The 55,689-nt window shown below is 66.4% G+C and carries 52 protein-coding genes (1 of these 52 running past the window's edge); 28 read left to right on the forward strand and 24 right to left on the reverse strand.

Going from position 1 to position 55,689, the window contains the following annotated elements; all coding sequences use genetic code 11:
• The first annotated feature begins 49 nt into the window (after nt 1–49).
• Nucleotides 50–1,300: a D-amino acid dehydrogenase gene (locus AC3FKH_RS16130; RefSeq protein ID WP_488676882.1), complete on the forward strand. Its 1,251-nt coding sequence runs from the start codon at nt 50–52 to the stop codon at nt 1,298–1,300.
• A gap of 127 nt (nt 1,301–1,427) precedes the next feature.
• Here the strand turns inward: AC3FKH_RS16130 and AC3FKH_RS16135 are convergent, their stop codons facing one another.
• The gene (locus AC3FKH_RS16135; protein WP_488676883.1) at nt 1,428–1,724 is read right to left on the reverse strand and encodes a type II toxin-antitoxin system RelB/DinJ family antitoxin; all 297 of its coding nucleotides are present in this window, start codon (nt 1,722–1,724) and stop codon (nt 1,428–1,430) included.
• 88 nt (nt 1,725–1,812) lie between these two features.
• Nucleotides 1,813–3,318: a sigma-54 interaction domain-containing protein gene (locus AC3FKH_RS16140; RefSeq protein ID WP_488676884.1), complete on the reverse strand. Its 1,506-nt coding sequence runs from the start codon at nt 3,316–3,318 to the stop codon at nt 1,813–1,815.
• A gap of 285 nt (nt 3,319–3,603) precedes the next feature.
• Between AC3FKH_RS16140 and AC3FKH_RS16145 the strand changes: the two genes are divergently transcribed.
• Nucleotides 3,604–4,995: a GntP family permease gene (locus AC3FKH_RS16145; RefSeq protein WP_488676885.1), complete on the forward strand. Its 1,392-nt coding sequence runs from the start codon at nt 3,604–3,606 to the stop codon at nt 4,993–4,995.
• A gap of 95 nt (nt 4,996–5,090) precedes the next feature.
• On the opposite strand, the gene AC3FKH_RS16150 is transcribed toward AC3FKH_RS16145, so the two are convergent.
• Both AC3FKH_RS16150 and AC3FKH_RS16155 read right to left on the reverse strand, forming a co-directional pair.
• Nucleotides 5,091–5,258: a hypothetical protein gene (locus AC3FKH_RS16150; RefSeq protein ID WP_488676886.1), complete on the reverse strand. Its 168-nt coding sequence runs from the start codon at nt 5,256–5,258 to the stop codon at nt 5,091–5,093.
• Nucleotides 5,259–5,287: 29 nt separating this feature from the next.
• Nucleotides 5,288–5,713, reverse strand: a complete 426-nt coding sequence (locus AC3FKH_RS16155) for a phasin family protein (protein WP_488676887.1) — start codon at nt 5,711–5,713, stop codon at nt 5,288–5,290.
• A 306-nt stretch (nt 5,714–6,019) separates the two neighbouring features.
• Here AC3FKH_RS16155 and AC3FKH_RS16160 point away from each other — a divergent pair, with 306 nt between their 5' ends.
• On the forward strand, nt 6,020–7,561 hold the full coding sequence (locus AC3FKH_RS16160; RefSeq protein ID WP_488676888.1) for a methyl-accepting chemotaxis protein: 1,542 nt from the start codon (nt 6,020–6,022) through the stop codon (nt 7,559–7,561).
• Nucleotides 7,562–7,668: 107 nt separating this feature from the next.
• On the opposite strand, the gene AC3FKH_RS16165 is transcribed toward AC3FKH_RS16160, so the two are convergent.
• Both AC3FKH_RS16165 and AC3FKH_RS16170 read right to left on the reverse strand, forming a co-directional pair.
• Nucleotides 7,669–9,024 (reverse strand): esterase-like activity of phytase family protein, encoded by a 1,356-nt coding sequence (locus AC3FKH_RS16165; protein WP_488676889.1) that lies wholly within the window; start codon nt 9,022–9,024, stop codon nt 7,669–7,671.
• A gap of 127 nt (nt 9,025–9,151) precedes the next feature.
• On the reverse strand, nt 9,152–9,589 hold the full coding sequence (locus AC3FKH_RS16170; protein ID WP_488677050.1) for a YbhB/YbcL family Raf kinase inhibitor-like protein: 438 nt from the start codon (nt 9,587–9,589) through the stop codon (nt 9,152–9,154).
• Between AC3FKH_RS16170 and AC3FKH_RS16175 the strand changes: the two genes are divergently transcribed.
• A complete protein-coding gene (locus AC3FKH_RS16175) occupies nt 9,480–9,767 on the forward strand; it encodes a hypothetical protein (RefSeq protein ID WP_488677062.1) in 288 nt (95 codons plus the stop codon). The two genes, AC3FKH_RS16170 and AC3FKH_RS16175, sit on opposite strands and share 110 nt — an antisense overlap.
• A gap of 93 nt (nt 9,768–9,860) precedes the next feature.
• Here AC3FKH_RS16175 and paaX read toward each other — a convergent pair whose 3' ends face one another.
• Nucleotides 9,861–10,805, reverse strand: a complete 945-nt coding sequence (gene paaX, locus AC3FKH_RS16180; protein WP_488676890.1) for a phenylacetic acid degradation operon negative regulatory protein PaaX — start codon at nt 10,803–10,805, stop codon at nt 9,861–9,863.
• 116 nt (nt 10,806–10,921) lie between these two features.
• Between paaX and paaA the strand changes: the two genes are divergently transcribed.
• The 10 genes from paaA (at nt 10,922) to AC3FKH_RS16230 (ending at nt 20,461) form a co-directional block, all read left to right on the forward strand.
• Nucleotides 10,922–11,905, forward strand: a complete 984-nt coding sequence (paaA, locus tag AC3FKH_RS16185; protein ID WP_488676891.1) for a 1,2-phenylacetyl-CoA epoxidase subunit PaaA — start codon at nt 10,922–10,924, stop codon at nt 11,903–11,905.
• Nucleotides 11,906–11,967: 62 nt separating this feature from the next.
• Entirely contained in the window at nt 11,968–12,249 is a 282-nt protein-coding gene (paaB, locus tag AC3FKH_RS16190) for a 1,2-phenylacetyl-CoA epoxidase subunit PaaB (protein WP_011299861.1), read from the forward strand.
• A gap of 25 nt (nt 12,250–12,274) precedes the next feature.
• The gene (gene paaC / locus AC3FKH_RS16195; RefSeq protein WP_488676892.1) at nt 12,275–13,027 is read left to right on the forward strand and encodes a 1,2-phenylacetyl-CoA epoxidase subunit PaaC; all 753 of its coding nucleotides are present in this window, start codon (nt 12,275–12,277) and stop codon (nt 13,025–13,027) included.
• A 5-nt stretch (nt 13,028–13,032) separates the two neighbouring features.
• The gene (gene paaD / locus AC3FKH_RS16200; protein WP_488676893.1) at nt 13,033–13,548 is read left to right on the forward strand and encodes a 1,2-phenylacetyl-CoA epoxidase subunit PaaD; all 516 of its coding nucleotides are present in this window, start codon (nt 13,033–13,035) and stop codon (nt 13,546–13,548) included.
• Nucleotides 13,549–13,572: 24 nt separating this feature from the next.
• Nucleotides 13,573–14,649, forward strand: coding sequence for a 1,2-phenylacetyl-CoA epoxidase subunit PaaE (paaE, locus tag AC3FKH_RS16205; protein WP_488676894.1), 1,077 nt, complete (start codon nt 13,573–13,575; stop codon nt 14,647–14,649).
• A gap of 91 nt (nt 14,650–14,740) precedes the next feature.
• Entirely contained in the window at nt 14,741–16,405 is a 1,665-nt protein-coding gene (gene paaN, locus AC3FKH_RS16210) for a phenylacetic acid degradation protein PaaN (RefSeq protein WP_488676895.1), read from the forward strand.
• A gap of 74 nt (nt 16,406–16,479) precedes the next feature.
• On the forward strand, nt 16,480–17,826 hold the full coding sequence (gene paaK / locus AC3FKH_RS16215; RefSeq protein ID WP_488676896.1) for a phenylacetate--CoA ligase PaaK: 1,347 nt from the start codon (nt 16,480–16,482) through the stop codon (nt 17,824–17,826).
• Between the two features lie 144 nt (nt 17,827–17,970).
• On the forward strand, nt 17,971–18,279 hold the full coding sequence (locus AC3FKH_RS16220) for a DUF485 domain-containing protein (RefSeq protein WP_488676897.1): 309 nt from the start codon (nt 17,971–17,973) through the stop codon (nt 18,277–18,279).
• Nucleotides 18,276–19,940 (forward strand): cation acetate symporter, encoded by a 1,665-nt coding sequence (locus AC3FKH_RS16225; RefSeq protein WP_488676898.1) that lies wholly within the window; start codon nt 18,276–18,278, stop codon nt 19,938–19,940. The genes AC3FKH_RS16220 and AC3FKH_RS16225 overlap by 4 nt, the downstream gene beginning before the upstream one ends.
• A 188-nt stretch (nt 19,941–20,128) precedes the next feature.
• Nucleotides 20,129–20,461: a hypothetical protein gene (locus AC3FKH_RS16230; protein ID WP_488676899.1), complete on the forward strand. Its 333-nt coding sequence runs from the start codon at nt 20,129–20,131 to the stop codon at nt 20,459–20,461.
• A 169-nt stretch (nt 20,462–20,630) separates the two neighbouring features.
• Here the strand turns inward: AC3FKH_RS16230 and AC3FKH_RS16235 are convergent, their stop codons facing one another.
• Together AC3FKH_RS16235 and phnN are read right to left on the reverse strand one after the other, a co-directional pair.
• Nucleotides 20,631–21,623, reverse strand: a complete 993-nt coding sequence (locus AC3FKH_RS16235) for a tripartite tricarboxylate transporter substrate binding protein (protein WP_488676900.1) — start codon at nt 21,621–21,623, stop codon at nt 20,631–20,633.
• A gap of 47 nt (nt 21,624–21,670) precedes the next feature.
• Nucleotides 21,671–23,479: a phosphonate metabolism protein/1,5-bisphosphokinase (PRPP-forming) PhnN gene (phnN, locus tag AC3FKH_RS16240; protein ID WP_488676901.1), complete on the reverse strand. Its 1,809-nt coding sequence runs from the start codon at nt 23,477–23,479 to the stop codon at nt 21,671–21,673.
• A gap of 352 nt (nt 23,480–23,831) precedes the next feature.
• Here phnN and AC3FKH_RS16245 point away from each other — a divergent pair, with 352 nt between their 5' ends.
• Complete coding sequence (locus AC3FKH_RS16245; RefSeq protein ID WP_483732591.1) at nt 23,832–24,377, forward strand: MarR family winged helix-turn-helix transcriptional regulator; 546 nt, start codon at nt 23,832–23,834, stop codon at nt 24,375–24,377.
• A 107-nt stretch (nt 24,378–24,484) separates the two neighbouring features.
• Here AC3FKH_RS16245 and nadC read toward each other — a convergent pair whose 3' ends face one another.
• The 6 genes from nadC to AC3FKH_RS16275 all read right to left on the reverse strand — a co-directional run bounded on the left by nadC (nt 24,485) and on the right by AC3FKH_RS16275 (nt 33,063).
• Nucleotides 24,485–25,318, reverse strand: a complete 834-nt coding sequence (gene nadC / locus AC3FKH_RS16250) for a carboxylating nicotinate-nucleotide diphosphorylase (protein WP_483732590.1) — start codon at nt 25,316–25,318, stop codon at nt 24,485–24,487.
• 305 nt (nt 25,319–25,623) lie between these two features.
• Nucleotides 25,624–27,690, reverse strand: coding sequence for an elongation factor G (gene fusA / locus AC3FKH_RS16255; protein ID WP_488676902.1), 2,067 nt, complete (start codon nt 27,688–27,690; stop codon nt 25,624–25,626).
• 184 nt (nt 27,691–27,874) lie between these two features.
• Nucleotides 27,875–29,341, reverse strand: a complete 1,467-nt coding sequence (locus tag AC3FKH_RS16260) for an NAD(P)/FAD-dependent oxidoreductase (protein ID WP_488676903.1) — start codon at nt 29,339–29,341, stop codon at nt 27,875–27,877.
• A 16-nt stretch (nt 29,342–29,357) separates the two neighbouring features.
• Nucleotides 29,358–29,762: a nuclear transport factor 2 family protein gene (locus tag AC3FKH_RS16265; protein WP_483711941.1), complete on the reverse strand. Its 405-nt coding sequence runs from the start codon at nt 29,760–29,762 to the stop codon at nt 29,358–29,360.
• A 216-nt stretch (nt 29,763–29,978) separates the two neighbouring features.
• The gene (gene pdxR / locus AC3FKH_RS16270) at nt 29,979–31,520 is read right to left on the reverse strand and encodes a MocR-like pyridoxine biosynthesis transcription factor PdxR (RefSeq protein ID WP_488676904.1); all 1,542 of its coding nucleotides are present in this window, start codon (nt 31,518–31,520) and stop codon (nt 29,979–29,981) included.
• 106 nt (nt 31,521–31,626) lie between these two features.
• Nucleotides 31,627–33,063 (reverse strand): amino acid permease, encoded by a 1,437-nt coding sequence (locus tag AC3FKH_RS16275; protein ID WP_483732585.1) that lies wholly within the window; start codon nt 33,061–33,063, stop codon nt 31,627–31,629.
• A gap of 314 nt (nt 33,064–33,377) precedes the next feature.
• Here AC3FKH_RS16275 and AC3FKH_RS16280 point away from each other — a divergent pair, with 314 nt between their 5' ends.
• From AC3FKH_RS16280 to AC3FKH_RS16290, 3 genes are all read left to right on the forward strand, one after another.
• Nucleotides 33,378–34,205: an IclR family transcriptional regulator gene (locus AC3FKH_RS16280; RefSeq protein ID WP_488676905.1), complete on the forward strand. Its 828-nt coding sequence runs from the start codon at nt 33,378–33,380 to the stop codon at nt 34,203–34,205.
• Nucleotides 34,206–34,321: 116 nt separating this feature from the next.
• The gene (locus AC3FKH_RS16285) at nt 34,322–35,278 is read left to right on the forward strand and encodes an AAA family ATPase (RefSeq protein WP_488677051.1); all 957 of its coding nucleotides are present in this window, start codon (nt 34,322–34,324) and stop codon (nt 35,276–35,278) included.
• A complete protein-coding gene (locus AC3FKH_RS16290) occupies nt 35,275–36,996 on the forward strand; it encodes a cobaltochelatase CobT-related protein (RefSeq protein WP_488676906.1) in 1,722 nt (573 codons plus the stop codon). Before AC3FKH_RS16285 ends, AC3FKH_RS16290 begins: the two co-directional genes overlap by 4 nt.
• A 1-nt stretch (nt 36,997) precedes the next feature.
• On the opposite strand, the gene AC3FKH_RS16295 is transcribed toward AC3FKH_RS16290, so the two are convergent.
• The 4 genes from AC3FKH_RS16295 to AC3FKH_RS16310 form a co-directional block, all read right to left on the reverse strand.
• A complete protein-coding gene (locus AC3FKH_RS16295) occupies nt 36,998–37,345 on the reverse strand; it encodes a 2Fe-2S iron-sulfur cluster-binding protein (RefSeq protein WP_488676907.1) in 348 nt (115 codons plus the stop codon).
• Nucleotides 37,346–37,378: 33 nt separating this feature from the next.
• Entirely contained in the window at nt 37,379–37,696 is a 318-nt protein-coding gene (locus AC3FKH_RS16300; RefSeq protein ID WP_488676908.1) for a ferredoxin, read from the reverse strand.
• A gap of 1 nt (nt 37,697) precedes the next feature.
• Entirely contained in the window at nt 37,698–38,072 is a 375-nt protein-coding gene (locus tag AC3FKH_RS16305; RefSeq protein WP_488676909.1) for a 2Fe-2S iron-sulfur cluster-binding protein, read from the reverse strand.
• Nucleotides 38,073–38,169: 97 nt separating this feature from the next.
• Nucleotides 38,170–39,708 carry a hypothetical protein gene (locus AC3FKH_RS16310; protein ID WP_488676910.1) on the reverse strand — a complete coding sequence of 513 codons (1,539 nt, stop codon included), beginning with the start codon at nt 39,706–39,708 and terminating at the stop codon, nt 38,170–38,172.
• Between the two features lie 323 nt (nt 39,709–40,031).
• On the opposite strand from AC3FKH_RS16310, the gene AC3FKH_RS16315 reads away from it, so the two are divergent.
• From AC3FKH_RS16315 to AC3FKH_RS16355, 9 genes are all read left to right on the forward strand, one after another.
• Nucleotides 40,032–40,964 (forward strand): ornithine cyclodeaminase family protein, encoded by a 933-nt coding sequence (locus tag AC3FKH_RS16315; protein ID WP_488676911.1) that lies wholly within the window; start codon nt 40,032–40,034, stop codon nt 40,962–40,964.
• Nucleotides 40,965–41,139: 175 nt separating this feature from the next.
• The gene (locus AC3FKH_RS16320) at nt 41,140–41,871 is read left to right on the forward strand and encodes an iron-containing redox enzyme family protein (protein ID WP_483732577.1); all 732 of its coding nucleotides are present in this window, start codon (nt 41,140–41,142) and stop codon (nt 41,869–41,871) included.
• A gap of 26 nt (nt 41,872–41,897) precedes the next feature.
• Entirely contained in the window at nt 41,898–43,343 is a 1,446-nt protein-coding gene (locus tag AC3FKH_RS16325) for an aldehyde dehydrogenase family protein (RefSeq protein ID WP_488676912.1), read from the forward strand.
• A gap of 26 nt (nt 43,344–43,369) precedes the next feature.
• Entirely contained in the window at nt 43,370–43,849 is a 480-nt protein-coding gene (locus AC3FKH_RS16330; RefSeq protein WP_011299889.1) for a GlcG/HbpS family heme-binding protein, read from the forward strand.
• Between the two features lie 46 nt (nt 43,850–43,895).
• Nucleotides 43,896–44,894 (forward strand): 2Fe-2S iron-sulfur cluster-binding protein, encoded by a 999-nt coding sequence (locus AC3FKH_RS16335; RefSeq protein ID WP_488676913.1) that lies wholly within the window; start codon nt 43,896–43,898, stop codon nt 44,892–44,894.
• A gap of 82 nt (nt 44,895–44,976) precedes the next feature.
• Nucleotides 44,977–45,699: a GntR family transcriptional regulator gene (locus AC3FKH_RS16340; protein WP_488676914.1), complete on the forward strand. Its 723-nt coding sequence runs from the start codon at nt 44,977–44,979 to the stop codon at nt 45,697–45,699.
• Between the two features lie 281 nt (nt 45,700–45,980).
• Nucleotides 45,981–46,157, forward strand: a complete 177-nt coding sequence (locus tag AC3FKH_RS16345) for a hypothetical protein (RefSeq protein ID WP_488676915.1) — start codon at nt 45,981–45,983, stop codon at nt 46,155–46,157.
• 263 nt (nt 46,158–46,420) lie between these two features.
• Nucleotides 46,421–47,917 (forward strand): amidase, encoded by a 1,497-nt coding sequence (locus tag AC3FKH_RS16350; RefSeq protein WP_488676916.1) that lies wholly within the window; start codon nt 46,421–46,423, stop codon nt 47,915–47,917.
• Between the two features lie 27 nt (nt 47,918–47,944).
• Complete coding sequence (locus AC3FKH_RS16355; protein ID WP_488676917.1) at nt 47,945–49,246, forward strand: MFS transporter; 1,302 nt, start codon at nt 47,945–47,947, stop codon at nt 49,244–49,246.
• A 27-nt stretch (nt 49,247–49,273) separates the two neighbouring features.
• Here AC3FKH_RS16355 and AC3FKH_RS16360 read toward each other — a convergent pair whose 3' ends face one another.
• From AC3FKH_RS16360 to xsc, 3 genes are all read right to left on the reverse strand, one after another.
• Nucleotides 49,274–50,044, reverse strand: coding sequence for a TSUP family transporter (locus AC3FKH_RS16360; RefSeq protein ID WP_488676918.1), 771 nt, complete (start codon nt 50,042–50,044; stop codon nt 49,274–49,276).
• Nucleotides 50,041–51,078, reverse strand: coding sequence for a phosphate acetyltransferase (pta, locus tag AC3FKH_RS16365; protein ID WP_488676919.1), 1,038 nt, complete (start codon nt 51,076–51,078; stop codon nt 50,041–50,043). Before pta ends, AC3FKH_RS16360 begins: the two co-directional genes overlap by 4 nt.
• Nucleotides 51,079–51,202: 124 nt before the next feature.
• Nucleotides 51,203–52,969 carry a sulfoacetaldehyde acetyltransferase gene (gene xsc, locus AC3FKH_RS16370; protein ID WP_488677052.1) on the reverse strand — a complete coding sequence of 589 codons (1,767 nt, stop codon included), beginning with the start codon at nt 52,967–52,969 and terminating at the stop codon, nt 51,203–51,205.
• Nucleotides 52,970–53,391: 422 nt separating this feature from the next.
• Between xsc and AC3FKH_RS16375 the strand changes: the two genes are divergently transcribed.
• On the forward strand, nt 53,392–53,922 hold the full coding sequence (locus tag AC3FKH_RS16375; RefSeq protein WP_488676920.1) for a MarR family winged helix-turn-helix transcriptional regulator: 531 nt from the start codon (nt 53,392–53,394) through the stop codon (nt 53,920–53,922).
• Nucleotides 53,923–54,071: 149 nt separating this feature from the next.
• Here AC3FKH_RS16375 and AC3FKH_RS16380 read toward each other — a convergent pair whose 3' ends face one another.
• Nucleotides 54,072–54,587 carry an aromatic-ring-hydroxylating dioxygenase subunit beta gene (locus AC3FKH_RS16380; protein ID WP_488677053.1) on the reverse strand — a complete coding sequence of 172 codons (516 nt, stop codon included), beginning with the start codon at nt 54,585–54,587 and terminating at the stop codon, nt 54,072–54,074.
• Between the two features lie 12 nt (nt 54,588–54,599).
• A protein-coding gene (locus AC3FKH_RS16385) for an aromatic ring-hydroxylating dioxygenase subunit alpha (RefSeq protein WP_488676921.1) crosses the window boundary here: on the reverse strand, nt 54,600–55,689 show its 3' portion. The gene runs 200 nt beyond the window's last position; 1,090 of the gene's 1,290 nt are visible here — the last part of the coding sequence; its start codon lies off the right edge, out of view — the gene reads right to left on this strand; its stop codon occupies nt 54,600–54,602.

A 55,689-nucleotide genomic window follows, 5' to 3' on the forward strand; every position in this document is an offset into this window, starting at 1 on the left:
CAGGGGACCGGCAACGGTCGAATTCATCCTTGCTTCAGGACAATCTGTCATGTCTCACATGCTCGTCATCGGCGCCGGCATTACCGGCGTCACGACCGCCTATACCCTCGCGAAACAGGGCTATCGCGTCACCGTGCTGGACCGTCACCACTATCCTGCGATGGAAACCTCGTTCGCCAACGGCGGCCAGCTTTCCGCCTGCAACGCGGAGGTCTGGAACAACGCCGGCACGCTGCTCAAGGGCTTCAAATGGATGATGCGGCGCGACGCGCCGCTGCTGCTCAATCCGCGTCCGTCGTGGCACAAGTATTCGTGGCTCGGTGAATTCGTCGGCAACCTCCGCAACTACCGCGCCAATACCATCGCGACCACGCGCCTGGCCATCGCCGCGCGCCAGCACCTGTTCGACATGGCCGAGCGCGAGCAGATCGATTTCAACCTGGAGCGCCGCGGCATCCTGCACTTCTATCACGATCGCCCCAGCTTCGAGGCCGCGGGCCGCACCAACCAGATGCTGGTGCAAGGCGGCCTGGAGCGCTACGCCGTCACGCCGGAAGAGATCCGCTCGATCGAGCCGACGCTGCAGGGCCATTACTACGGCGGCTACTTCACGCCATCCGATTCCACCGGCGACATCCACAAGTTCACGCGCGGCCTGGCGCGCGCATGCGAACGGCTTGGCGTGACGTTTCTGCAGGGCGTCGACGTGAAGGCCGTGGACCTGCGTTCCGACGGCGTCACGATGCGCCTGGGCGCATCGGAAGCCGCCATCGCTTCGGGGCAGGATGGCGGCGAACGCGAAATCAAGGGAACCGCCGTGGTGGTCTGCGCCGGCGTGGGCAGCCGCCATATCGCCGCGATGCTGGGCGACCGCCTCAACGTCTATCCGGTCAAGGGCTATTCGATCACCGTGCATCTCGATGACGCGCGTAGCGTGAACAACGCTCCGTATGTCAGCCTGCTCGACGAGAGCGCCAAGATCGTGACCAGCCGGCTGGGCGCGGACCGTTTCCGCGTGGCCGGCACCGCCGAGTTCAACGGCGACAACCGCGATATCCGGGCGGACCGCATCGCACCACTGGTGTCATGGGTGCGGCGCAATTTCGATATCGAGACTTCGCGTTCCGTGCCGTGGGCGGGCCTGCGGCCGATGATGCCCGACATGATGCCGCGGGTCGCGCGCGGCCGCGCCACGCGCGTGTTCTACAACACGGGACACGGGCATCTGGGCTGGACGCTCTCCGCCGCCACGGCCGCGATGATCGGCCAGACCATCGCCGCGAGCCATCCGGTGCACTGAGCGCGCTCAGTCTTTGTTGCCGTTATCCGAGCGGCGGGGCCGCGCCAGCCGCTTCGCCGCGCTCGGCCCGGCGCTGCACCACCGCTAGCCCTCCACGCGACCGGCAGCCTTGGCCCACCCCGTCCATTCAACCGCGTGCACGGCGTTTCCGGTCGATGAGCGTCTGCACATCGTCCATCACCTGACCGTGCGCGATCGCAGGGCCCGCATCGGCCAGCGCTTGCTGCACCTTGGCGCGGAACCAGGCGTCGTAGGTTGCCGGATCGGTGGTCAGGCCGGCTGGCAAACCGCCTTCCTTGGCGATGCGGGTCAGCAGAATGCGAACCGCATCAGACAGCGTCAAGCCAACGCTGGCGAGGTTTTGCGTCGCTTGCGCCTTGAGTTCATCATCCACTCGGATGTGCAGCATCGAGGTATGCGCCATAGCCATCTCCTGTTTCGTGACTTCCATTATGCATCTCAATTGAGATGCAACCAAGGGCGCGGTACCGCTTGACTCCAGGGACGGTTACTCAGTCCCCAGCCACGCCGCCCGGCGCCATGCGCCCGGCCGCGCGGTGCGCCACCAGCTTCTTGTAGAACGCCGCGCGGCTGATGCCGATGGCCGCGGCCGCGCGCGGCGCGTTGCCGCGGCTGGCAGCCAGCGCCTGTGTCAGGAATGCGGCCTCGTACTGCGCCATGGCATCGGCGTAGCCCTGCGGCGCCGGCGGCAGCAACGGCGCTGCCGTGTCCGTCACCACCGGCTGCCTGGCGGGCGCCGGAGCCGGTGCCGTGACCGCGCGCCGGCCAAGCAGCGGCGCCAGCATCGATGCATCGACCTCGCCGCCGTCGTGCATCATCACCAGCCGTTCCAGCGTGTTGCGCAGTTCACGGACATTGCCCGGCCAGTCGTGCTCGCCCATCAGCGCGAGCGCGGAGTCGGACAGCACCGGCGCATCGCGTTCGGTGCGCCGGCAGATTTCTTCCAGGATCGCGTAGGCCAGCGGCAGCAGGTCCGCCTGGCGCAGGCGCAGCGGCGGCAGGCAGATCGGCACGACATTGAGCCGGTAATAGAGATCCGCCCGGAACTTGCCCGCCTCGACCAGCGCGGACAGGTCGGCCGATGTCGCGGCAATGATGCGCACGTCCGAGCGGATGATGCGGTTCGAGCCGATCGGTTCGATCTCCTTGTCCTGCAGCGCGCGCAGCAGCTTGCCCTGCAGAGAGAGCGGCATGTCGCCGATCTCGTCGAGGAACAGCGTGCCGCCATCGGCCAGCTCGAACTTGCCGACACGTCCCTTGCGCTCCGCGCCGGTATAGGCGCCGGGCGCGGCGCCGAAGAATTCCACTTCCAGCAGCGCGTCCGGAATCGCCGCGACGTTGACGGTGACCAGTGGGCGGTCGGCGCGCAGCGACCCGGCATGAATGGCGTGGGCCAGCAGTTCCTTGCCCGTGCCGGTTTCTCCAAGCAGCAAGACCGGCGCATCGACCTGCGCCGCGCGGCGTGCCAGGCGCTTGAGCTCCAGCGTGGCGGGCGAATTGCCGACGAAGCTCGCGAAGGTGTACTTGGCGCGGCGGGTCTGCTCCAGCGTGCGCCGCGTGGCGGCCAGTTCGTCGCGGGCGCGCGTGTAGTGCGACAGCAGCGGCGTCAGGGCCTTGAGTTCGTCGAACAGGGCGAAGCCCACCGCGCCCACGGTGTTGCCTTCGTCGTCCTTGATCGGCAGGCGCATCACGATCATCGGCTCGCGCGCGGCCTCCATGATGTCGAGCAGGATCGGCTTGCCCGTGGCCGCCACCTCGCGCAGCAGGCTGTTGGGAATGACCCGCTCGCAGTCGAGCCCGATCGCGTCCCGCGGATCGGCAAAGCCAAAGCGCGCCGCATAACGCTTGTTGATCCACACCACGCGGCCCTGCACATCAACCACGATCGTGCCCTCGCTGAAATTCTCGAACGTGCGGAACAGCGATTCCATCGCGCGGCGAGCCACGGAATCGTAGTTGCCCAGTACGTTGTCTCCGGCTTCGCTCAGTGTTTCCATTTCTTCTTCTCGATTTGGAGACGAATAGTCTCACAATGGAGCATTTTTCGTCCGGCATTTCTGCTTTGTCTCCAAATCAAGACTGGCGAGGTTCTAATTGCCATCAAAATGACGTAAAAGATAATTTTTATCCACTTTGTTTCCTTGGCATGTTCCCTGCAATGTCAAGCCGTCCCGGATGCGCGGACCCGTGCCGCGTTGCCTGCCACAGATGTAAGTGACTGGGCGCCGTCGGGTGCCGGAGCCTATATTTCCCCAGACCAAGAACAAACTCGCGGAGACTTCATGTCCTTTGTGATCGTCGTTGCTGCTTTAGCCTTCCTGATGCTTGCCGCCTACCGCGGCTACAGCGTCATCCTGTTTGCCCCGCTGGCGGCGCTTGGCGCCGTGCTGCTGACCGAGCCGTCGGCGGTGGCGCCGGCCTTTACCGGCATCTTCATGGAGAAGATGGTCGGCTTCGTGAAGCTGTACTTCCCCGTGTTCCTGCTCGGCGCCGTGTTCGGCAAGGTAATCGAGCTGTCCGGCTACTCGCGCTCGATCGTCGCGGCCGCCATCCGCTACATCGGCAGCTCGCGCGCGAACGCGGTCATCGTCGCCGTCTGCGCGCTGCTGACCTATGGCGGCGTGTCGCTGTTCGTGGTCGTGTTCGCGGTCTATCCGTTCGCGGCCGAGCTGTACCGGCAGAGCAATATCCCCAAGCGGCTGATGCCGGGCGCGATCGCGCTGGGCGCGTTCTCGTTCACGATGGATTCGCTGCCCGGTACGCCGCAGATCCAGAACATCATCCCGACCACCTTCTTCAAGACCACCGCCTGGGCGGCGCCGGTGCTGGGCGTGGCTGGTGCGCTGTTCATCATCGTGGTGGGCCTGAGCTACCTCGAATGGCGCCGCCGCGCCGCGATGGCCAAGGGCGAGGGCTATGGCACGGCGCTGCTGAACGAGCCGGAACCGGTGGAAACGGCACAGTTGCCCAACCCGCTGCTGGCGCTGGCGCCGCTGGTGCTGGTGGGCGTGGCCAACTTCGTGCTGACGCGGATGATCCCGCAGTGGTACGGCGCGACCAGCTCGCTGGAGCTGCCGGGGCTGGCCAAGCCCGTGAGCATCACGACTGCCTCCGTGGTCGCGATCTGGGCCGTGGAAGGCGCGTTGCTGCTGGGCATCCTGCTGGTGGTGGTGACCGCGTTCGGCACCGTGCGCCAGCGCTTTGCCGAAGGCAGCAAGACCGCCGTGGGCGGCGCGCTGCTGGCGGCCATGAACACCGCATCGGAATACGGCTTCGGCGGCGTGATCGCGGCGCTGCCGGGCTTCCTGGTGGTGGGCGACGCGCTGCGCGCGATTCCGAATCCGCTGGTCAACGCGGCGGTGTCGGTGAGTGCGTTGGCCGGCATCACCGGTTCGGCGTCGGGCGGCATGAGCATTGCGTTGGCCGCCATGGGCGACACCTTCATCCAGAGCGCGCAGGCAGCGGGCATTCCACTGGAGGTGCTGCACCGCGTGGTGTCGATGGCCAGCGGCGGCATGGATACGTTGCCGCACAACGGCGCGGTGATCACGCTGCTGGCCGTGACAGGCCTGACGCACCGCGAGTCCTACCGCGACATCTTCGCCGTCACCATGATCAAGACGCTGGCGGTGTTTTTCGTCATCCTGGTCTACTACATGACCGGCCTGGTCTGACCGCTTCTTGCGCGAATGGGGAAGGGGGGCATGCCAGACACCCCGGCACCCCTCCGCCTTTCAAGCCATCTGCCCAATCGTCTTCCGAAACCGATTCAACGCGCCACGGTCGCCAGGAAGATGCCCATTGCCGTGGTGGCGAACAGGTGCAGCGCCACGCCCGCCATGAACAGCAGCATCGAGCCGTCGATGGGCACATGCAGCGCGCCGCGCACCACGAACACCAGCGACAGCATGGCCGCCGCCATCACCACCATGCCCATCGACCATGGCCGTCGCGAAGGGTCCGCGCTCAGGTCGACTTCGGCTTGAGCAGGCTACCGGCTTCCTGCAGGTTCTGCTGCGCGCGGTTGCCGATCACGGCCATGGCGTCGGCCTGGGACTTGCGCGCCATCTCGGCCAGTTCGCGCATGTTTTCCAGCGCCTGATGCAGGGCCTGCTGCACGAACTCGTTCTGGCGGCTCATGGCTTCGGCAGGATTGCCGCCGGTGTTCATCTGCTGCGCGGCCGACTGGATCTGCTGCATGGCCTGGCCGAAGATCTCGGCCTGCTTCTGCATCATCGCCTGCATGCCTTCATAAGCGAGCTTGTTGGCCTCGCCAAGGGCCTCGATGTCCTTGCGCCGTGCTTCCATCACGGCGCCCATGTCCATGCCGGGAAGCTGGAACTGCTCGAGCATCCTGGTGAAATCCGCGAAGGGGTTGGGAGGGGTATTCATTCGGTCACTCCTTGTCATCGGGGGGAAATCGGAGGTGGTTCATGCGGCCTGTCTGTGATTACTCTAGGTGGTGGAGGGGGCGGCCCGCAAGGAGCGGGAAGGGGCCGCACCGGCCATTCGCGTGGTTTTCAGGTGCACCCCTCCGTCGCCGGGTATTCGAGAAAACCCTAAAGTTTGGGCCTGCCGCTGCCGTTCCCGTCCATAGCCCGCCATGACATGGCGGGTCACGAGAGCGAAAGGCGGCGTTCGCGCGCCCGCACTTCGCCTTATCGAAGTCCAGAAGTCCAGATCAGGTAGAAGCGAACAATGAAGAATTTCGGAATCGGGGTACGCCTTGGCGTAGGTTTTGGCGTGGTGCTGGTGCTTTGCGCGTTGATGTCCGCCTTTGGCATCCTGCGCCTGCAGCAGGTGGCGGAGCGCACGCATGACATGATGCAGCAGCCGCTGACCAAGGAGCGGCTGGTCAGCGACTGGTACCGCCTGATGCATACCAGCGTGCGCCGCACCACGGCGGTGGCCAAGAGCGCCGATCCGTCGCTCGGCGCGTTCTTCGCCAGGGAAACCAAGGCATCGCTCGAAGGCATCGCGGCGCTGCGCGACAAGATGCAGCCGATGCTGACGTCCGAGGCCGAGAAAGCCGCGTTCCGGAAGATCCTGGAAGTGCGCGAACCGTACAACGTCTCGCGCGACAAGATCACCAAACTCAAGCAGGACGGCGATACCGAGGGCGCCAACGAAGTGCTGGAAAAAGAGTTCGTGCCGGCAGGCGATGCCTACCTGGCCGAGATCCAGAAGCTGCTCGACATCCAGCGCACCAGCATCGACGCCACGGCTGCCGAGATCAACACGATCTACACCAACGCCCGCAACAGCCTTGTCGTACTGGCCGTGCTGGTGCTGGCCATCGGCATCGCGTTCGCGGTGTGGCTCACGCGCGGCATCATCCGGCCGCTCGGCCATGCGGTCGATATCGCGCGCACGGTGGCGTCGGGCGACCTGACCAGCCGCATCCGCGTGGACAGCCAGGACGAGACCGGCCAGTTGCTCAACGCGCTGGGCGAGATGAACACCAATATCCTGCGCATCGTGCGTGATGTGCGCACCGGCACCGAAGCCATTGCCTCGGGCACCAGCCAGATCGCAGTGGGCAACACGGACCTGTCGCAGCGTACCGAAGAGCAAGCGTCCTCGCTGCAGCAGACCGCGGCCAGCATGGAAGAGCTGACCAGCATCGTGCGCCAGAACGCGGACAACGCCAGGCAGGCCAGCTCGCTGGCGGTGAACGCCTCGGAGATCGCGGCCAAGGGCGGCGATGTGGCCGACAAGGTGGCCGAGACCATGGAAGAGATCAACGGCGCGTCGAGGAAGGTGGTCGACATCATCGCGGTGATCGAGGGCATTGCGTTCCAGACCAATATCCTGGCGCTGAACGCCGCGGTGGAAGCCGCGCGCGCCGGCGAGCAGGGCCGCGGCTTTGCCGTGGTGGCGGGCGAGGTGCGCAGCCTGGCCCAGCGCAGCGCCACCGCCGCCAAGGAGATCAAGTCGCTGATCGGCGATTCGGTGGATCGCGTGGAAAAGGGCTCGGCGCTGGTGGCGCAGTCGGGCCAGACCATGCTGGAGATCGTCGAGGCGGTCAAGCGCGTGACCGACATTATGGGCGAGATCAGCGCCGCGTCGGCCGAGCAGAGCGCCGGCATCGAGCAGGTCAACCAGGCCGTGACGCAGATGGATTCGGTCACGCAGCAGAACGCCGCGCTGGTGGAACAGGCTGCTGCGGCGGCCGGCTCGCTGGAAGAGCAGGCACAGCGGCTGAAGCAGGCGGTGGCTACGTTCCGTATTGCGGCCTGAGGCGGCCGGATTGATTGCTCCCCGCTCCCATTTATGGGAGCGGGGAGCAATCACACAGGCGTGTCCGCTTCTTCGGCAACCAGGGCCGGCAATACCGAGCCCACCACTTACCGCGCCTTCAAAAACTCGCCCACCTCCAGCACCACCAGCTCGTTATCATCCGCACGATTCGGTTCACGGCTGCTGGAGAACGGCAGGTTGTTGTCATTGCCCACGACGATGTGGGTGGCATCCACGACATCCACGTTCTCGATCGTGAAGAACGGGAACGCCAGCACGCCATCGGTCAGCGGCTTGCGCGCCAGGTGGTTCGGGTCGGCCATGCGCAGCAGGTCGATATAGCCGATCTTGCGCACTGGCGCGCCGGCGTTGGCGTCGGTCAGCTCGATCTTGTAGACGCGCTTGAACTTCGCCACGTCATCAAAGCAGTCGGTGCGCTTCTGGCCCGCGGGGCAGGCCTTGTCGGGCGTGCCTTCGCCGTTGTCGCGCTCGATGACGAGGCCGGTGGTGGCGTCGATCATGTTGAAGTCGCCGATCGCATGATGGCCGGCTTCCAGCACGTATTTCCAGTGGCGTCCGGTCCAGGCGCGTTGCTTCACGTCGAATTCCAGCACGCGCAGATAGGGCTTGCCGTCTTCGGTTTCATAGCCGCGGCTGGCTTCGTTCCACAGCGCGCCTTCAAGCAGCGCGTACAGCTTGCTGCCATCCGGCGATGACGCCATGCCTTCGAAGCCCTTCGAGCGGCGTACCTCGAACTTCACCGTGCCGTCGGGCGCGCCCGGCGTGGTCAGGGCCGGATGGTCGGGGGAGCGTACGACCTTGCCATCCACCCGCGTGTCGAACACCGCCAGCACCTTGCCATTCAGGTCGGCCTCGATCAGGAACGGGCCGAACTCGTCACCGATCCACAGCGAGCCGCCGGCGAACTGGAAGCTCTCGGTGTCGAAATCCCCACCGGTCAGGTAGCGTGCCCTGGTGCCCTCATGCACGATGCGGAACGGCACCTTCTTGTCCGGGTCGTGCAGGAACACGGTCTTCAGGCGCTGAAACCTGCCGCTCGCGAAATCGACCTTGTAGTGGTTCAGGTACAGCATGAAGTCCGGCGAGTTGGCCTTGGCGCCCGCGCCGTTGTCGGTCAGCACCCAGAAGGTGCCGTCGGCCATGCGCTTGATGCCGGAGTGGCCCTGCGCAGGCTGGCCGCGGAACGGCAGCGACACGCCGGTCGGCCGGCCGTTCGACTTGCCCTCTACGGTGCCGGGGGCATCGGCGCGCTGTGCGGTGGTGAACTTGCCGCTGAGCTGCAGGTCGGCCGGCGCGTCTTTCGGCACAGGCAGGTAGCTCTGGGCTGGCAGCACAGCATGGCCGGCGAGCGTGGCGGGGTAGGCGGTCTGCGCCTGCAGCGACGGCGACAGCGCAAGGCAGGCCAGCGTGATGGCGCTGGCCAGGGCGGTTTGACGGAACATTGGGCGGGCTCCTTGCCGGACTTGTCGTTCAGCGCGGCACCCGCCGCACTGGCAAAAGCGCCCATTCTGGCCGTCGAGTTTGACAAATTTGTGATGCCGCCGCCTCTGGTGTCCGACCGTTCTGCTTCTATTTCCCGCCGTAGCGGCCCACCACGCTGGCGCCGCCGCGCGCATGCCCCTTCAGTGCTGCCATGAGTTCGTCGCGCGTCAGGCCCGCGGGCAGCGCACCTGGCTTCAGATCGGTCGCGACCACCGTCACGATGTAATGGTGCGGGACATCGCCAGGGGGCGGGCAAGGTCCCCGGTATGCGGCCTCGCCGGCAATGTTCTTGCCGACGGTGATGCCCGGGCCATCTTTCTGCCCCTCGCCCTGCTGGAGGTGGCCGCGGTCTGCCGCGATGTTGTAGGCGACCCAGTGCGAGACCCCCAGGCCCATCGCGCCATCGGGGTCGAACATGAAGATCGCCACGGAGCGCGTGCCTGGCGGCAATCCGGACCACGCGATCGGGGGCGATACGCCCTGGCCGCCGCAGTCTGGCTGGCCGCCACCATGTGCCGGGGGAATGACGGCGTTTTCGGAGAATGCGCTCGATGACACGGTCATCGGTGCTGCGCTGGCGATCGATGCGTACGCCAGACAGAGTGCCGCCGAGACCGAAAACAGTAATGGTTTTGCTTTCATGGAACGATCCTTTTCGAGGTTGCCGGGTCAGGCTGAACCACTGCGCCTGATTCCACGGTAGGTCGGAATCCCGGGGATGCCTAGCCTCCGGCACCCCGGTTACGGCCCGCGACCGTGAAGGGATCGCGCCAGCCAGTGACGCGCAAGCCTGCCACTAGCGGGCGGCCTCGGCATGGCTGCCCGCGCCAAAGCGCTTGCGCAGGGGGCGATTCGCGTTGGCGAGGTGGCCTTCGGACACTTCGACCACATCGCGCAGGTAGTCTTCGCTGGCATCGAGCAGGGCCGCGTACATAGCGCGGCACAGGTCGCGCGCGGTGCGGCCCGGCCAGTCCGCGGGCAGCAGCTGCTCCGGCAGGTTCGGGTCGCGCAGCAGCACGCGGCGGTATTCGTGCAGCAGCAGCGTGCGCACGAAAAACGCGTCCGCCGGCGCCATGCTGTGTGCGTCGGCCAGCACCGGCGAGAAGCGGCGCAGCAGCGCCTGCCACGCGGACGCCACGTCGCCAAGCTTGAAAGTCTGGTGCATCAGCGTCTGCAGCGGACGAATCGAGAACGCCTCGATGCTGGCGGCTTCCATGACGGCAACGAAGTCCTGCGCCTGCGCGGCACGGATGATCTCGCGCAGCGAGCCCGCATCGGCATTCGGATGCGCATACACGCCAGGCGCAATCGCGCCGAAGCCCTCCCACAGCAGTTCGCGCTTGAGCCGCTGGCGGATCGTCGCGCGCGCGTCGCCGCGCACCAATGCCAGCGTCCAGCGGCCGTCCCAGTCGGGCGCGTCGCCGGCATAGATGCGCTTGCCGGCATGAACGCAGCGCTGCAAGCCGGCCTCAGACAAGCCGTAGTAGCTGCGCCGCCCGATGCGCGTGGCATCGAGCCAGTCATCGGCCGTCAGCCGGAACGTCGCCGTGCGCACCAGGCGGTCATTGATGCCGAATGGCGCGGCCAGGCGGATCAGGCTGCCCAGCCATAACGCTTGCGGCCGCGGCGCCACTACGTCGCCGAACAGCGTCACGAGCATGGAATTGGCGCCAAGCTTGAGGCCACGCGCGAGCCGCGCAACTTGCGGCGAAACGGGATCCATCTCCGGTCGGGTGGTCATGCGCGCACCTTGAAGTGATACACAAACGTCGATTGTTTGAATCAAATTGTATCACTATGATCCACTGCAACCGAATGATTTGACGCAGGTCAAGACCCTACAGATCGGAGTACGGCATGTACGCACAGTTGGTGGAAACCGGGGCAACCAGGCTCCGCGCGATGGAAGAGATGGACCCGCAGGAACGCGAGTTCCAGGCGCGCGTGGACGCCGGCATCAAGATCGAAGCCAAGGACTGGATGCCCGAGGCTTACCGCAAGACCCTGATCCGCCAGATCTCGCAGCACGCGCATTCCGAGATCGTCGGGCAGCTGCCGGAAGGCAACTGGGTCACGCGTGCGCCGACGCTGGAACGCAAGGCCGTGCTGCTGGCCAAGATCCAGGACGAAGCGGGCCATGGCCTCTACCTGTACAGCGCCGCAGAAACGCTGGGCGTCTCCCGCGACGAACTGCTGGGCGACCTGCATTCCGGCAAGGCGAAGTATTCGAGCATCTTCAACTACCCGACGCTGAGCTGGGCGGATATCGGCGCCATCGGCTGGCTGGTCGATGGCTCGGCCATCATCAACCAGGTGCCGCTGTGCCGCTGCTCGTTCGGCCCCTATGCCCGCGCCATGGTGCGCGTGTGCAAGGAAGAGTCGTTCCACCAGCGCCAGGGCTACGACATCCTGCTCAAGCTGTGCCAGGGCACGCCCGAGCAGAAGCAGATGGCGCAGGACGCGCTGAACCGCTGGTGGTGGCCCGCGCTGATGATGTTCGGCCCATCCGATGCGGATTCGCCCAACAGCGCGCAATCGATGCAATGGCGCATCAAGCTGTTCTCCAATGACGAGCTGCGCCAGAAGATGGTGGACCAGACCGTGCCGCAGGCCGAGCACCTGGGCCTGACCGTTCCCGATCCGGACCTGAAGTGGAACGAGGAACGCGGCCACTACGATTTCGGCACGATCGACTGGGACGAGTTCTACAACGTCGTGCGCGGCAACGGCCCGTGCAACCGCGACCGCCTGCGCACGCGCGTCAAGGCGTGGGACGACGGCGCCTGGTTCCGCGAAGCGCTGGTAGCGCACGCCGACAAGCAAGAGCGCGCCGCCGCCTGAGCATTCCGGCGCCACGCGCCGCGAATTGATAACCCCCCCGCAAACCTGACAGGAGAGTTGCCATGAAAGAGTGGCCGCTTTGGGAGATCTTTATCCGCAGCCAGCACGGCCTGGCCCACAAGCACGTGGGCAGCCTGCACGCGCCGGACGGCGAAATGGCGATCAACCATGCGCGTGACGTCTACACGCGCCGCAACGAAGGCGTGAGCGTCTGGGTGGTGAAGGCCGCCGACGTGGTCGCCAGCAGCCCCGGCGACAAGGGCCCGTTGTTCGAGCCCGCCAACAGCAAGGTCTACCGTCACCCCACCTTCTTCCCGATGCCGGAAGAGGTCAAGCACATCTGATTTCCAGGCGCGAGGACGCATCACCATGGACCCACACAAGTTCGAATACCTGCAGCGCCTGGGCGATACCACGCTGGTGCTCGGCCAGCGCCTGTCGGAATGGTGCGGCCGCGGCCCCGCGCTGGAAGAAGACATCGCGCTCACCAACGTGGCGCTGGACCTGATCGGGCAGACCCGCCTGTGGCTCGGCTACGCCGCCGAAGCGGAAGGCGCGGGCCGCAGCGCCGACCAGCTTGCCTACCTGCGCGACGCCCACCAGTTCCGTAACCTGCTGCTGGTCGAGCAGCCCAACGGCAGCTACGCCGATACGCTGGCGCGCCAGTTCCTGTTCGACACGTGGCACTACTTCCTGCTGGAGCGGCTGCAGTATTCGACCGATGCACGCATTGCCGAGATCGCCGCCAAGTCGCTGAAGGAAGTGACCTACCACGTGCGCCGCAGCGCCGACCTGGTGGTGCGCCTGGGCGACGGCACCGAAGACAGCCACCGCCGCATGCAGGACGCCATCAACGACCTGTGGATGTTCACCGGCGAGCTGTTCGAGTCGGACGCAGTGGATTCAGAACTGGTCGCACAGGGCGTTGCGGTGGACCCTGGCACGCTGGTCGAGCCGTGGCTGCGCCACGTGAGCGAGGTGCTGGAAGACGCCACGCTGCGCCTCCCGGCGGGCGGATGGTCGCAGACCGGTGGCCGCCAGGGGCGCCATACCGAACACCTCGGCTACCTGCTGGCTGAAATGCAATTCCTGCAGCGCGCCTATCCCGGCGCGCAATGGTGAGCGCCATGACCGCGCAAGTGCTGGAACGCGCCAGCGTAGCGCAGGTCTGGGCCTGGATCGAGCAGGTGCCGGACCCGGAGATCCCCGTGATCTCCGTGGTGGACCTGGGCATCGTCCGCGACGTGGCGTGGATGGAAGAGACCTGCGTGATCACCATCACGCCGACTTACTCGGGTTGTCCGGCCATGACGGTGATCCGCGACGATATCGAGCGCGTGCTGGCCGCACAAGGCGTTGGCCACGTTCGCGTGCAGACGCGCCTGGCGCCGGCCTGGACCACCGACTGGATGAGCGCGCGCGGCAAGGCCAGCCTGTCCGGCTACGGCATTGCGCCGCCTGCGCAGCAGGTGGTCGACATCAGCGGCATCAGCCGCAAGGCGTCGCCGTCGCTGGTGGTGGCGTGCCCGCACTGCGGCTCGCGCCACACGCGCCTGGTCAGCCAGTTCGGCTCGACCGCCTGCAAGGCCCTGTACCGCTGCGGCGATTGCAAGGAACCGTTCGACTACTTCAAGGCCCATTGAGCCGCATTGAGCCAGGAGCCCGAAATGAGCAAATTCCATGAACTGACCGTCGCCAGCGTGTCGCGCGAAACGCGCGATGCCGTGGCGGTGACTTTCGCCGTGCCGGACGATCTGGCCGATACCTACCGCTACGTGCAGGGCCAGCACCTGACGCTGCGCGCCGGCATCGGTGGCGAGGACGTGCGCCGCTCGTACTCGATCTGCTCCGCGGTGCAGGACCGGCGCCTGCGCGTGGCCATCAAGCGCGTGGAGGGCGGCATGTTCTCCAATTGGGCCAACGATGCGCTGCAACCCGGCATGACGCTCGAAGTCATGCCGCCGTCCGGGCATTTCCACGTGCCGCTGTCGGCCACGCACAGCAAGCACTACGTGGCCTTCGCCGCGGGCAGCGGCATCACGCCGATGCTGTCGATCATCAAGACCACGCTGATGACGGAGCCGGACAGCCGCTTCACGCTGTTCTACGGCAACCGGGCATCGTCCTCGGTGCTGTTCAAGGAAGAACTCGAAGACCTGAAGGACAGCTACCTGGAGCGCTTCAACCTGGTCTTCGTACTGAGCCGCGAGCAGCTCGAAATCGACCTGTTCAACGGCCGCATCGACGGCGACAAGGTGCGTGCGCTGCTGCGCCACTGGGTGCGCCCGCACGACATCGACGTGGCCTTTATCTGCGGCCCGCACGCGATGATGGAAGAGGTCTCGCTGGCGCTGCAGGAAAGCGGCGTGGACAAGGCGCGCATCAAGCGCGAGCTGTTCGCCACCAGCATTCCCGCCGCGCGTCCGGCGGCCCATGCGCACAAGCAGGTGGGCCAGCAGCAGTGCGAGGTCACGGTGATCCAGGACGGTCGCACGCGCCAGTTCACGCTGGAGAAAAACAAGGAGACCATCCTCGACGCCGCGCTGGCGCAGGGCATCGAGCTGCCGTACTCGTGCAAGGGCGGCGTCTGCTCGACCTGCCGCTGCAAGCGCATCGAGGGCGAGGTCGACATGGATGTCAATTTCGCGCTGGAGGACTACGAAGTCGCGCGCGGCTTCATCCTGAGCTGCCAGAGCTACGCCGTCACCGACAAGCTGGTCATCGATTTCGACCAGGAAACCTGAAGCGCCTGAAGCACCTGAAGCACCTGAAGCACCTGAAGCGTTTCCCGGTCCCCACTCAAGCCATTCAAGAACCTGTTTTCCGGAGCAAGCCGTGTCCCATCCGTTTTTCACGCGTCACCAGGCCCTGCTGGACCAAGCCACCCAGGCGATTGCCGAGCGCGGCTACTGGAGCCCGTTTTCCGAATCGCCCAGCCCGAAGGCGTATGGCGAAACCGCCAACGCTGACGGCAAGGCCGCCTTCGAGGCGCGACTGAACAAGCTGTTCGCGCTGACGCAGCCGGGCACGGTCGGACAGGCCGGCAAGGAAGTCTCGCCGTACGGCCCGGAACTCGGGGTCACCTATCCCAAGCCCGACCTCGACCAGCTTTTCGCGGGCGTGGCGGAAGGCATGCCGGCGTGGCGAAAGGCCGGACCCGAGGCGTGGGCCGGCGTGTCGCTGGAGATCCTGCATCGCCTGAACCGCCGCAGCTTCGAGATTGCGTACTCGGTCATGCACACCACCGGGCAGGCCTTCATGATGGCGTTCCAGGCTGGCGGCCCGCACGCGCAGGACCGCGGCCTGGAAGCCGTGGCCTATGTGTGGGACGAGATGCGCCGTATCCCCAAACGTGCCGTGTGGGAAAAGCCGCAGGGCAAGAACGAGCCGCTGCGCATGGTGAAGCAGTACACCGTGGTGCCGCGCGGCGTGGGCCTGGTGATCGGCTGCTGCACGTTCCCGACCTGGAACGGCTATCCCGGCCTGTTCGCCAGCCTGGCTACCGGCAATGCCGTGGTGGTCAAGCCGCATCCGGGCGCCATCCTGCCGCTGGCGATCACCGTGGAAGTGGCGCGTGAAGTGCTGCAGGAAGCCGGCTTCGATCCGAACCTCGTCACGCTGGTGGCCAACGACCCGACCGAGCGCATGGCGTCGACGCTGGCGCTGCGCCCGGAAGTCCGCCTGATCGACTTTACCGGCAGCACCGCCAACGGCGACTGGCTGGAGCGCAATGCGCACCAGGCGCAGGTGTACACCGAGAAGGCGGGCGTGAACCAGATCGTCATCGACTCGACCAGCGACTTCAAGGGCATGGTGCGCAATATCGCGTTCTCGCTGGCGCTGTACTCGGGCCAGATGTGCACGGCGCCGCAGAATATCTATGTGCCGAAGGATGGCATCGATACGCCGGAAGGGCGCCTGAGCTTCGACCAGGTGGCCAGCGCCATCGGCGACGCCGTGGGCAAGCTCACGGGCGACGCCGCCAGGGCGGTGGAACTGCTGGGCGCGATCCAGAATGACGGCGTGGTGCAACGTATCGAGGCGTCGCGCACGCTGGGCGAAATCGTCATCGACAGCCGCGCGCTGCAGCATCCGGAGTTCCCTGGCGCCCGCATCCATACGCCGCTGGTGCTGAAGGTCGATGCCAGCGATGAAGGCAAGATCATGCAAGAACTGTTCGGCCCGATCTCTTTCATAGTCGCCACCAACGACACCGCGCACAGCATTGACGTGGCGCGCCGCGGCGCGAAGGAGCATGGCGCGCTGACGCTGTCCGCGTACACCACCGACGATAACGTAGCCGATGCCATCCGCGAGGCGGCCGAAGATGCCGGCGTGGCGCTGTCGCTCAACCTGACCGGCGGCGTGTTCGTCAACCAGTCGGCGGCGTTCAGCGATTTCCACGCCACCGGCGCCAACCCGGCCGCCAACGCGTCGCTGTCGGACGCGGCGTTCGTGGCCAACCGCTTCCGGGTGGTGCAGAGCCGCTCGCATATCTGATCCCTGCACGACGTACCGTAGTTCCTCGCGCCTGCCCCCATGCATGCGGCGCCACGATAACGATGGAGTAGACAATGGTTCAACGCACCCCCCACCCCGACGAGCTGGAGCCGATCGAGCGCGCCAGCCGCGATGAACTGCAGGCGCTGCAACTGGAACGGCTGAAATGGAGCGTGCGGCATGCCTATGACAACGTGCCGCACTACCGCAAGGCATTCGATGCGGCGGGCGTGCATCCGGACGACCTGAAGCAGCTGTCGGACCTGTCGAAGTTCCCGTTTCTGGGCAAGCAGGATTTGCGCGACAACTACCCGTTCGGCATGTTCGCCGTGCCGCGCGAGAAGGTGGCGCGCGTGCATGCATCCAGCGGGACGACCGGCAAGCCGACCGTGGTGGGCTACACCGCGCGCGACATCGACACCTGGGCCAGCGTTGTGGCGCGTTCCATCCGTGCGGCGGGCGGGCGCGCGGGCGACCTGGTGCACGTGAGCTATGGCTATGGCCTGTTTACGGGCGGGCTGGGCGCGCACTACGGCGCCGAGAAGGCCGGCTGCACGGTGATTCCTATGTCCGGCGGACAGACCGAAAAACAGGTACAGCTGATCCGCGAGTTCCAGCCGAACATCATCATGGTCACGCCGTCGTACATGCTGAACCTGATCGAGGAGATGATGCGACAGGGCATGGACCCGGCCGAAAGCTCGCTGAAGATCGGCATCTTCGGCGCCGAGCCGTGGACCGATGCGATGCGCGCGGAGATCGAGGCGCGCGCCGGCATCGATGCGGTGGATATCTACGGCTTGTCCGAAGTCATGGGTCCGGGCGTGGCGTGCGAATGCATCGAAAGCAAGGATGGCCCGGTCATCTGGGAAGACCATTTCTACGCGGAGATCATCGACCCGGTTACCGGTGAGGTGCTGCCCGACGGCGAGGAGGGCGAGCTGGTGTTCACCTCGCTGACCAAGGAAGCGCTGCCGGTCATCCGCTACCGCACGCGCGACCTGACGCGCCTGCTGCCGCCGACGTCGCGCTCGATGCGCCGCATCGGCAAGATCACGGGGCGTTCGGACGACATGCTGATCATCCGTGGCGTGAACGTGTTCCCGTCGCAGATCGAGGAACTGATCCTGAAGGCGCCGGCACTGGCGCCGCAGTACCAGCTGGTGGTGACGCGTGACGGCCATCTCGACAAGCTCGAAGTGCGTGTTGAAGCGCGCCCGCAGGCCGGCGGCCTCGGCAGCGATGACCGCGCAACGCTGGAGCGCGAACTCAAGGACCAGATCAAGACCTACGTGGGCGTGACCACGCGCGTGCAGGTGGTGGATGCCGAGGGCATCGAGCGCACCAGTACGGGCAAGGCGCGGCGCGTGCTGGACATGCGGCCGAAGGTCACGCATGAGCAGCCGGTCGGGGCGATCTGACAGGCCCGACCACATCAACCACGCAATGGTTTGCTCCCTCTCCTGCTTGCGGGAGAGGGGAGCAACCCGCGCACCACAGATTTCACTACGACGATGGCGCCCGCCAAGAGGCGCCACGCCGACCCTCGCGCCAAAGGAGACCGCATGGACGCGCAACGACTGGAGACCCTCCAGCAGCACCCCGACTTTATCCGGCTGGCCAGCAGGCGGGCTCGACTGGGCTGGTCGCTCACCGTGGTGATGCTGGCCATCTACTTCGGCTTCATCCTGGTGCTGGCCTTCGTGCCGGCAACGCTCGGCACCCCGTTTGGCGGCGGCGTCATGACGCTCGGCATCCCGGTCGGCGTGGGCATCATCGTCGCGGCCATCGTGCTCACCGCGGTCTATGTCCGCAAGGCCAACACCGAACTCGACCCGATCAACGAACGCCTGCGCAAGGAGTGCGAAGCATGAAGCCGATTCTCCGCAATCTGTCCATGGTCGCCATGGGCCTGGCCAGCGGCGCAGCGCTGGCCGCTCCGGCCATCCAGGGCGAAGTCACGCGCCGGCCACTGAACTGGAGCGCCATCGCGATGTTCACGCTGTTCGTGCTGTTCACGCTCGGCATCACGCGCTGGGCGGCGCGCCGCACGCGTTCGGCATCGGACTTCTATGCGGCCGGTGGTGGCCTGACCGGCTTCCAGAACGGCCTGGCGATTGCCGGCGACATGGTCTCGGCCGCATCGTTTCTCGGCATCTCGGCGATGATGTTCGACAAGGGCTACGACGGGCTGATCTATGCGCTCGGCGTGGTCGCCGGCTGGCCGATCATCCTGTTCATCGTTGCCGAGCGGCTGCGCAACCTGGGCCGCTATACCTTCGCCGACGTGGTGTCCTACCGGCTGTCGCAGAAGCCGGTGCGCATCACGGCCGCATTCGGCACGCTGACCGTCGTGATCATGTACCTGGTCGCGCAGATGGTCGGCGCCGGCAAGCTGATCGAACTGCTGTTCGGCACCAGCTATGAATCGGCCGTGGTCATCGTCGGCCTGCTGATGGTGCTGTACGTGCTGTTCGGCGGCATGCTGGCGACCACATGGGTCCAGATCATCAAGGCCGTGCTGCTACTGGGCGGGGTCACGTTCATGGCGGTCATGGTGCTGTCCCATTTTGGCTACAGCCCGGAAGCGATGTTCGCGGGGGCCGCGAAGGTGCATGAGAAGGGCCTGGCCATCCTGTCGCCGGGCGGTCTGGTGTCCAACCCGATCGATGCCATTTCGCTTGGCGTCGGCATGATGTTCGGCACGGCAGGCCTGCCACACATCCTGATGCGCTTCTTCACCGTGGCGGATGCGCGGGAAGCGCGCAAGTCCGTCCTGTATGCGACCGGCTTCATCGGCTACTTCTACGTGCTGATCCTGGTAGTTGGCTTTGGTGCCATCGTCATGGTCGGTGGCGATCCGGCGTACCGCGATGCGGCGGGCAAGCTGATTGGCGGCAGCAACATGGTGGCGGTGCATCTCGCCCATGCCATCGGCGGAGACTGGTTCCTCGGCTTTATCTCGGCCGTGGCGTTCGCAACCATTCTCGCCGTGGTGGCAGGCCTGGCGCTGTCGGGCGCGTCGGCGGTGTCGCACGACCTCTACGCCAATGTGTTCCGGCAAGGGCGTGCCAACGAGAAGGACGAGATCCGTGTCTCGAAGGCAGCCACCGTCGTGATCGGGCTCCTGGCGATGGTGCTGGGCGTGCTGTTCGAGAAGCAGAACATCGCGTTCCTGTCCGGGCTGGTGCTGGCGATCGCCGCATCGGTCAACTTCCCGGTGCTGTTCCTGTCGATGTTCTGGAAAGGACTGACTACCAAGGGCGCAGTGGCGGGCAGTCTCGCAGGGCTGGCGTCTGCGGTGGCACTGCTGGTGCTGGGGCCCACGGTGTGGGTGGGCCTGCTGCACCATGACAAGCCGGTCTTCCCATATGCCAACCCTGCGTTGTTCTCCATGACGCTGGCATTTGCCTGCGCATGGCTGGTGTCGGTGCTGGACAAGTCGGCGCAGGCTGCGGCGGAACGCCGTCGCTTCGGTGCGCAGTTTGTGCGGTCGATGACGGGGATTGGCGCGGCGGGGGCGTCACAACATTAAGCGGGAAGGGGCGTACGCACGTGCCAGCAACGCTGGCACGAATTGCAAAGTGGATGGCGCGCTTTGCATGGCCGGGAATGCTGCACGCGATAGTCTTGTCACTGGAGACTGGCCGCGGCAAGTCAGGGCGGCGGCCAATTTGCCTGTGCCCACGGCGCGGCAAACCGATTCAGACGGAGGACGCCCCCATGACCTATTCGATTTCCCGTGCCGACCTGGACACCATCACCGATTCGGAACTGGATCGCAGCACCACGAAACTCCTGCCGCAGTGGACGGATATCCCCGCGGAATTCCGTGATGGCAACGTCTACACGCGGATGGCGGAAGCGCGGCTGCTCGACTATCCGATGCCGGACGTTTCGATTTCATTCCTTCCCGGCTTTCAGGATGACGGGGCTTGCAAGGCGATTGACCGCTGCCTCGACGCGCACCTGAAAGCCTTTGCGCCGCGGCACGAGCACCGGATTGCCGGTGTCGGCTACATGCTTTCGAAGATCTGCAGGATCACGGCCGCCTGATTGCCGAAGGCAGTGCGAGCGGCCGCTGCGCAGTGGGCTTCGGTTTGCCGCTGCCGCGCAGGCGGCAGGGCGAACGCATTCCCACGAGGGCTGGCGGGCGCCCGTGCGGCAACGAAGGTATTCGGGAGGGGAGTGGCCTGATGGCGTCGGGTCGACGCCCCAGGCGGTGTCAGTCGAGGTTCAGGTTGATCTTCGACACCAGTTTTTGCCAGCGATCGATGTCGCTGTTCACCAGCTTCTGGAATTCGGCCGGGGTGCTGGTCGTGGCCGCGAAGCCGAGCTGCGCCAGCGATGCCTTGATTTCGGGCTTGGCCACGGCGCGCGCGATCTCCGCGTTCAGCTTCTGCACGACTTCCGGCGGCGTGTTCGCGGGCGCGAGGATGCCGAACCACTGGTCCACGTCATAGCCGGCCACGCCAAGTTCGCTGACCGTGGGCACGTCAGGCAGCAGCGGCGAGCGGACCTTCGACGTGACGGCGAGCGCGCGCAGCTTGTTGCTCTTGAGATAGGGAACGGTGTTGGGCAGCGTGTTGATGCTGACCTGCGCCTGTCCGCCCAGCACGTCGGCGATGGCCGGCGCGCAACCCTTGTAGGGCACGTGCAGCATGTCGATCTTCGACGACATCTTGAGCAGCTCGCCAGCCAGGTGCTGCGGCGTGCCGTTGCCGCATGACGCGTAGCTTGGCGGCGTGGCGCTCTTGCCGGCGGCCAGCAGGTCCTTGAAGGTGTGGATGCTGGAATTCTGCGGGACGGAGATAACCGACGGGACCGACGCAAAGGTGATGACCGCGCTGAAGTCGTTCTTCGGGTCGAACTGCAGCTTCTTGAAGACACCGGGGTTGATGGCAAAGCTGCTGTTGACGATCAGCAGCGTATAGCCATCGGCCGGGCTCTTGGCGACGAACTCGGCGCCGATGTTGCCGCTGGCGCCGGGCCGGTTGTCGACGACAACGGGCTGTCCCAGGGTCTTGCTGAGGTCGTTGCCGATCAGCCGCGCCAGCGCATCCGTGCCGCCGCCGGCCGGGAATGTGACGACCATGCGGATCGGCTTCTGCGGAAACGTGCTGGCGATATTGGCTTCGGCCCGCCCGGGCAGGGTGCCCAGGCTGCCCGCGACAAACAGCAGCGATGCCAGACTACGGACGACGGATAGGGGTCTCATTGGTATGTATGCCTCGTCGGCTAGGGTGGGGGAAAGGGAAGGCCAGGTCAATCGGGATCAACACGCACTGCGCCCGGGCATTCGCCGGCGGGCCGCGTCAGGGCGACGGCCGCGGCGAGCGCTTCGGCGCTCTCTGCATGGATGCGGTACAGCGGTTCGCCCGCCGCGACGGACTCGCCGATCGTGCACAGCAGGTCGATGCCCGCGCCCGCGCGACGCGGCGCGCCCGCCGCCCGCGCAATGCCCGCGATCTGCCAGCCGTTGATGGCGCCGACACGGCCGGATGCCGGGGCGATGGCGAGATGGGTATGCGAACCCGGCGCCACCGGATCGGGGCGGATGCCCTGCGCGGCGGCAATCCGGTCGAACGCGGCCCTGGCATTGCCGTCGTCGAGCAGCGCCGTGGCAATACGCATGCCTTGCGCCGGCGACTCCACTCGCGGATCGAAGGCGATGATCTCGCCCGCGAAGCGCAGGGCCTTTTCGCGCAGGTCGGCGGGTGCGTCGGGGTGGTTATCGAGGACCAGCCGGACGTCGCGGACTTCCAGCGCAGGCCCGATGCCGCGGCCGATCGGCCGGCTGCCGTCCGTGACGCACGCGCGGACGTGCAGGCCCAGCCCCTTGCCGACTTCATCGAACAGTGACGCGAGCGCCTCGGCATCGGCGCGCGTGGACAGCTTGGTCTGGGGACCATAGGGAATATCGACGATCACGTGGGTGGCGCCGGCGGTGGCCTTCTTCGACAGGATGGACGCCACGGCCCAGCGGCGCGAATCGAGCCCGAGCGGCCGCGTGATGGCATTCATCACGTCGTCGATGACCGAATGGTTCATGCGACCGTTCCATGCGATGCACGCGCGCGCTTCGGCCACGCAGCGGCGCACGTCGTCATGGGTCAGGTCCACGCGCGCGATGGTCTCCATGGCATCGGCCGTGCCGGCCGCCGACGTGATCGCGCGCGAGGAAGTCTTCGGCATCGCCAGCCCGTAGGCGGCGACGATCGGCACCACGATCAGCGTGATGCGGCTGCCCGGCACGCCGCCCATGGAATGCTTGTCCACGACGATCGGCTCGTCCCATTCGATGCGCGGGGTAAAGCGGGTGCGCGCGCGGGCCAGCGCGACCACCTCGCTGTCGTCGAGAGCGCGCGTGGCGGCGGTCAGGAATTCCGTGAGTTCCTGCTCGGTGTAGCGGCCTGCAATGGCATCGCGCAGGATGGCCTCGTAGGCGCCTTCATCCAGCGGCCGGCCGTCCAGCTTGGCGGCCAGGTGGCGCCGGCTTGCAGGATGCGCGGCGGCATCGGCATGGATGCCGTGCTTCAGGGCATCGGTGAAGCGCGCCACGCCGAGATCCAGCGTGCTGTCGTTCGAGACCGTGACGCAGCGGACGCCATCGGGCATCGGCGGCGCCTGGCGCGACACGCGACGCAGCACGTCATCGCCCGATTCGCGCCCGCGCGCGGCGATCCGCTGCGCCAGCACCTCGTGCGGCGCGGTCACGTTGACCACGACGAAGCGGGGCAGCTGCCGCGCCAGCATGGCGATCACGCCGCGCGAGCCGTTGGCGACGACATGCTTGCCGGCCTCCAGCAGTCCGACCAGCCACTGCGGCAGCCCGTAGCGCAGTCCGTGCGCGTTCCAGGTCACCAGGAATTCGCCGTTGCGTTCGCGTTCGCTGAACTCGGCCTCGGCCACGCCTTCATGGTCTTCACCGGGCGATCCGCTCGGACGCGTGATGACGCGCCGCGCAAACACGTACTCGCTGTGGTCGAGCGCGGCGCGCGCACCATCGATGAGGGAATCCTTGCCTGCGCCGCTGGGGCCCACTACAAGGAAGAACGTGCCGGTCTCTTTCATGATTACCTTAGACGTCGAAGATGTTTTCGTATGCTAGCACCGGACCGGAGGCTGTCAAGATAAGTTCGATGTCTAAGTTAATGCAAGCAACGGGCCAGCTCCCGCAAACCGAGTGTGTACGCGGTATTTGCGGCCTTCTAGGGGAAAACACCGGGATCGGTATGCGCGGTGGCAGTGCGGCATGCATCGCCGTCGCGCACGGCGCACTGATGTAGTGATTGCTGAACGGCGAGAACGCGACGAAGCCGCGCGCGAACCGGGTGGACGATGGCGGGAAGCGCTATCATGTGCACCGTCCCGCTCCTGGCGCTTGCGGCAGGGGCGGCTCGCAGCGCTTCCCTATGTCACCGCTATGGCCACGAAAAAGCAGGAATCCCCGGTCACGATCACGCCGCCCGATGAAGTCGACGAAGAGCGCCTTGCGCACCTGGTCAAGGACGCTGCGCGCGCCTATATCCGCTCGTTGCAGCTGCGGCTAGCCCAGCATTCCGTGTCGTATGGACACTGGACGATCCTGCGGATCCTGTGGCGCCATGACGGCATGTCGCAGCGCGAACTGAGCGAGCGCGCGGGCGTGACCGAGCCCACCACCTTCTCTGCCGTCAAGGCGCTGGAAGCGCTCGGTTATGTGGAGCGCATGCACCTGCCGGGGAACAAGAAGAAGGTGCACGTGTTCCTGAGCAAGGCGGGCCGCGCGCTGCGGCGCAAGCTGGAGCCGCTGGCCGAGGAAGTCAATGCGATCAGCGTCGATGGCGTGACGGAAGAGGATGTGCTGACCACGCGCCGCGTGCTGATCTCGATTGCCGAGAAGCTGGTGGCCGACGAGGCGGCGCTGGCGGAAAGCGGTCGCAGGATGCCTTCGACGCAGGAAGTGGGGCGGCTGCTGGCCGATCTCTGAGGCCGCCATGCAAAAAGTCCCTTGCCGGACCGGGCCGGCAAGGGAAGAAGTGCCCTCGGGTAGACGAGGAGCGTATCAGGCGATATCCGGGCCTTTCAATGCGGCAATCAGGCGTCGTCGAGGCCGATATCGACGGCGGGCGCCGATTGCGTGATCTTGCTGGTCGAAATGTAATCCACGCCGGTTTCCGCCACCGCGCGAATCGTTTCCAGGCGGATGCCGCCCGAAGCCTCGACCTTGGTCCGGCCGTTGACGATCTGCACGGCTTCCTTCATGTCGGGCAATGACATGTTGTCGAGCATGATCACATCCACGCCCGCGTCCAGTGCCTCGCGCACCTGCTCAAGACGATCGCACTCGACCTCGAGCTTGGTTAGTACCGGGAGCTTGCGGCGCACGCGCTCCACGGCGGCGGCAATGCTGCCGCACACGGCGATATGGTTGTCCTTGACCATCACGCCGTTGTCCAGGCTCAGGCGGTGGTTCAGCCCGCCGCCACAGGTGACGGCGTGCTTTTCCAGCGCGCGCAGGCCCGGCGTGGTCTTGCGGCTATCGATCAGGCGTGCCTTGGTGTGCGCGATTTCCTCGACATACCGTGACGTCAGGTTGGCGATGCCGCACAGCCGCTGCATGATATTGAGCGCCGTGCGCTCGGCGGTCAGCACGCTGCGCGCATTGCCGCTGACGTTCAGCAGCACCGCGCCCTTGCCGACCTTGTCGCCATCGGCCACGCGCACGTCGATGGAAAGGGTCGGGTCGTAGCGCGCGAAGATGCGCGCGGCCACGTCGATGCCCGCGATGATCATCGGCTCGCGCGCATTCATGCAGAACGTGCCCGTCTCGCCCGGCTCGATCATGGTCTGGACCGTCAGGTCGCAGATGCCGATGTCCTCGGTCAGCCAGAGGTCGATCAGCTTGTCAGTGGAGAAAATGTCGTACATGTGTCGCTCCTGAGTGGTCGGTTGTCGTACCCGAATTATCTTAGATATCGAAGTACATGGCGCAATCCTAGCATTTGTACGTCGGCTGTCAACAAAATTCGATGTCTAAGATTATTGGGCGACGAGACACCATTGGCCGGCGCCCAGACATGCCGGCAAAGCGGGGTGGCCTGTGGGAAAGCGTCGTCCTGCGGGAGGGGAACGGAAGGAGAGGGTATTGCCGGCGTCAGTCCGAGCCGGCGGTCGAGCGCAGAGGCGGCGGCTGCGGGGGTGCCGCAGCCGCAATGCAACGGATGTCGCCCCCGTCAGCCCGCGTTGTCAGCCTGGGCCTTGTGCTTCGCCGCCATCTTGTCCTGCTGCCCGGGCGGCACGCCCTCGTAGTGGCTGAACTGGATGGTGTAGCTGCCATGGCCGCCGGTCAGGCTGTTCAGGCGCGACTGGTAGTCGTTGAGTTCCGACAGCGGCACCTTGCCGGCCACGATCACCGTATTGGCCGCGCCGGTGCGCGTGCCATGCACCTGGCCACGCTTGGACGAGAGGTCGCCGATCACGTCGCCCATGGAGCTGTCCGGCATCATGACCTCGATGTCGACCACCGGTTCCAGCACGCTGGGCCGGGCCTTGAGCACGGCGTCGATAAACGCCTTGCGTCCGGCGGCGGCGAAAGCCACCTCCTTGGAATCGACGGGATGGCTTTTGCCGTCGAGCACGGTCACGCGTACATCCTGCATCGGAAAGCCGGCCAGCGGCCCGCAATCCAGCGCCTGGCGGATGCCCTTTTCCACGGCCGGAATGAACTGTCCGGGAATGGCGCCGCCCTTGACCGCGTCGACGAACTCGAAGCCTTCGCCGCGCGGCAGCGGGTCTACGCGCAGCATCACCTCGCCGAACTGGCCGGCGCCGCCGGTCTGCTTCTTGTGGCGATGATGGCCTTCGGCCGAGCCGCCGATGGTTTCGCGATACGCGATGCGCGGCGGCCGCGTGACCACCTCCAGCTTGTACTGTTCGGTCAGCCGCTCCAGCACGCAGCGCAGGTGGAATTCGCCCAGTCCCAGCAGCACGGTCTCGTTGGTGCCGGCCGGGTGCTCGATGCGCAGGCATGGGTCTTCGGCGGCCAGCTTGTGCAGGACTTCGGCCATGCGTTGTTCATTGCCGCGGCGTGCGGGCTCGATCGCCAGGCCGTAGATCGGCGTCGGGAACTCCAGCGGGATCAGGTGGATGTTGCCGTCTTCGGTGGCGTCATGCAGCACCGCATCGAAGCCGATCTCGTCGACCTTGGCCACCGCGCAGATATCGCCCGGTCCGGCGCGCGGCACTTCCTCGTGTTCCTTGCCTTGCAGCAGCAGCAGGTGCGCGACCTTGAACGGCTGGCGCGCATCGCCGATATAGAGCTGGCTGTCGCGGGTGACCGTGCCCTGATGGATGCGGAACACGGCCATCTTGCCGACGTAGGGATCCATCACGATCTTGAAGACGTGCGCCAGCACGTGCTTGTCGGGCACCGGTTCGGCACGCACTTCCTTCTTGCGCTCGACGCCGTCGCTGCCTTCGCCGACGCTGCGGTAGAACATCGGCGGGTTGCCTTCGGTGGGGTTCGGCAGCAGCCGCACGAAGGCGTCCAGCAACTCGGGCACGCCAGCGCCGGTGGCCGCGGAGGTGAAGCAGATCGGCACCAGGTGGCCTTCGCGCAGCGCGCGCTCGAACGGCGCGTGCAACTGCTCGGGCTGGATGGCTTCGCCTTGCTCCAGGTAAAGCTCCATCAGTTCGGGATCGATCTCGATCACCTGGTCCACCAGCGCGTCATGCGCCGCCGGCACGCTCAGGAAGTCGGATTCCCCCGCGGGGTTGAAGAAGCAGTCCACCACCTGGCTGCCGCCTGCGGCCGGCAGGTTGATGGGCAGGCATTCCTTGCCGAACGCTTCCTGGATGTCGGCCAGCAGCGCGGGCAGGTCGACCTTCTCGCCGTCGATGCCGTTGATGATGATCATCCGACACAGCTTGCGCGCCTGGGCCCAGGCCATGGCGCGCCGCGTAGTCATCTCGAGGCCGGTCTGGGCATTGATGACGATGGCCGCGGTTTCCACCGCGGGCAAGGCGCTGATGGCCTGGCCGGAAAAATCGGGGTAGCCCGGAGTGTCGAGCAGGTAGATGCGGGTGTTGCGGAAATCGACGTGCAGGACTGCGGAGGTGAGGGAGTGGTGGAACTTGCGTTCGAGCGGATCGAAGTCGCTGACCGTGGAGCCCCGCTCGACACTGCCGGGGGCATGCAGGGCGCCTCCCCGGTGCAGCAGCGCTTCGGCCAGCGAGGTCTTGCCGCACCCTGCATGGCCGAGCAGGGCGATGGTACGAATTGCGTCGGGACTATAGTGCATGGCAGCTCTCGTCCGGCAATGGCAGTCAGGCCATTATTGGCGAAAATTGCTGGAAGCACCATATGCGCGCGGACGGCGAACGGGTGGCAACAGACAAAAGTGTTTCTCGTCCGTCACACGGAATCCGGACCAGCCGGACGCTGCGTTGCAGCATATCCCGCCGGTCCGGCCGTTGCGGCACCGCTCAGATGACTTCGTCCTTCAGGTGATACCAGTGGTACAGGAAGCGCTGGCCCATGCGGCGGAACGGGGCAAACGCCTGGGACTCCACCATCTCGCGCACATTGGGGAACGGCAGCGCCGAGCCGAAGATCGGCAGCGGCGGCAGCGATGCGCCTTTCCCGGCGATCAGCGCCGCCAGCCGCTTGCCGGCCTGCGCGGAATACATCACGCCATTGCCGCCATAGCCCATCGCGTAGTAGATCGACTGCGCGGGATCCGGCTGCGTGATGCGGGGCATCATGTCGTGGCTCACGTCGACCCAACCCCACCATGAGTAGTCGATCTGGATGCCGCGCAGCGCCGGAAACTTGCGGTACATGTCGTTGATCAGCTTCTGGCGGTACTGGTCTTGCGGTGCATCGCTGCCGGTGATCGCGCTGCGGCTGCCGATCTGCAGGCGGCCATCGGGCATCAGGCGGTAGTAGTGGCGCAGGATACGGGTGTCGGTGATGACCTGGGTCGTGCGGAAATTGCACGCCGCGATCTCGTCCGGCGTCAGCACGCGCGTGACGATGGAGTTCGACAGGATCGGGAACAGCCGGTTCTTCAGCTGCGGATGCAGTGACTGCGAGGTGTAGCCGCCCGTGGCGACGCCCACCGCACGGGCGCGCACGATGCCGCCGGGCGTGCGCAGGTAATGCACGCCATTGCGGGTTTCCCAGCCGGTCACCGGACTCGACGGATGCACCTTGACGCCCAGCGCGCGCGCGCGGCGCAGGTAGCCGAAGGCCAGCTTGCCGGCATGGATGCCGATGCCCTCGGGTTCATGCATCGCGCCCGCGGCTTCCTTGTCGTCGACATACTCGCGCCGCACGGTGTCGGCGTCGAAAATGCGCGCGTCGTACTTGAAGACGTCGCGCAGGATCTTCGCTTCCTTTTCGAGCGCGGGCATGGCCTTGTCGCGATGGGCGATATACAGGTGGCCACCGGGCTGCGGATCGCAGTCGATATCGCGGATCAGGTCCTTGAAGGTCTGCATGCCGGCGCAGACTTCTTCATGCAGTTGCAGCGCCGTGTCCAGGCCGTAGCGCTGAATCCACTGCGAGCGCTTGAGGCGGCCCGAGGCACATTGCGCCTGGCCGCCGTTGCGCGTGCTGCAGCCCCAGCTCACGCGGTTGGCTTCAAGCACGACAGCCTTGATGCCGTGTTCCTGCGCCAGGAAGATGGCGCTGGTCAGCCCGGTGAAGCCCGAGCCGATGATGGCGACGTCCACGTCGATATCGTGCGTGATCGGGCCATCGTCGGCAGGCGGCTCGCCGGCGGTGCCGATCCAGTAGGTCGGCGCGTATTCGCGGCCCTGGCCCGGCGTGGGCGTGTGCAGCGGATCGTAGGCCGGGTCGTACGGCCGCGACGGCGCGGTGGCATTGCCGCCGGTGTTGTCGCCGCTATTGTCGCCGGTGAGGATGTTGCGAGTGGCTACAGCTTCCATGGCGCGTCTCCGGTGCTCAGGCAGCGTTGCTGACCGGCGGGCGATCCTTGCGGTAGGCGTTCTTTACGGCGATCTTGCCGTCGCGGAACGTGAATACGTCGACCATGCGGGCCTCGATGCGCATGCCGTCTGCACGCGTGCCGCGGAAAGTCGATTCGCTTACGCCGCGGTCGCCGGAGACGAAGTGCTCGCCCTCGGTCCACGAGGCATCGGGAAAGGTCTGCCAGGCCAGCACGAAGCCGTCGCGCACGGCGTCGCGGCCGATAAAGCTGCGCCCGAGCACTTCGCCGCCGGCCACGCCGTGGAAGGCGCAGTCGTCGGCCATGAAGCCCATCAACGCGTCGATGTCGTGCCGGTTCCAGGCGTCGTTGAAGGCTTGCAGGAGGTCGGTGCCGACCGGGTTGTTGCTGGGCTTGTTCATTTGCGTCTCCTTGGTATCGCGCGACGATGCGGCGGCGGGGGCCACGCATCGGCCATGACTTGAGCATAGGGAGAGCGCGCGTCGCGCTGTAGGACCAGTTGGCGGGAATCGCTTGGGCCAGCGATCGCCGGCGCGGGCCAGGGCACGGAAATGCAGAAAGGGCGACTGCCCGGCGCGTGGCCGGGCAGTCGCCCTTTTTTCCCGGCGTCAGGCGGCTCAGGCGGCCGATGCGCCCCGCGTGGGAAGGCTGGCGTGCAGTTCGCGCGCCACGCTGGCCAGCACCCGGATACCGGGTTCGATGCGTTCCGGTGCGATCGACGAATAGCCGAGCCGGAAGCCATTGCGCGGCGCCGGTTCGCCCATGAAGAACACGCTGCCCGGCTCGATCAGCACGCCTTGCAACTCGGCCAGGCGAGCCAGCGCATCGGCATCGAGCCATGGCGGCCCTTCGATCCAGCACGAGGCGCCCCCGGCAATGGGCACCGGGCGGAACTCGGGCATGTGGGCGGCCAGCGCCGACAGTACCGTTTCGGCACGTGCGCGGTGGGCGGCGGACAGGCGCCGCAGGTGCGCGTCATAGTGCCCCAGCGACAGGAACAGCGAGAACGCGCGCTGGATGTAGGCGGACGGGTGCCGCAGCATCAGCCGCCGCACGCCGCGCAGTTCGGCAATCAGCTCGGCGGGGCCGACGATGTATCCGATGCGCAGCCCCGGCGCCAGGCTCTTGGACAGGCTGCCCACGTAGATCACGCGGTTGTTGCGGTCCAGGCTCTTCAGCGTGGGCGTGGGGTCGCCTTCGAAGCGGCTCTCGCTTTCGTAGTCGTCCTCGATCAGCACGAAGTCCGCGTCTTCCGCCTGGCGCAGCAGCGCCTGCCGGCGCGCCAGCGGCATGGTGACCGTGGTGGGGCACTGGTGGCTGGGCGTGACATAGACGTAGTCGCAGGCGCGCAGCGCATCGGACGGGATGACGCCTTCGGCATCGATGGGCAGCGGGATCAGCTTCGAGGTATGGCGGCCGAAGATATTGCGCGCGTCGGGGTAGCCTGGCTCTTCGATGCCCACTGGGGTATCGGCGCTGGCCAACAGGTCGGACAGCAGGTAGAGGGCCTGCTGCGCGCCCACGGTGATCACGATCTCGTCGGCGCCGGCCCACACGCCGCGGCGCGGCAGCACGCGCGTGCGGATCTGCTGCACCAGCGACTCGTCGTCGCGCACGATCATGTCCTGCGCCCACTCATGGATATCGAGCACGCTCAGCGCCTTCAGGCAGCACTCGCGCCAGTCGGCGGTCGGGAACAGCACCGGGTCGTACTGGCCGTAGATGAATGGGTAAGGGTAATCGCGCCAGTTATGGCGCTTGACGATATTGCGCTGGTGGGTCGGGCGGAAGACGAAGCGGCGATCCCAGTCGGGCCGCGCGCTGCCATGGGTGTCGGGGGCGGGCGCGCCGCGCAGCGACGCGACGCCGCTTACGCGCGCGCCCAGGATTTCAGGGTTGACGAAATAGCCGCTGCGTTCGCGCGAGATCAGATAGCCTTCGTCCACGAGCTGCTGGTAGGCCAGCACCACGGTATTGCGCGCCACGCGCAGCTGCGCGGACATCTCGCGGCTGCTCGGCAGCGGAATGCCCAGCGGGAGCTGTTCGTCCAGGATCGCCGATACCAGCATCTGGCGGATCTTGCCTTGCAGGCTCAGGCCGGAGTGGGCGTGCTGCTGGAAGAGCTGGTCCCACATGGGAGGGGTCAGCTTGTTGGTCATAAGGGGACGTCTTGTTTGTGGATTGCCAACCGCCCAAAAAGAGCAAAGGCGCGGAGGACAGAGTATCCCATCCCCGCGCCCATGCCCATCTCCACTTCAGGCCCGGTCAATACTCATGCAGATCCGGCCGGGGCATTTCGGCTAGCGGGGCGACCTGCGGCACGCCTCGACGAAACAGATGTCGCACGATATAGGCAGACACCAGCAGCCCAAGGCTGGCCACACCCAACGCCAGCGGCGTGCGCTGATCGGGAATGAACGCCATGGCCACCACGATCGCCAGCATGCCGAAGATCGCAAACCAGGTCAGGTACGGGTAGCACCACATCCGGACCTTGAGCAGGTGGGGCGCTTCACGCTCCAGGCGGGCGCGCAGCCGCAGTTGCGACACCGCGATCAGGATGTAGACGAAGATGGCGACCGTGCCATACGAGTTGACCAGGAAGGCGAAGACCTTGTCCGGCGAGACATACGACATGATCACCGCCCCGTAGCCGAACAGCGTGGCGACCAGGATGGCACGCGTGGGCACGCCGTTGCGGCTCACGCGGGCCAGGGCGCGCGGTGCATCGCCGCGGCGCGTCAGCGCGAACAGCATGCGCGACGATGCGTACAGGCCCGAGTTCAGCGCCGACAGCACCGCGGTCAGCACGATCGCGTTCATGATCTGCGCGGCGGCCGGAATCCCCATGACGTTGAGCGCGCTGACGTACGGCGTGGCGATGCCAGTGGCATTCCACGGTACCAGGCACACCACCAGCAGCACGGAACCGACGTAGAACACCAGCACGCGCGTGATGACGGAGTTGGTCGCCTTGGCCACGGCCTTCTGCGGCTCCGCGGTTTCGGCCGCGGCGATGGTGACGATCTCCGCGCCGAAGTAGAAGCCCGTCGCCGCGACGGCGCCGGTCAGAACCGGCACGATGCCATTCGGCATGAAGCCGCCGTTCGCCGTCAGGTTGGCCACGTTCATGCCATGGGCGCCGGGCGCCAGGCCCAGCACATAGACGCCCGCCACGAACAGGAACACCATGATCGCGGCTACCTTGATCGACGCGAACCAGAACTCGAACTCGCCAAAGGACTTGACCGAGATGAGGTTGGTCAGCGTGAGCATGATCAGCAGCACCAGGCTGATGGTCCAGTTAGGCACGTCGGGCAGCCAGTAGCGCACCAGGTCGGCGCCGGCCACGGCTTCGAGCGCCACGACGATGACCCAGAAGTACCAGTACATCCACCCGGTCAGGAAGCTGGCCAGGCTGCCGACGGCGGGGCGGTCGCTCCAGGCCTCGCGGGCATATTCATAGAACGAGCCGCCGCCGGGCATGGCGCAGGCCAGTTCGCCGAGCATGCGCATCACCAGCACCACGAGCAGGCCGGTGATCAGGAAGGAAAGGACCGCGGCGGGACCGGCGGATTTGATGACGACGCCACTGCCAACGAAGAGGCCGGCGCCGATGACGCCGCCAAGGGCGATCATGGTCATGTGCCGCTGCTTGAGGCCGTGCGATAGCCCCGAAGAGGGCTGCGGTGTTTGGGTCATGTTGTGTCTCCTGTACTGCTGACTGCTGTCTGTCAGCCGCCACGGCGCCTTTCTGTCTGTAATAGTCGGCGCTGCGCGGAATTGCAGGCCGGTTGCCGTGGTCGGTCACCCCATTTAGTGCGCAAGGGCGGTGTAAATCATCTGTGCATGGATTTGTGTCTCCGGGTTTACCGTTGTAAAACGGAACAGATTGTTCCGATAAATGTTTTTGTACTCGGAATGTAGGTCTTCCTCCGTGGAAGGTCAACCGTAAATTTCAAGAATTGATATGATTTGTATCTGAAACTGAAACTTGACTATGATGGGAGCCAGGCATGAACGATATGCGTCTTGCCAAGAGCGACAGCAAGCCTGACGGCGACACGCCGGCGCTGCGTCTCTTTGGCCTGCTGGAAGTCATTGCCACCAAGGATCACGCCTTCAACCTGCAAGCGCTGGTGGAAGAAACCGGACTGCCCAAGCCCACGCTGCACCGCATGCTGCAGCAGCTCGAGGCGGCCGGCATGGTCCAGCGCAACGGCGACGGCCGCCACTATGGCACTGGGCTGCGCCTGAGGCGGCTGGCGGAAAACCTGCTGCTGAACAACACCTCGCACGGCGCGCGCCACATGGTGCTGCGCAAGCTGGTGGAAGAGGTCGGCGAGAGTTGCAACCTGACCGCGTTTTCGAGCGGCGAGGTGTTGTACCTGGACCGCGTGGAGACGGCGGCGCCGTTGCGGTTCTACCTGCACCCGGGCTCGCGCGTGCCGGCGCACTGCTCGGCCACGGGCAAGCTGTTCCTGGCGCAGCTGGCGCCGGCGCAGCGGCAGCGCCTGCTGGCGCACGCGGAGCTGGAACGCTACACGGCCAACACGCTGACCGACCACGCGGCGCTGGAAGCGGAAATCGAACGCGTGAAGCGCGACGGCTACGCGATGGATGACGAGGAATTCCTGCCCGGCCTGCTGTGCATAGGCGTGCTGGTGCCGGCGGCGGACGGCGGGAAATCGAACCTGGGGCTGGCGTTGCAGGCCCCGGTGATGCGCCTGGCGCACGAGAAGGCATTGCAGATGCTGCCCGCCCTGCAGCGGGCGGCCAGCGCGCTGGCGGCCATCGAAGCCGAAAGCGGCACGGAATGGGGCGGCGCGGACGAGGACGAGTAGGGCAAGCGGGCGACGCCGGCTCCCGGCCTGTCCTGTTGTCCGCGCAAGCCAGGACAAGCAAGGCAAGAGAAGAGGAGCACGACGTGACGCAGAAGGAGTTTGGCCGGCCGGACCGCATGGTCCCGGTGCGCAGCCTGTTCGGCATCGATTCCGGCCTGATGGTGCCGGCGTTCAGCGAACGCGATGACCATGTGCCGGAGATCGACCCGGCCTACCGGTTCCAGCCCGAGGTGACGCTGGCCATCCTGTCGGGCTTTATGCGCGACCGGCGCGTGATGGTGCAGGGGCTCCATGGCACCGGCAAATCGACCCATATCGAGCAGGTGGCCGCGCGCCTGAACTGGCCGTGCGTGCGCGTGAACCTGGACGGTCACATCAGCCGGCTCGACCTGGTGGGCAAGGACGCCATCGTCGTCCGCGACGGCCAGCAGGTCACCGCCTTCCAGGAGGGCATCGTTCCATGGGCGCTGCAGCGGCCCGTGGCGCTGATCTTCGACGAGTACGACGCGGGCCGGCCCGACGTGATGTTCGTGATCCAGCGCATCCTGGAACGCGACGGCAAGTTCACGCTGCTGGACCAGAACCGCGTCATCCATCCCCATCCGTCGTTCCGCCTGTTCGCGACATCGAACACGGTGGGCCTTGGCAACCTCAATGGGCTGTACCACGGCACGCAGCTGCTCAACCATGCGCAGATCGACCGCTGGAACGTGGTGGCCACGCTCGACTACCTGCCGCATGCGGAAGAGGCCGGCATCGTGCTGGCGCGCGTGCCGGAGCTGGACCAGCCCGACGGCCGCGCGCAGGTCGATGCCATGGTGGCACTGGCCTCGCTGACGCGCCGCGGGTTTGCCGCGGGCGATGTCTCCGCGCTGATGTCGCCGCGCACGGTGATCAGCTGGGCCGAGAACTGCCTGATCTTCCGCGATCCGGCGCTGGCCTTTCGCCTGACCTTCCTGAACAAGTGCGACGAGGCGGAGCGTCCCGTGGTGGCCGAGTATTACCAGCGCTGCTTCGGCGCGCTGCCCGGGGAAGCGCCGGGACAGACTGCCCAGTCGGAGCCGGCGCAATGAGTGCGGCGGCGGCCGCGCAGCGGCTGCGCCGTCGCCAGCGCCAGGATGCGTTGTCCGGTGCCGCCGTGCGCGCGCTCACCGGCGACGCCGCGCTGCACTTTCGCGATGGCCGGCTCTGGCGTGCGATGCGGCCCGTGCCGCAGCATGCGCCGCACCTGCGTACCGATCCGGACACCGACAGCGCGGCTTGCCTGCGCGGCGCCGTGGATGGCGCCGCGCTGCGCCTCGCGCATTCCGATCCCGCACTGCACCGCAGCCATTGTCCGGCTGACGCGGTCGAGCGGCTGCTGTTCGAACTGCTGGAGCAACTGCGCTGCGAGACCTGCGTGCCGCGCGGCATGGTCGGCATGGCCGCCAACCTGCGCCATCGCTTCCAGGCCTGGTCGCGCGCATTTCATCGCTCGGGCCTGACCGAGGGCCAGCTCGGCATCCTGCTCTACACCGTGGCTCAAATCGCCTGGTCGCGCCTGAGCGGCGAGCCGGTGCTCGATGAAACCGAAGACCTGATCGAGGCCACGCGCGCGGCCATCGTGCCCGTGCTGGGCACGTCGCTGGCGGGACTGAAGGCGCATCGCCATGACCAGGCTGCGTTTGCCGTGCACGCGCTGGCACTGGCCCGCGCCGTCGCGCAGATGATCCGCAGCGAAGCGCCCAATGCGGGCGAGGACGACGACAACGCCGCATCCGCCGCACGTGCCGGGTTTGCGCTGTGGCTCGATTTCGAAGAGGAGCGCGTGGAGGCATTCGCCGTCGCCGACAGCGGCCACAGCCGCGTGCTGGCCGAGGCCCGCGACGGCTACCGCGTCTTCACCACGCGCTACGACCGCGAGGTGCCTGCCGCGACGCTGGTGCGGCGCGCCTTGCTCGACGAGTACCGCACGCAGCTTGATGCCCGCATCGCGCGCGCGGGTGTGAACGTGGCGCGCCTGGCGCGCCGGTTGCGTGCCGCCCTGGCGCAACCGCGCGTGGATGGGTGGTCCTTTGGCGAGGAGAGCGGCCGACTCGATGGCCGCCGGCTGTCGCAGCTGGTCAGCTCGCCCGCCGAGCGCCGCCTGTTCCGCCAGGACGCGTACCGGAGCCATGCCGATTGCGTGGTGGGTTTCCTGGTGGACTGCTCAGGGTCGATGAAAGCGCGCGCCGAGCCGCTGACCCTGCTGCTCGACCTGCTGGCCCGCGCGCTTGACGAGGCCGGCGTCGCCACGGAAGTACTCGGCTTCACGACGGGCGCCTGGAACGGCGGGCGTGCCCGGGCCGACTGGCTGGCGCGCGGCCGCCCCGCGCATCCGGGCCGCCTCAATGAAACCTGCCACATGGTGTTCAAGGACGCCACGCGAAGCTGGCGCCGCGCCCGCACCGACATCACCGCCTTGCTCAAGCCCGACCTGTTCCGCGAGGGCATCGACGGCGAAGCCGTGGAGTGGGCCTGCGCCCGCCTGCATGCCACCGGCAAGGCACGCCGCATCCTGCTGGTGGTGTCGGATGGGAGCCCGATGGATACGGCTACCGGCCAGGCCAACGACGCCTGCTACCTCGACAACCACCTGAAGGCAGTGGTCGCGCGGCACGCGGCGCTGCGCGACGTCGAGGTGCTCGGGCTTGGGGTCGGGCTCGACCTCAGCCCCTATTACCGGCATGCGCTGGCACTGGACCTGTCGCAGCCGGTGGATACGGCGATGCTCGACGAGGTGGCGGACCTGCTCGCGGCGCGGCGCCGGTAGCTCAGGCGCTCGGCGAACACTCGCCCTGCGGGGCGGCGCTGTCCGCTGCCGCACGGGCCGCGCTGCGCGGTTGCCACGACACGGCGATATCGCCGCGGATAAACGTCTGGCAGGCCAGCCGGTGGCCGCTTGCCAGTTCCGCTGCGGTCAGCAGCTTCTTTTCCTTGGGCTTGATGGCGTCCGTATGCTCGTGGCCGGTTTCGATGCGGCACTTGCAGGTGCCGCACAGCCCGCCGCCGCACTTGAAGGGAATGCCGCCCTGTTCGCGCAGCGATACGCGCAGCAGGTTGCTGTCCGGCGGTGCGCTGACCGTCTTGCCCTGGTTGGTGAGGAAGGTGATCTGGATCATGGCGATGAGGGGTGGCGCGGCAAATGAGGGGGATCAGGACAGTCCGCCCGTGGCGACGGGCGTGGGCACCAGCGTGATGTCCATGGTGCCGAAGCGGGCCAGCTCGCGCAGCGCGGCGCGGGCGGCCTCCAGCGTGGCGTACTTGTCGAGGAACTTGGTCGACACCAGGTTGACGATGCCGGGCGGCGTTTCCTCCAGCACGCGCACCTTGGTGTCGGCGGCGAGTTCGGCAATGACGAAGCGCGCCGTGGGCTTGCCGTAGAACAGGTAGTCGTAGGCCTCTACCGCTGTCATGCCGTCGGCGGGCTCGGTGCGGAACTGGCCGGGGCGGCTCGTGAGCAGGACGAACATGTCAGGCGTCCACGCTGTCGGTCGCCATGGCGGCCATCGTGGTCGCGGCCACGGTGCCGGTGGCAGCCGGGGCCGTAGCGGGCAGGTCGTCCTGGGCCAGTTCGATGTCGTGCTCGATCCACAGCTGGCAGGCCAGGCGATAGCCCTGTTCCAGCCGCTCGCCGAGCTGCTTTTTCTCCTTCCAGTTGGGCGGCGGCAGGTGTTCGGCCCCGGCGATCACGCGGCAGGCGCACTTGGAGCACTTGCCCATGCCGCACTCGTAGCGCAGGTTGGGGTAGGGGAACTGGCGGATGCCCGCGCGGACCACCAGGTTGGTCTGCGGCTTGACCTCGTCGGTAAAGGTCTGGCCCTGCTTGTGGAAGGTAACGGTCGGCATGGTATGGAGCGTGCTGGCCGGAAGCCTGCCGCGAGGGCGGCGTCCGGCTGGATTCAGAGACGTAAGGGAATCTTCGGTGCGTTGTTGCCTGGGTCTGCTACGACCACAACAACATCGCAGCCACGGTCGAGCAGGCCAGCCCGATCAGGACCGGCATCAGCAGCGCGCGCACCGCTTCGAGCACCGGCACCCGGGCAAAGCCGGCCACCGCGATCAGCGACGACCACGCCACCAGCGTGCCGCCGCCGGTCCAGACCGCGCCCATCTGGCCGACCGCGGCCAGCGTGGCCGGATCGAAGCCCACTACCGGGCCGAGCGCACCGGCCAGCGTGCCGGTCAGCGGCAGGCCCGCGAAGCCCGAGCCGTCGATGCCGGTGATCATGCCGACCAGCAGCACGCCGAACGCGACCAGCACGTGGTTGTCCGGGATGGTGTGCTGGTAGGCCTGGATCAGCTCGAACAGCAGGCTCGGCGCCTTGCCGGGCGGCAGGCCGAGGATCTGTGCCGCGGTTTCGCCGGCACCGACGAAGAAGAAGCCCGCGATCGGCAGCACCGAGCCCATCGCCTTGAAGGCAAAGACGAAGCCGTCGGTAATGTGTTCCGGACACACGTCGAGCATGCGGCGCGGGCCTTCGGCGGCCAGCGTCGCGAACATCATCAGCACGGCCGCCACGCCGCCGACCAGCGCGGCCGCGTCGCCGCCCTTGAGGTCCTGCACGCTGGTGCCGAGCTTGGGCATCACCATGATGACCACCACCGCGAGGAAGGCGAGCGGCGTCACGATCGCGAAGCACTTCGACCATTTCACGCGGCGCCGGGCCACCATCGACAGGCTGGCCTCGATGTTGCTGTCGGTGGCCAGCGGCTCGGCATGGGCCGTGCCGCGCGCAATCTCGGCCTTGTCGAACGTGCCGCCGCCATCGGCCTGCGTCGCGGTGCCGCCCGCACGTGCCTGCCAGCGGTCGAGCAGGGCGCCGCTGGCCGGCACGATGTGCTTGCGCATCGACAGGTAGCCCAGGCACAGCGCGATGCAGCCGGTGATGATCGACAGCGCCAGCGCACGGTCGGCCACCACGGCGGCGCTTACCGCCGCGCCGGCGGCCTTGGCGCTGATGCCCGGCGCCACGCCGATCACGTAGTCCGACGACAGTGCCATGCCCTGGCCCGCGATGGCGATGGCCATCGCCCCCGCCAGCGGCGGCAGCCCCGCTGCGATGGCCGCCGGCAACAGGATGGCCGACACCAGCGGCACCGCCGGCGTGGGCCAGAAGAACAGGGAGATGACATAGGTGATGCCCGCCAGGATGAAGAAGGCCGAATGCCCGTTCTTCATCACCATGCGGAAGGGCTCGACCATGCGGATATCAGAGCGCAGTGTCTTGAGCGCATTCAGCAGCGCCGTCATGAATGCAATCACCAGGAAGATGTTGAACAACTCCCGGGCGGCAACCAGGCTGGCGGAAAACACGCCACCCAGGGCCGAGATCGGGCTTCCTGTCAGGGCAAAGACAACGAGGGCGGTGCCGATGATGGACGGCACCACGACATTGGCGCGCAGGATCATCGTCAGCACGATGACTGCTACCCCTGCCAGATAGATCCAGTGCGCGGCACCGATCACGACTTGTTGTGACATGAAAACTCCCTGGGGGCGGAGGGGTTGTGGGGGCGGTTTCCCGTCGAAGCGGAAAATCACGTTGGTATACTATATTCCAGACAACGTAGCAGCCAAGCAGATTCTCATCGGGATTTACGCGTACGCGATGGCTGCTGATGCCCGGCTCTTCGCCGCAAGAAGCGCCGGGATTGTGGCGTACAGCCGGCTTGTGGCGACGAACTGCGGGGGAATTTGCTGGAATACGACTCAATATGTAGACTGTATACCGTTTTGCACGTGGCCGCGGATCTTTCGCGCGCTTGCAGGCCAGTTCTCCAGTCACCCCTAACAGCGGAGTTTCCATGCAGCACATCACAGACGCGATGATCGACGCCCATGTCAGCCCCGAAGACGCCCGGCAAGTCATGGAAGCGGCCTTCGCCAGCTTCGGCCGGGGCGATGCGGCGATGCAGGAGCGCATCCGGACGGAGGCGGGCGGCGTCAAGCTGTCCACGCTTGGCGCGGTGATCCCGCAGCAGGGCGTGGCAGGCGCCAAGGTCTACACGACCATCAACGGCCAGTTCTCGTTCGTCATCCTGATCTTCTCGGCCGAGGACGGCAGGCCGCTGGCCTCGTTCGATGCCGGCGCCATCACCCGCCTGCGCACGGCGGCGTGCACCACGCTCGCCGCGCAGCGGCTCGCGCGGCCCGGCGCGCGCACGCTGGCGCTGTTCGGTGCCGGCACGCAGGGCATGCAGCACGCGCGCCAGCTCAGCGCGACGCTGGGGCTGGAGCGCATCCTCGTATCGGACCCGCACGCCGATGCCGGCATGCCCGCGCGGCTGGCGGAATTGTGTGGCATCCCGGTGGCGCTGGCCGAGCCGGATGCCGCCGTGGCGCAGGCCGACATCGTCGTCACCGCTTCGCGCGCGACCACGCCGCTATTCGCCGGCGCTTCGCTGCGGCCGGGGGCGTTCGTCGCCGCGATCGGGTCCAGCCTGCCGCATACGCGAGAGCTGGACGACACCGCGCTGCGCCGCGCCGCCGCCGTGGTGGTCGAGTGGCGCCCGCAGTCGACCCGTGAGGCCGGCGACATCGTGCTGGCCGATCCCCAGGCGCTGCCGGCGGAAAAGATCGTCGAGCTGGGCGATGTCGTGCTCGGCAAGGTGTCGCCGCGGCGGCATGACGAGGACATCGTCATCTACAAGTCCGTCGGTGTCGGCCTGGAAGACGTGGCGCTGGCGGGCTTTGCGTGGTCACGCATAGCTGGCGCGGCGGGACTTCGCGCCGCCTGAATCCCCTTTGAGTGGTCTTGCGCCGGGTAAACCCCGGCGTGATTCGTCAACGAAGCACTTGCCGTCCGTATCACTCTGTATATAGTATACAAACATGCCGGCGTGATCGATCCCAAGCGATCCAGGCATCCCGACCCATCCATCGCCTTGCATCCGCCAACCAGGAGCCCCCGTCATGGCCGAACTGATGAACCGCGAAGTATTCCGAGCCGCCCTTGAAGAAGCCATCAAGGGCAAGAGCGCCAACAAGGCGCCGTTCAGCGTGGCCTGGGCCAGCGGCAAGCTGAGCCGCGCCCACCTCGCACGCTGGGCCGAGAACCACTACCACTACGTCGGCCCGTTCGCGGATTACCTGGGCTACATCTATGCCCGCACGCCGGACCGCTACACCGAGGCCAAGGACTTCCTGCTCGCCAACATGTACGAGGAGGAGATTGGTGGCGACCGCCACACCGACCTGCTGATCCGCTTTGCCGAAGCCTGCGGCACCACCCGGGAGCGCGTGATCGACCCGGACAACATGTCGCCGACCACGCGCGGCCTGCAGGCCTGGTGCTATGCGGTGGCCATGCGCGAAGACCCGATCGTGGCAGTGGCCGGGCTGGTGGTCGGGCTTGAATCGCAGGTGCCGTCGATCTACCGCAAGCAGACCCCGACGCTGCGCGAGAAATACCAGTTCACCGACGAGGAGGTCGAGTTCTTCGACCTGCATATCGTCTCGGACGAGATCCACGGCGAGCGCGGCTACCAGATCGTGCTCGAGCACGCCAACACGCCCGAGCTGCAGCAGCGCTGCCTGAAGATCTGCGAAATCGGCGCCCAGATGCGCTTGCTGTACACGACGGCGCTCTATCACGACTACGTCGCGCAAGAACTGCCGCTGCCCGAACTCGAGATGGCTGCCTGAGCCGCGCCGCGCAAACCGGACCGACGATGAACGTATTCCTCAACCATATCGACGGTGAATGGACGGCCTGCCAGTCGGGCCGGACCTTCGACAACGTCAACCCGGCCGACACCGGCGACCTCGTGGGCCGCTTCCAGGCGTCGTCTGCGGTGGACGCGCAGGCGGCCGTCGCTGCCGCGGCCGCGGCCTTCAACGGCTGGAAGAAGACCCCGGTCGGCAAGCGCGCCGCGGTCCTCAACCGCGCCGCCGACCATCTCGAAGCCAACGCCGACAGCATTGCGGCCGAGTTGACCCGCGAAGAGGGCAAGGCCCTGGCGCTGGCGCGCGACGAAGTCCTGCGCTCGGCCCAGACGCTGCGCTTCTACGCCGTGGAAGGGCAGACCTTCACCGGCGAAGTGTTCCCGAACGATGACCCGGACCAGCTCGTCTACAGCCAGCGCGAGCCGCTCGGCGTGGTGACGGTGATCGCGCCGTGGAATTTCCCGGTGTCGATCCCGGCCCGCAAGATCGCTCCGGCACTCGTGACCGGCAATACCGTCGTGTTCAAGCCGTCGTCCGAGGCGCCGCTGTCGGGCTACCGGCTGGCCGAGGCGCTGATCAAGGCGGGGCTGCCCAAGGGCGTGCTGAACTTCATCACCGGCAGCGCGGCCGAGATCGGCGCGGCCATTACCGAAGCGCAGCCGGTGCGCGCGATCTCGTTCACCGGCTCGTCGCGCGCCGGCGAGCAGATCCATCGCGCGGTGCCGCTGACGACCCGCACGCAGATGGAGCTCGGCGGCAAGAACCCGCTGATCGTGATGGAGGATGCCGACCTCGACCGCGCGGTCGACCTGACCATCAAGGGCGGCTTCTCGCTGTCCGGGCAGGCATGCACCGGCACCAGCCGCGTGCTGGTGGCGGAGTCCGTCAAGGCCGCGTACACCGAGCGGCTGCTGGCCAGGGTGGCGTCCCTCAAGATCGGCAGCGGCATGACGGCCGGCATGGACCTGGGCCCGCTCGCTTCGCAAAAGCAGCTCGAAAGCGTGCTGCGCTACATCGACATCGGCAAGTCCGAGGCGACCTTGCTGTGCGGCGGCGAACGGCTGACCGGCGGCGACTTCGACAAGGGCTTCTACGTCGCGCCGACCGTGTTCACGGACGTGACGCAGTCGATGCGGATCGCGCGTGAGGAAATCTTCGGGCCGGTGATCGCCATCCTCGGCTTCAGCGACTACGCCGATGCCATCGCCAAGGCGAACGACACCGAGTACGGGTTGGCGGCGGCCATCGTCACCAGCAACCCGCGCTACATCCACCACTTCGCCAGCGACATCGAGGCCGGCACGGTCAAGGTCAACCGCACCACCACCGGCAACCTGGTCAACGCGCCGTTCGGCGGGCTCAAGCGCTCGAGCACGTCGACGTTCCGCGAGTCGGGCCGCACGGGGCTGGAGTTCTATACGCAGATCAAGACGGTCTACCGGGGCGCCTGAGCCCCCGTCGCCGCAAGGAGTCAGACATGAAGAAAGCCATCAAGCTGGAACTGCGCGAGGCGCGCCACATGGTCGCCGCGGCCATCCGCCGTTCCGAGGAAATCGGCGTGCTGGAGTCGATCTGCGTGGTCGACGAGGGCGGCTATCCGCTCGTGCTGGAGCGCATGGACGGCGCCCGCATCACCGGGCCGCAGATCGCCTGGAACAAGGCCTTCACGGCCGCCGGGCACAAGCGCTCCACCCATCTGTTCACCACGCCGCCCAACGGGCCGGCACTGCCGGGCAACGAGGCGTTCGGCATCCAGTGGAGCTTCGAAGGCAAGTTCGCCGCATTCGTGGGCGGCTTCCCGATCGTGGTCAACGACGAGGTGATCGGCGGCATCGGCCTGTCCGGCGGCAACGGCGAGCAGGACACGCAGGCCGGCGTCGCGGCGCTGCAGGCGCTGGCGGAACTGCTGGCCCCGCAGGACCTGAAGGTGCTGGTGCAGGCCGACATCAAGAAGTAGGCGGATCACGGCGCCACGCCACCCATCACCCTTGCGCGGAGGTTCCATGTCGTACCGCATCCAGATCGCCGAGACCCAGCAGGTCTTCTTTGTCGAACGCGGCGAGACGCTGCTGCAGGCCGCAGGGCGTGCGAGCATCGCCCTGCCGCATGACTGCCAGCTCGGGGGTTGCGGCACCTGCCGCATCCGGCTGCTCGACGGGCAGGTGCGCTATGACGAGGAGCCGTTCGGCCTGGCGCCGGACGAGGCCGCGGCCGGCTACGCGCTGGCCTGCCAGGCGCAGCCGCTGGGCGACCTCGTCATCAGCACCGCGCGCGAAGAGGATGCCTGTGCCGAGCCGGCGCGGCACCGCGCGGTGGTGCGCGGGGTGCGGCCGTTGTCGGCGGACGTGCTGCATGTCGAGCTGGAGTTGCCGGAGGCCGGCGCGCTCGACTATCGTCCTGGCCAGTACCTGAAGCTGTTGCATGGCGAAGGGCTGGCGCGCAGCTTCTCCATGGCGTCGGTGCCGAGCGCGGGGCGTGTCGACCTGCATGTGCGCCGCATCCCGGGCGGTGCATTCACGGATGGCGTGCTGCCGCGGCTGAAGGCCGGCGACGGCGTGGAGGTCGAATTGCCGCTCGGCTCCTTTTTCTATCGGGCCCGGGATTACCGGCCCTTGCTGATGGTGGCCACCGGCACCGGGCTGGCGCCGATCAAGGCGATCCTCGAATCGCTGATGGACGATCCCGACTGCCCGCCGGTATCGCTGTACTGGGGCATGCGCGAGCAGGACGACCTGTACCTGCACGCCGACATCCCGGCCTGGGGCGAGCGGCTGTACGACTTCCGGTACGTGCCGGTGCTGTCCCGCGCTGGCGACAGCTGGCAGGGGCGGCGCGGCTACGTGCACGACGCGGCGCTGGCCGACCTGGGCGATCTCAGCGAGCACGCCATTTACCTGTGCGGGTCGCCGAACATGATCCGTGATGCGCGCGCCGCATTCATCGCGCGCGGCGCCAGTCCGGACCATCTCTACGCGGACAGTTTCACGTTCCAGCGCGAATGATAAGACATGGCGGTATACAGCCGGAGGCTTGGTATACAATGGCGGCCACACCGTCCGCTTCCGCTTCCGCATCCGCCAACCCATGGCCAATACATCGCCCACTGCCTCGACTGCTCCGACTGCCGAGCCGCTCAGCCTAGGTGCCAGCCATTCGCCGCTGTTCGCGCTTGTCACCGACAAGCTGCGTGAAGGCATCCTGAACGGCCAGTACGCGCCGGGCGAGCGGCTGGTCGAAAACCGGCTGTCGGCCGAACTGGGCGTGTCGCGCATTCCGGTGCGCGAGGCCTTGCGCGCCCTGGCCAGCGAAGGCCTGGTGCTGATCGAGCCGCGCCGCGGCGCGTCGGTGGCCAGCCTGTCGCCGGTGATCGCGCGCGAGATGGTAGAGGTGCGTGCCACGCTGGAAGGCCTCAACGCAAAGCTGGCCGCCCAGCGCCGCGACCCGGCGCTGATCGCCGAGCTGGAGGCGGTGTTGCGCCACGGCATGGACGCCGCCGCGCAGGGCCGCGCCGACGAGTTGCTCGCGCTCAACAGCCGTTTCCACGAAGTGCTCGGCACCATTGCCGCCAACAGCGTGCTGCAGGAAATGATGCGGTCGCTGCGCGAGCGCACCGCCGTGCTGTTCGGGCCGGCGAACGTGGTGCGCGCGCGCCAGAACTGGGACGAGCATGCCCAGATCCTGCAGGCCGTGATCGCCGGAGATGCCGATCTTGCCGCCTTGCTGGCGGCGCGCCATGTCCACAGTGCCGCCAAGGCGGCCGAACTGCCGCTGGAAGGGCCGGGCGGGGCACAAAGCCAGGCCGCCTGAGGCTGGTCTGCAGGCAGCGGCAAGGCCGCTCGCCGCCTTCCGCGACACATTTCCCATCCCGCCGACGGCGCGGAAAAGCCGGCGCATGCCGCCAACGTTGCCGGTCCGTTCAGGACTTGGTAATCGGACTATATTGGATTCAGCTTCCGCGTCCTGATGGGTGTGATCCCATTGTCAGGGTGCCTTTGCGTGCCCGGTAACAGTGCATTGCGCACCGTGTCATGGCGCACTGCACCAATTTTATGTATACTATAGTCAATTTGAATCAATTGGGATTTACCATGAAGTCGCCCGAGCAACGCTATCTTTCGCAACCCGTTGGCCAGCAACTGCTGCGTTACTACGCGGCGCGCGACGCGGTCCGCCATGCGACGCCGCTGTTGCCGTTGCACCTTCGCGATATCGGCCGTTTCTTCCGCGCGCTGTCTGGACACTCCCCGCGCCGCAATCACTGCTGATTTTCGGGCCTGATCGACGGCTGCCGCGATCCGGCGTGGCAGCCAGCGACCTCTCTGGCGGGTGTTCTGCCTGCCGACTTCCTTCCCTTCAAAGATCTCACCTTGCTGACGACGCGACACAGCAGTGTCCGGGCTCGTCCATAATCGTCTTGCTCTTATCGTAAGACTGAATATAGTATACCGAAACAAATCGCAGTCCCTCCGTAGTCTCTCCCAACGCCCCCACCGTGCTTTGCCCGCACGGATAACGACAAGGAGTCGACGTGAACCTGCCCGACCGGAACCTCGCCGGCCCTGCGCCGTTGTGGAAGATGGCGCAATGGCTGGCCGCCGGGGACGTCTCGGCGGTGGAACTGGTGGACGCCTGCGAGACCGCCTGGCGCGCGTGGCATGGGACCATCAACGCGCTGGTGCTGTCGGATTTCGGCGCTGCCCGCGCCGCCGCGCAGGAAAGCGACCGACGCCGCCGCGCCGGCGAGGTGAGGGGCGCGCTCGACGGTATTCCGTTCTCGATCAAGGAATCGTTCGACGTTGCCGGCTGGCCAACCACCTGTGGCAACCCGGCCTTGCGCGGCCACGTGGCCCGGCGCGATGCCGTGGTCGTGCAGCGCCTGCGCGACGCCGGCGCCGTCCTGCTAGGCAAGACCAACGTCCCGCTCGGCCTGCGCGACTGGCAGAGCTACAACGACATCTACGGCACCACGCGCAATCCGCACGACCCTTCGCGCACGCCGGGCGGCTCATCGGGCGGGAGCGCGGCGGCGGTGTGCGCCGGGTTGTCGGCTTTCGATGTGGGGTCCGATATCGGCTCGTCGCTGCGCAATCCGGCCCACTATTGCGGCATCTTTTCCCTCAAGCCCAGCCATGGGCTGGTGCCGCTGGACGGCCACGGCACCGGGGCGGCGCGCTTCGGCGAGCAGGACATCAACGTGGCGGGCCCGCTGGCCCGCAGCGCGCGCGACCTCGAACCCGTGTTGCGCGCCATCGCCGGCCCGCACGGGGATCTGGCGTTGGCATACCGGCTTGAACTGCCCGCTTGTCCGCACCGCCGGCTGGACGATTTTCGCGTCGCCGTGCTGCCCACCCATCCGCAGGCCGAAGCCGACGGCGAGGTCGCCGCGCAGATCACGCAGCTTGGCCACTGGCTGGCGCGGCAGGGCGCGCGCGTGGACTGGCACGCCCGGCCGGACTTCGATGCGGCCGAACTGTGGCATGCCTATGTGACGCTGCTGCGCGCGACCACCGCGGTCCACATGGATGACGCGGCCTATGCCGATGCGCTGCGCCATGCCGCCGATATTCCCGTGGGCGATGCTTCGTACGCGGCGCTCCAATACACGGGGGCGACGCTGAGCCATCGCGACTGGCTGCGCCTGCAGGCGGCGCGCGAACGTTTCGCGGCCGCGTGGCGCCGCTTCTTCACCGACCATGACGTGCTGCTGTGCCCGGCAGCGACAACGACCGCGTTCGCGCTCGATGAAGCGGGCGAACCATGGACCCGCACGCTCACCGTCAACGGCCATGCGCAGCCCATGACCACGCAGCTGTTCTGGGCCGGCCATTCCGGGTTGTGCGGACTGCCTTCCGCGGTCGCGCCGATCGGGCCGGGGCCGAGCGGCTTGCCGGTCGGCGTGCAGATCGTCGCCGGCCGCTACCAGGATCTCACCGCCTTGCGTTTCGCGGCCCTGCTCGAAGAGGCGGGCTACGCTTTCCGGCCCCCGCCGCAGCCCTCCATGTTGCAGGCGAACCCCCAACACTAAAGCAGACTTACACCACAGGGAGCGATCATGTTTGACTGGTTCCGCGATTTGTCGCGCATGGAGCGCAAGGGCTTCTATGGCGCTTTCCTTGGGCATGCGGTCGACGTGTTCGACTTCATGATCTACTCGTTCCTTATCTCCACGCTGCTGGGGCAGTGGGGCATGAGCAAGTCGACCGCCGGCGCCATCGTCACCTGGACGCTGGTGTCGTCGCTGGTGGGCGCCATCGGGGCCGGCATCCTGGCCGACCGCTATGGCCGCGTGCGGGTGCTGCGCTGGACCATCATCGTGTTTGCCATTGCCTGCTTCCTGTGCGGGCTGGCGCAGTCGCCGGAGCAGCTGATGCTGTTCCGCATGATTCAGGGACTGGGCTTCGGCGGCGAGTCGTCGCTGTGCATGGTGCTGGTGACGGAGATGATCCGCAACCCGGCGCACCGGGGCAAATACTCGGGCTTCACCGCCAGCAGCTATTCCTTTGGCTGGGGCGCGGCGGCCATCGTCTACGCGCTCACCTTCAGCGTGCTGCCGGCGGAGACCGCCTGGCGCGTCTGCTTCTTCCTCGGCATCCTGCCAGCACTGGTGGTGATCTACCTGCGCCGCAATCTCGAGGAGCCCGAGGTCTTTCTGAAGACCCGCGCCGCGGGCCGGCAGCAGACGGCACTGGGCGGGCTGGGCCGGCTGTTCCGCGGGCCGCTGCTGTCCAGGACGGTGCTGTGCAGCCTGCTGTCGGGCGGGATGCTTGGTGCGTACTATGCCATCGCCACCTGGCTGCCGACCTTCCTCAAGACCGAGCGCGGCCTGTCGGTGTTCGGCACCAGTTCCTACCTGGCCGTGACGATCGTCGGATCCCTGATCGGCTATGTGGCGGGCGCCTATGCCACCGACCGCTGGGGCCGGCGGCTGACCTACATCGTGTTCGCGGCAGGCGCTTTCGTGGCGGCGCTGGTCTACATGGTGATCCCGGTGTCGAACACATCGATGCTGTTCCTCGGCTTCCCGCTCGGGATCCTGATGCAAGGCGTGTTCGCGGGCATCGGCGCGACGATCTCGGAGTCCTTTCCCAACGATATCCGCGCGACGGGTTACGGCGTGTCATACAACGCCGGGCGCGTGATCGGGTCGCTGTTCCCGCTGTCGGTGGGATGGCTGAGTTCAGGACGCACCTCGTTGCCGATCGCGATCGCGATTGTCGCCGGCGTCGGCTATGCGATGGTGGTGGTGGCTGCGATGCTGCTGCCTGAAACCACCGGCATGGATCTCGGGCAGGCCGGCGGCGGCGAGGAACCCCAAGCGGCGCCGCTGGCGCAGCCTGCGGGGAGCGCGGCCTGAAGTCTTGCGAGGGATGGTGCGCGGTGCTCAGCCAAACAGGCTGACAAGCGCCGGCACCATCAGGCTCGCGCCGATCCCCATCAGCACGCCGAACGCGATGCGCCGCGTGGTGGTCGCGGAGAACGGCGGCGGAAAGCGGCGTCCGAGCAGCGTGGCGAGCACCACCACCGGCACGCCGATGGCGGCTTGCAGCCACACCTGTGCGTCAAGCTGGCCCTGCCAGGCCGAGAAGAGGGTGCGCACGCTGGAGGTCACGGTAAAGACCAGGATCAGCGCGCAGCGGATCTCCACCGGCTTCATGGGCTGGCGGTAGAACTGGAAAATCAGCGGCGGGCCGGACACGCCGAAGAGGCCGCTCAGCAGGCCGCCAAAGATGCCACTGACCAGAAAGCTGCCATCGCCGGAACGCCGCGCCAGCGGCTCGGGCCGCAGCGCCGCGCTCAGGCCGCCGTACAGGATCACCGCGCCCAGCAGGATCTGCAGCAACGTGGCCGCGCTGCTGCTGAGATAGTCGAGCAGCATCACGCCGGCAACTACCGAGGGAAGAATACCGATGGCTGCGGCCAGCACCGCGCGCCCATCGATATGCTGCATCTTGCCGGGCAGCGCGCAGGCGCTGTTGGCCAGCGTCACCAGGCTCACCACGGCCGCGACCGTAGCGACCGGGGCCAGGCCCAGTCCGCTCGTGGCGCCCATCACGATCATGCCCAGGCCAAAGCCTGTCACGGTCTGGAAATACGTTCCCGCGCCAAGCAGCGCCTGCAGGCCCAGCACGGGTATCAACAATTCCGGCTTCATGCTGCGGCCTGCTCTCCGGAACTTGCCTGCTGCGCCGAAGCGGCCTGCGCCTGCACGACGGTGACGGCGATCACATGGAACACGTCTTCCTCGCTGCATCCCCGCGACAGGTCGTTGGCGGGCTTCTTGAGTCCCTGCAGCATCGGCCCGATGGCCTTGGCGCCGCCTAGCCGCTCGGCGAGCTTGTAGCCGATATTGCCGGCCTCAAGATTGGGGAAGACCAGCACATTGGCGTGGCCGCCCACTTGCGAGTGCGGAATCTTGCGCTCGGCAATTTCCGCGACGATCGCGGCGTCGAGCTGGACATCGCCATCGATGGCCAGGCCCGGGCGTTGCGCGCGCACGCGCTCCGTGGCTGCTATCACCTTGTCGACCGCTGCATGTTTTGCGCTGCCGCAGGTCGAGAACGACAACATCGCGACGCGCGGCTCTTCATGCAGCAGCGAGCGCGCGCTGTCGGCCGCAGCCATGGCGATCTCCGACAGTTCCTCGGCATCGGGGTTCACCACGAGCCCGCAGTCGGAGAAGATCAGCCCGCCCTTGAGCGCGTGGAACGGCTCGCACAGCATCATCAGGAAGAAGCTCGACACCAGCCGGAAGCCGGGTGCCAGCCCGATCAGCTGGATGGCCTGGCGCACCACGTCGGCCGTGGTGTGAATCGCGCCGGCCACCGAACCATCGGCATGGCCCTGCCGCACCATCAGGTTGGCGAAGCACAGCGGGTCGAGCACGGCCTGCCGGGCCTGGTCCAGCGTCATGCCCTTCTTCTGGCGCATGGCGTAGAGCGCCTGTGCGAAAGAGGGCGCCAGGGCGGAGGTGACCGGATCAACGATGCTGATCCCGTCCAGGACGATCCCTTGCGCATCCGCCGCGGCGGTGATCCGCTCGGGATTGCCCACCAGGATGACCTGCGCGATGCCCTCGCGCGTGGCGCGGCCGGCTGCCTGCAGGATGCGCGGGTCTTCGGCCTCGCACAGGACGATGCGACGGGGCGCGGCGCGCGCGCGGTCGATGATGCGGAGGATGGGTTTCATGGCGGGATGGGTTCGGTAGGACTGAAAAAAGGGCCAGCGCTTCACGCTATGCCCTTGGTGTTCTCCCCCCTCCCGCAAGCGGGAGAGGGAGCACCCAATCGCTCGCGAAAGGGCGCAGCTTCAATCAGACGTAGTCCTTGTACTTGTCCAGGTAGCGCACCGGCTTGGACAGCGCGTCGCGGCGGAACGGATCGCCGAGTTCACGCGTGCACAGGACCTCGATGATCGTGGTCTTGCCGTGGTTCATCTGCAGGTCGATGGCGCGCTTGAGTGCCGGGCCCACGTCCTCCAGGCGATCCACCACGATCCCTTCCGCGCCCATCGCCTTGGCGATTTCGGCGAAGCTCTGGTTGTCGAGTTCGCCCGCGACGAAGCGGCGGTTGTAGAAGTCCACCTGGTTCTTCTTCTCCGCGCCCCACTGGCGGTTGTGGAAGACCACGGCCGTCACCGGGATGTTGTGGCGCACGCAGGTCATGGTTTCCATCAGGCTCATGCCCCAGGCGCCATCACCGGCGTACGAGACCGCCGGACGGTGCGGTGCCGCCACCTTGGCGCCGATGATGGTCGGGAACGCGTAGCCGCAGTTGCCCCAGCTCATCGCCGCGAAGAAGCTGCGTGGCTTCTCGAAGCGCAGGTAGCTGTTGGCGACCGAGTTGATGTTGCCGATGTCGGTGGACACCATCACGTCCGCCGGCATGGCCTTTTCCAGCTCGCGCAGGACCTGGCGCGGGTGCAGGTAGGTGCCGCCGTTGAAGGTGCGCTCGTTCTTCTGCTCTTCGATCATGTCCAGGCTGTACGGGTCGCGCTCATGCGTCCACTCGTCCAGTTCCTTTTCCCATGCGGCCTTCTCGCTGGCGATTTCCGTGGCGCGGGCGTCGCGGCTGCTGTCGCAGGCGAGCGTGCGGCCGGCCAGGCGCTGCGTGAGCGCGATGGCGGCGGCCTTGGCGTCGCCGCAGATGCCCACCGAGATCTTCTTCACCAGGCCCAGCATCTTGTGGTCGGCGTCGATCTGGATGATCTTGGCGTTCTTCGGCCAGTAGTCCATGCCGTGCTGCGGCAGCGTGCCGAACGGTCCCAGGCGCGAGCCCAGCGCGATCACCACGTCGGCGCGCGAGATCAGCTTCATGGCAGCCTTCGAGCCCTGGTAGCCCAGCGGGCCGCACCACAGCGGGTGGCTGGCGGGGAAGGAGTCGTTGTGCAGGTAGCTGTTGACCACCGGCGCGCCCAGGCGCTCGGCCAGTGCCTTGCATTCCTCGATCGCATCGGCCATCACCACGCCGCCGCCCGAGATGATCACCGGGAACTTGGCCTGGGCCAGCAGTTCGGCGGCTTCATTCAGGCTTTGCTCGCCGCCGGGGCCGCGATCGAGGTTCTGCGGCTTCGGAATCTCGGCGGTGATCTTGCCGTAGAAGTGATCGCGCGGAATGTTCAGCTGCGTCGGGCCCATCTCGGCCTTGGCGCGGTCAAAGCAGCGCGCCGTGAACTCGGCCATGCGGGCCGGGTTGGTGACGTGGCCCTGGTACTTGGTGAACTCCTGGAACATCGGCAGCTGGTTGGCCTCCTGGAACCCACCCAGGCCAATGCCCATGGTGCCGGCTTCGGGCGTGACGATCACGACCGGGCTGTGCGCCCAGTAGGCAGCGGCAATCGACGTCACACAGTTCGAGATGCCCGGCCCGTTCTGGCCGATCACCACACCGTGGCGACCCGACACACGTGCAAAACCGTCGGCCATGTGGCCCGCACCCTGTTCATGCACCACAGGGATCAGGCGGATGCCGGCAGGAGCAAAGATGTCCATGGCATCCATGAAGGCGGAGCCCATGATGCCGAACATGTCGGTCACGCCATTGGCGACCATGGTTTCCACGAACGCTTCGGACGGCGTCATGGTCTGGGGGCCGGCCGGCACCTGGGTCTCGGTGGCCGAGCCACCAGAAACGGCGGGGTGCGAGGTCGTGTCGAGGTCGCGCATGGGTGTCTCCTGTGTGACGTAATAAAGTGGAACTATTCGTTCCGGAAAATTTGTTGTTGGGGGGAATGTAGGCGGAAGACGGCCCTTGGTCAATAGAAAGTTTTATTTTGTGGAATGTTTAGAGCAAAAAAACGAGACAAACTCGTTTAAAAGTGCGTCTTGAGCATCAAAAGGGCGGTTTTACAAGACTCCTGCCGTGCGAAAAACCCGGCATGCAACCCACCGCGTGCAACGGCCAACGAACAATCGGGGACCCGAATCAGGAGATGTCTGGACAAAGCCCGTTCCCCCCCTGCGTTCCTATATACTTTCAGTGTGCTAACAAACTGGTGAGTGATATGCCTCCAAGAACAAAGCGCGGTGCGGCCGTGGATGACAGTGCGGTGCCGGCGCTCGAGGCGGAAAGTGACCCTGCCAAGGACCTGCTATGGGCGCGGCCGGGCTTCCTGGTGCGGCGCCTGCATCAGATTCATGTCGCGATGTTCTTCGAGGAGTGCAAGTCGCCCAACATCACGCCGGTCCAGTACGCGATCCTGACGGTGTTGTCGGTGCTGCCCGGCCTGGACCAGACCTCGCTGGGCCAGGAAGTGGGACTGGACCGCACCACCACGGCGGACGTGGTGCGGCGGCTGGAGGAGCGCGGCCTGGTGGAGCGCCGGGACAATCCGGCGGACCGCCGCACGCGGCACGTCTACCTGACCAAGGAAGGCAAGAGCGTGGTGACCGCGCTGCGTGCCGACATGGCGCGCGCGCAGGAGCGCATGCTGGCGCCGTTGAAGCCGGCGCAGCGTGAAGTGTTCATGGAACTGCTGGCCACGCTGGTGGAAGCGAACAACCAGTACAGCCGTACGGTGTTGCGCAGTATGTAAGCGCAATGGCGACGAAGGTTGCAATAGCTCGATAAGGCGTGCGCAAGGCCCGCCTTGAAACTGCCGGCCAAATCAAAAGCTGCGAATGTTGTCTCCTCTCTCCCATTTATGGGACAGGGGAGACAACAGGCTGGCAACTTTCCGCCGTCTCAGACCGGATAAACCAGGTCGTTCGCGATGATCGTCGTGTCGTAGATCACCTGGCGTTCACGTAGCAGCAACCGGCCGCCCGAACGCTGGAAGCGATCGCGGTAGGTGCCGGCCATATGCATGGTGGTCGGACCCTCCACCAGCGTCTGCAGCAGCAGGAAGTTGGCCTGCGCGACGATGCCGCCATCTGCGGCTTCATCGATCACGCGCGTGTTGGTCACCAGGTGCAGGTTATAGCGCGGCGCGAACATCTGCGTGTTGGCAATGGCCGCGGCGCGGTCGCGCATCATGCCGATGCCCTCGGCATACACGAGTCCCACCGGCAGGTTCAGTTCGGCATTCTCGCGCGCGGTGATGCGGTAGAGCGCGTCGTCGGTAAAAAACTGCGGCCACTGCTCGACCAGGCCGGCATCGAGGATCGCGCAGTATTCCGCGTGGAAGTTCTCGATCTCCAGGCGCAGTTCGATGGCGCGCGCGGTGCCCAGCGTGCTTTCGCGATAGACGGCGTAGTGCATCGGTTTCATCGTTCAGAACCCCATCACGTTGCGGTAGTACTGGTACATGGCACGGATCGCCGATTCCGAGATCAGCGAGTTCGACGTGCCTACATGGTTGGCATCGAGCTTGAGCACGTTGACGTCGGTGGTCGAGCGGCGCACGCCTTCCTGCACGAACTTCATGGCCTCGTTGTCCTCCAGGCCGAGGAAGCCGGCCGGCCCCATCAGGTTGCCCTGGCGCAGGCGGTGCTGGGTCATTTCCTCGGTGTCGTCCTCGTAGCCGAACATGGTCCAAAGCATCAGCATGCTGTCCGGGCCGTTGGGGACGATATGGCGCACGCCCAGCGTATTCATCTCACGCTGCACGATCAGGTTCGGCCAGATGGTCTGCATGGTGACCGACCACGGCGAGTCGAATTCCTTCACGTACTCCAGGAAGCGCTCATCCTCCAGGCGCATGCCTTCGTGGTACGAGCGCATTTCCTTCTTGTTCTCGTCGCTGACGGCCGCGTACTTGTCTTCCTTCTTGGCCGATGCCATGGTGCCGTGGCGGCCATGCACGGGGTCGGCGACCATGGCCGATTCGTTGCCGGCCACCAGCAGGCCGAACACCACCAGGAACGAGTGCAGCAGCGTGGCGTGGTACGGGTCCTTCAGGTTCTCGTGGTACATCTTCCAGTTGCACGGCAGCTCGTTCTTGTAATAGCCGAGCACCTTGAGCGGCTTGCCGTTGAACACCACGTCGAAGTCCTTGAGGATCTCCGACGTCATGTATGCCTCGAGGCTTTCCATGTCGTTCGCGTACGAGGCGAAGATCACGCCGTTGCGCGTGGCCACGTTCAGCTTCACCAGTCCGTGGTCTTCGTTGCGGAAGTCCTTCGGCATGCCGCCCGCGCGGTTCACGCCGCGCTTGAACGGCACGCCCTGCAGGTTGCCCTTGAGGTCATAGGACCACTGGTGATAGGGACAGACGAACTCCTTGGTATTGCCCTGGCTGTGGCGGCAGAATTCCGCGCCGCGATGCGCGCAGCGATTTTCGAAGACGTTGATCGAACCGTCTTCCGCGCGCGAAACCACCACGGGCGTCGCGCCGACATAGGAGCGCTTGAAGTCGCCCGCG

The organism is Cupriavidus sp. 21MJTG02-4 (genome assembly GCF_057798975.1).

Bases quoted from the DNA above. Each gene is read 5' to 3' on its own strand.
- AC3FKH_RS16130 (WP_488676882.1), top strand. From the start codon at position 50: ATGTCTCACATGCTCGTCATCGGCGCCGGCATTACCGGCGTCACGACC.
- AC3FKH_RS16135 (WP_488676883.1), bottom strand. From the start codon at position 1,724: ATGGCGCATACCTCGATGCTGCACATCCGAGTGGATGATGAACTCAAG.
- AC3FKH_RS16140 (WP_488676884.1), bottom strand. From the start codon at position 3,318: ATGGAAACACTGAGCGAAGCCGGAGACAACGTACTGGGCAACTACGAT.
- AC3FKH_RS16145 (WP_488676885.1), top strand. From the start codon at position 3,604: ATGTCCTTTGTGATCGTCGTTGCTGCTTTAGCCTTCCTGATGCTTGCC.
- AC3FKH_RS16150 (WP_488676886.1), bottom strand. From the start codon at position 5,258: ATGGGCATGGTGGTGATGGCGGCGGCCATGCTGTCGCTGGTGTTCGTG.
- AC3FKH_RS16155 (WP_488676887.1), bottom strand. From the start codon at position 5,713: ATGAATACCCCTCCCAACCCCTTCGCGGATTTCACCAGGATGCTCGAG.
- AC3FKH_RS16160 (WP_488676888.1), top strand. From the start codon at position 6,020: ATGAAGAATTTCGGAATCGGGGTACGCCTTGGCGTAGGTTTTGGCGTG.
- AC3FKH_RS16165 (WP_488676889.1), bottom strand. From the start codon at position 9,024: ATGTTCCGTCAAACCGCCCTGGCCAGCGCCATCACGCTGGCCTGCCTT.
- AC3FKH_RS16175 (WP_488677062.1), top strand. From the start codon at position 9,480: ATGAAGATCGCCACGGAGCGCGTGCCTGGCGGCAATCCGGACCACGCG.
- paaX (WP_488676890.1), bottom strand. From the start codon at position 10,805: ATGACCACCCGACCGGAGATGGATCCCGTTTCGCCGCAAGTTGCGCGG.
- paaA (WP_488676891.1), top strand. From the start codon at position 10,922: ATGTACGCACAGTTGGTGGAAACCGGGGCAACCAGGCTCCGCGCGATG.
- paaB (WP_011299861.1), top strand. From the start codon at position 11,968: ATGAAAGAGTGGCCGCTTTGGGAGATCTTTATCCGCAGCCAGCACGGC.
- paaC (WP_488676892.1), top strand. From the start codon at position 12,275: ATGGACCCACACAAGTTCGAATACCTGCAGCGCCTGGGCGATACCACG.
- paaD (WP_488676893.1), top strand. From the start codon at position 13,033: ATGACCGCGCAAGTGCTGGAACGCGCCAGCGTAGCGCAGGTCTGGGCC.
- paaE (WP_488676894.1), top strand. From the start codon at position 13,573: ATGAGCAAATTCCATGAACTGACCGTCGCCAGCGTGTCGCGCGAAACG.
- paaK (WP_488676896.1), top strand. From the start codon at position 16,480: ATGGTTCAACGCACCCCCCACCCCGACGAGCTGGAGCCGATCGAGCGC.
- AC3FKH_RS16220 (WP_488676897.1), top strand. From the start codon at position 17,971: ATGGACGCGCAACGACTGGAGACCCTCCAGCAGCACCCCGACTTTATC.
- AC3FKH_RS16225 (WP_488676898.1), top strand. From the start codon at position 18,276: ATGAAGCCGATTCTCCGCAATCTGTCCATGGTCGCCATGGGCCTGGCC.
- AC3FKH_RS16230 (WP_488676899.1), top strand. From the start codon at position 20,129: ATGACCTATTCGATTTCCCGTGCCGACCTGGACACCATCACCGATTCG.
- AC3FKH_RS16235 (WP_488676900.1), bottom strand. From the start codon at position 21,623: ATGAGACCCCTATCCGTCGTCCGTAGTCTGGCATCGCTGCTGTTTGTC.
- phnN (WP_488676901.1), bottom strand. From the start codon at position 23,479: ATGAAAGAGACCGGCACGTTCTTCCTTGTAGTGGGCCCCAGCGGCGCA.
- AC3FKH_RS16245 (WP_483732591.1), top strand. From the start codon at position 23,832: ATGGCCACGAAAAAGCAGGAATCCCCGGTCACGATCACGCCGCCCGAT.
- nadC (WP_483732590.1), bottom strand. From the start codon at position 25,318: ATGTACGACATTTTCTCCACTGACAAGCTGATCGACCTCTGGCTGACC.
- fusA (WP_488676902.1), bottom strand. From the start codon at position 27,690: ATGCACTATAGTCCCGACGCAATTCGTACCATCGCCCTGCTCGGCCAT.
- AC3FKH_RS16260 (WP_488676903.1), bottom strand. From the start codon at position 29,341: ATGGAAGCTGTAGCCACTCGCAACATCCTCACCGGCGACAATAGCGGC.
- AC3FKH_RS16265 (WP_483711941.1), bottom strand. From the start codon at position 29,762: ATGAACAAGCCCAGCAACAACCCGGTCGGCACCGACCTCCTGCAAGCC.
- pdxR (WP_488676904.1), bottom strand. From the start codon at position 31,520: ATGACCAACAAGCTGACCCCTCCCATGTGGGACCAGCTCTTCCAGCAG.
- AC3FKH_RS16275 (WP_483732585.1), bottom strand. From the start codon at position 33,063: ATGACCCAAACACCGCAGCCCTCTTCGGGGCTATCGCACGGCCTCAAG.
- AC3FKH_RS16280 (WP_488676905.1), top strand. From the start codon at position 33,378: ATGAACGATATGCGTCTTGCCAAGAGCGACAGCAAGCCTGACGGCGAC.
- AC3FKH_RS16285 (WP_488677051.1), top strand. From the start codon at position 34,322: ATGGTCCCGGTGCGCAGCCTGTTCGGCATCGATTCCGGCCTGATGGTG.
- AC3FKH_RS16290 (WP_488676906.1), top strand. From the start codon at position 35,275: ATGAGTGCGGCGGCGGCCGCGCAGCGGCTGCGCCGTCGCCAGCGCCAG.
- AC3FKH_RS16295 (WP_488676907.1), bottom strand. From the start codon at position 37,345: ATGATCCAGATCACCTTCCTCACCAACCAGGGCAAGACGGTCAGCGCA.
- AC3FKH_RS16300 (WP_488676908.1), bottom strand. From the start codon at position 37,696: ATGTTCGTCCTGCTCACGAGCCGCCCCGGCCAGTTCCGCACCGAGCCC.
- AC3FKH_RS16305 (WP_488676909.1), bottom strand. From the start codon at position 38,072: ATGCCGACCGTTACCTTCCACAAGCAGGGCCAGACCTTTACCGACGAG.
- AC3FKH_RS16310 (WP_488676910.1), bottom strand. From the start codon at position 39,708: ATGTCACAACAAGTCGTGATCGGTGCCGCGCACTGGATCTATCTGGCA.
- AC3FKH_RS16315 (WP_488676911.1), top strand. From the start codon at position 40,032: ATGCAGCACATCACAGACGCGATGATCGACGCCCATGTCAGCCCCGAA.
- AC3FKH_RS16320 (WP_483732577.1), top strand. From the start codon at position 41,140: ATGGCCGAACTGATGAACCGCGAAGTATTCCGAGCCGCCCTTGAAGAA.
- AC3FKH_RS16325 (WP_488676912.1), top strand. From the start codon at position 41,898: ATGAACGTATTCCTCAACCATATCGACGGTGAATGGACGGCCTGCCAG.
- AC3FKH_RS16330 (WP_011299889.1), top strand. From the start codon at position 43,370: ATGAAGAAAGCCATCAAGCTGGAACTGCGCGAGGCGCGCCACATGGTC.
- AC3FKH_RS16335 (WP_488676913.1), top strand. From the start codon at position 43,896: ATGTCGTACCGCATCCAGATCGCCGAGACCCAGCAGGTCTTCTTTGTC.
- AC3FKH_RS16340 (WP_488676914.1), top strand. From the start codon at position 44,977: ATGGCCAATACATCGCCCACTGCCTCGACTGCTCCGACTGCCGAGCCG.
- AC3FKH_RS16345 (WP_488676915.1), top strand. From the start codon at position 45,981: ATGAAGTCGCCCGAGCAACGCTATCTTTCGCAACCCGTTGGCCAGCAA.
- AC3FKH_RS16355 (WP_488676917.1), top strand. From the start codon at position 47,945: ATGTTTGACTGGTTCCGCGATTTGTCGCGCATGGAGCGCAAGGGCTTC.
- AC3FKH_RS16360 (WP_488676918.1), bottom strand. From the start codon at position 50,044: ATGAAGCCGGAATTGTTGATACCCGTGCTGGGCCTGCAGGCGCTGCTT.
- pta (WP_488676919.1), bottom strand. From the start codon at position 51,078: ATGAAACCCATCCTCCGCATCATCGACCGCGCGCGCGCCGCGCCCCGT.
- xsc (WP_488677052.1), bottom strand. From the start codon at position 52,969: ATGACGCCGTCCGAAGCGTTCGTGGAAACCATGGTCGCCAATGGCGTG.
- AC3FKH_RS16375 (WP_488676920.1), top strand. From the start codon at position 53,392: ATGCCTCCAAGAACAAAGCGCGGTGCGGCCGTGGATGACAGTGCGGTG.
- AC3FKH_RS16380 (WP_488677053.1), bottom strand. From the start codon at position 54,587: ATGCACTACGCCGTCTATCGCGAAAGCACGCTGGGCACCGCGCGCGCC.